At 59.5% G+C, this 56,617-nt stretch carries 57 protein-coding genes, 1 tRNA gene and 2 pseudogenes (1 of these 60 cut by a window edge); 35 read left to right on the forward strand and 25 right to left on the reverse strand.

The features are described 5' to 3' along the window. Positions 1-86: 86 nt before the first annotated feature. The 5 genes from F3J19_RS26140 to F3J19_RS26160 all read right to left on the reverse strand — a co-directional run bounded on the left by F3J19_RS26140 (position 87) and on the right by F3J19_RS26160 (position 5,246). Positions 87-437: a hypothetical protein gene (locus tag F3J19_RS26140; protein WP_167048254.1), complete on the reverse strand. Its 351-nt coding sequence runs from the start codon at positions 435-437 to the stop codon at positions 87-89. Next, positions 430-1,983 carry a site-specific integrase gene (locus F3J19_RS26145; RefSeq protein ID WP_205193248.1) on the reverse strand — a complete coding sequence of 518 codons (1,554 nt, stop codon included), beginning with the start codon at positions 1,981-1,983 and terminating at the stop codon, positions 430-432. Before F3J19_RS26145 ends, F3J19_RS26140 begins: the two co-directional genes overlap by 8 nt. Continuing rightward, positions 1,970-3,241 carry a site-specific integrase gene (locus F3J19_RS26150; protein WP_167048256.1) on the reverse strand — a complete coding sequence of 424 codons (1,272 nt, stop codon included), beginning with the start codon at positions 3,239-3,241 and terminating at the stop codon, positions 1,970-1,972. Before F3J19_RS26150 ends, F3J19_RS26145 begins: the two co-directional genes overlap by 14 nt. Before the next feature lie 128 nt (positions 3,242-3,369). Continuing rightward, positions 3,370-3,900 (reverse strand): single-stranded DNA-binding protein, encoded by a 531-nt coding sequence (locus tag F3J19_RS26155; protein ID WP_167048258.1) that lies wholly within the window; start codon positions 3,898-3,900, stop codon positions 3,370-3,372. 158 nt (positions 3,901-4,058) lie between these two features. Continuing rightward, positions 4,059-5,246, reverse strand: a complete 1,188-nt coding sequence (locus tag F3J19_RS26160; protein WP_167048260.1) for an MFS transporter — start codon at positions 5,244-5,246, stop codon at positions 4,059-4,061. Positions 5,247-5,442: 196 nt separating this feature from the next. On the opposite strand from F3J19_RS26160, the gene uvrA reads away from it, so the two are divergent. The 3 genes from uvrA (at position 5,443) to F3J19_RS26175 (ending at position 11,066) form a co-directional block, all read left to right on the forward strand. Continuing rightward, on the forward strand, positions 5,443-8,316 hold the full coding sequence (gene uvrA / locus F3J19_RS26165) for an excinuclease ABC subunit UvrA (protein ID WP_167048262.1): 2,874 nt from the start codon (positions 5,443-5,445) through the stop codon (positions 8,314-8,316). A gap of 34 nt (positions 8,317-8,350) precedes the next feature. Continuing rightward, on the forward strand, positions 8,351-9,436 hold the full coding sequence (locus F3J19_RS26170; protein WP_167048264.1) for an AI-2E family transporter: 1,086 nt from the start codon (positions 8,351-8,353) through the stop codon (positions 9,434-9,436). Between the two features lie 373 nt (positions 9,437-9,809). Next, positions 9,810-11,066 carry a PepSY-associated TM helix domain-containing protein gene (locus F3J19_RS26175; protein ID WP_167048266.1) on the forward strand — a complete coding sequence of 419 codons (1,257 nt, stop codon included), beginning with the start codon at positions 9,810-9,812 and terminating at the stop codon, positions 11,064-11,066. Positions 11,067-11,143: 77 nt separating this feature from the next. On the opposite strand, the gene purU is transcribed toward F3J19_RS26175, so the two are convergent. The 5 genes from purU to F3J19_RS26200 all read right to left on the reverse strand — a co-directional run bounded on the left by purU (position 11,144) and on the right by F3J19_RS26200 (position 16,411). Then, positions 11,144-12,013 carry a formyltetrahydrofolate deformylase gene (gene purU, locus F3J19_RS26180; protein ID WP_167048268.1) on the reverse strand — a complete coding sequence of 290 codons (870 nt, stop codon included), beginning with the start codon at positions 12,011-12,013 and terminating at the stop codon, positions 11,144-11,146. A gap of 109 nt (positions 12,014-12,122) precedes the next feature. Next, positions 12,123-12,971 (reverse strand): DUF4743 domain-containing protein, encoded by an 849-nt coding sequence (locus F3J19_RS26185; protein WP_167048270.1) that lies wholly within the window; start codon positions 12,969-12,971, stop codon positions 12,123-12,125. Between the two features lie 71 nt (positions 12,972-13,042). After that, positions 13,043-13,657, reverse strand: a complete 615-nt coding sequence (locus F3J19_RS26190; protein WP_167048454.1) for a LysE family translocator — start codon at positions 13,655-13,657, stop codon at positions 13,043-13,045. Positions 13,658-13,757: 100 nt separating this feature from the next. Next, positions 13,758-14,324, reverse strand: a complete 567-nt coding sequence (locus tag F3J19_RS26195) for an adenine phosphoribosyltransferase (protein ID WP_167048272.1) — start codon at positions 14,322-14,324, stop codon at positions 13,758-13,760. An 80-nt stretch (positions 14,325-14,404) separates the two neighbouring features. Further along, the gene (locus F3J19_RS26200) at positions 14,405-16,411 is read right to left on the reverse strand and encodes a cation:proton antiporter (RefSeq protein WP_167048274.1); all 2,007 of its coding nucleotides are present in this window, start codon (positions 16,409-16,411) and stop codon (positions 14,405-14,407) included. A 194-nt stretch (positions 16,412-16,605) separates the two neighbouring features. On the opposite strand from F3J19_RS26200, the gene kdsD reads away from it, so the two are divergent. The 11 genes from kdsD to F3J19_RS26255 all read left to right on the forward strand — a co-directional run bounded on the left by kdsD (position 16,606) and on the right by F3J19_RS26255 (position 26,050). Further along, complete coding sequence (kdsD, locus tag F3J19_RS26205; RefSeq protein ID WP_167048276.1) at positions 16,606-17,589, forward strand: arabinose 5-phosphate isomerase KdsD; 984 nt, start codon at positions 16,606-16,608, stop codon at positions 17,587-17,589. Continuing rightward, positions 17,589-18,149 (forward strand): HAD family hydrolase, encoded by a 561-nt coding sequence (locus tag F3J19_RS26210; protein WP_167048278.1) that lies wholly within the window; start codon positions 17,589-17,591, stop codon positions 18,147-18,149. The genes kdsD and F3J19_RS26210 overlap by 1 nt, the downstream gene beginning before the upstream one ends. Continuing rightward, positions 18,146-18,745, forward strand: a complete 600-nt coding sequence (gene lptC, locus F3J19_RS26215) for an LPS export ABC transporter periplasmic protein LptC (RefSeq protein WP_167048280.1) — start codon at positions 18,146-18,148, stop codon at positions 18,743-18,745. The genes F3J19_RS26210 and lptC overlap by 4 nt, the downstream gene beginning before the upstream one ends. Positions 18,746-18,774: 29 nt before the next feature. Further along, the gene (gene lptA / locus F3J19_RS26220) at positions 18,775-19,446 is read left to right on the forward strand and encodes a lipopolysaccharide transport periplasmic protein LptA (protein ID WP_167048282.1); all 672 of its coding nucleotides are present in this window, start codon (positions 18,775-18,777) and stop codon (positions 19,444-19,446) included. A gap of 17 nt (positions 19,447-19,463) precedes the next feature. Further along, the gene (lptB, locus tag F3J19_RS26225; RefSeq protein WP_167048456.1) at positions 19,464-20,240 is read left to right on the forward strand and encodes an LPS export ABC transporter ATP-binding protein; all 777 of its coding nucleotides are present in this window, start codon (positions 19,464-19,466) and stop codon (positions 20,238-20,240) included. A gap of 210 nt (positions 20,241-20,450) precedes the next feature. Further along, entirely contained in the window at positions 20,451-21,965 is a 1,515-nt protein-coding gene (locus F3J19_RS26230) for an RNA polymerase factor sigma-54 (RefSeq protein WP_167048284.1), read from the forward strand. Between the two features lie 169 nt (positions 21,966-22,134). Beyond that, a complete protein-coding gene (raiA, locus tag F3J19_RS26235; protein WP_167048286.1) occupies positions 22,135-22,491 on the forward strand; it encodes a ribosome-associated translation inhibitor RaiA in 357 nt (118 codons plus the stop codon). A 323-nt stretch (positions 22,492-22,814) separates the two neighbouring features. After that, positions 22,815-23,330, forward strand: a complete 516-nt coding sequence (locus tag F3J19_RS26240; RefSeq protein WP_167048288.1) for a PTS sugar transporter subunit IIA — start codon at positions 22,815-22,817, stop codon at positions 23,328-23,330. A gap of 68 nt (positions 23,331-23,398) precedes the next feature. Further along, positions 23,399-24,367, forward strand: a complete 969-nt coding sequence (hprK, locus tag F3J19_RS26245) for an HPr(Ser) kinase/phosphatase (protein WP_008921706.1) — start codon at positions 23,399-23,401, stop codon at positions 24,365-24,367. Positions 24,368-24,481: 114 nt separating this feature from the next. Further along, on the forward strand, positions 24,482-25,375 hold the full coding sequence (rapZ, locus tag F3J19_RS26250) for an RNase adapter RapZ (protein WP_167048290.1): 894 nt from the start codon (positions 24,482-24,484) through the stop codon (positions 25,373-25,375). A 39-nt stretch (positions 25,376-25,414) separates the two neighbouring features. After that, positions 25,415-26,050 carry an LON peptidase substrate-binding domain-containing protein gene (locus F3J19_RS26255; RefSeq protein ID WP_167048292.1) on the forward strand — a complete coding sequence of 212 codons (636 nt, stop codon included), beginning with the start codon at positions 25,415-25,417 and terminating at the stop codon, positions 26,048-26,050. Positions 26,051-26,125: 75 nt separating this feature from the next. Here F3J19_RS26255 and mutY read toward each other — a convergent pair whose 3' ends face one another. Both mutY and mutM read right to left on the reverse strand, forming a co-directional pair. Further along, on the reverse strand, positions 26,126-27,271 hold the full coding sequence (gene mutY / locus F3J19_RS26260; RefSeq protein WP_205193250.1) for an A/G-specific adenine glycosylase: 1,146 nt from the start codon (positions 27,269-27,271) through the stop codon (positions 26,126-26,128). A 7-nt stretch (positions 27,272-27,278) separates the two neighbouring features. After that, the gene (mutM, locus tag F3J19_RS26265) at positions 27,279-28,109 is read right to left on the reverse strand and encodes a bifunctional DNA-formamidopyrimidine glycosylase/DNA-(apurinic or apyrimidinic site) lyase (protein ID WP_167048296.1); all 831 of its coding nucleotides are present in this window, start codon (positions 28,107-28,109) and stop codon (positions 27,279-27,281) included. 87 nt (positions 28,110-28,196) lie between these two features. On the opposite strand from mutM, the gene F3J19_RS26270 reads away from it, so the two are divergent. The 8 genes from F3J19_RS26270 (at position 28,197) to hisC (ending at position 35,518) form a co-directional block, all read left to right on the forward strand. Next, positions 28,197-30,038, forward strand: a complete 1,842-nt coding sequence (locus F3J19_RS26270) for a tetratricopeptide repeat protein (RefSeq protein WP_167048298.1) — start codon at positions 28,197-28,199, stop codon at positions 30,036-30,038. Then, positions 30,038-30,670 (forward strand): lipoprotein insertase outer membrane protein LolB, encoded by a 633-nt coding sequence (gene lolB / locus F3J19_RS26275; protein ID WP_167048300.1) that lies wholly within the window; start codon positions 30,038-30,040, stop codon positions 30,668-30,670. The genes F3J19_RS26270 and lolB overlap by 1 nt, the downstream gene beginning before the upstream one ends. Positions 30,671-30,799: 129 nt before the next feature. Continuing rightward, a complete protein-coding gene (ispE, locus tag F3J19_RS26280) occupies positions 30,800-31,681 on the forward strand; it encodes a 4-(cytidine 5'-diphospho)-2-C-methyl-D-erythritol kinase (RefSeq protein ID WP_167048302.1) in 882 nt (293 codons plus the stop codon). Between the two features lie 52 nt (positions 31,682-31,733). Continuing rightward, positions 31,734-31,810 (forward strand) — tRNA-Gln (locus tag F3J19_RS26285). Positions 31,811-31,884: 74 nt separating this feature from the next. After that, positions 31,885-32,841 (forward strand): ribose-phosphate pyrophosphokinase, encoded by a 957-nt coding sequence (locus F3J19_RS26290; RefSeq protein WP_167048304.1) that lies wholly within the window; start codon positions 31,885-31,887, stop codon positions 32,839-32,841. 163 nt (positions 32,842-33,004) lie between these two features. Then, a complete protein-coding gene (locus F3J19_RS26295) occupies positions 33,005-33,619 on the forward strand; it encodes a 50S ribosomal protein L25/general stress protein Ctc (protein ID WP_167048306.1) in 615 nt (204 codons plus the stop codon). A 149-nt stretch (positions 33,620-33,768) separates the two neighbouring features. Next, positions 33,769-34,374, forward strand: a complete 606-nt coding sequence (pth, locus tag F3J19_RS26300; RefSeq protein ID WP_085482232.1) for an aminoacyl-tRNA hydrolase — start codon at positions 33,769-33,771, stop codon at positions 34,372-34,374. Between the two features lie 64 nt (positions 34,375-34,438). After that, complete coding sequence (gene hisC, locus F3J19_RS26305; RefSeq protein ID WP_167048308.1) at positions 34,439-35,518, forward strand: histidinol-phosphate transaminase; 1,080 nt, start codon at positions 34,439-34,441, stop codon at positions 35,516-35,518. A 118-nt stretch (positions 35,519-35,636) separates the two neighbouring features. Here hisC and F3J19_RS26310 read toward each other — a convergent pair whose 3' ends face one another. Then, entirely contained in the window at positions 35,637-35,894 is a 258-nt protein-coding gene (locus F3J19_RS26310) for a YfhL family 4Fe-4S dicluster ferredoxin (RefSeq protein ID WP_167048310.1), read from the reverse strand. Positions 35,895-36,078: 184 nt separating this feature from the next. Here F3J19_RS26310 and F3J19_RS32790 point away from each other — a divergent pair. From F3J19_RS32790 to F3J19_RS26335, 5 genes and pseudogenes are all read left to right on the forward strand, one after another. Next, a pseudogene (locus tag F3J19_RS32790) lies at positions 36,079-36,168 on the forward strand (ferredoxin); the annotation flags it as partial. A 258-nt stretch (positions 36,169-36,426) separates the two neighbouring features. Further along, positions 36,427-37,023, forward strand: coding sequence for a hypothetical protein (locus tag F3J19_RS26320; protein WP_167048312.1), 597 nt, complete (start codon positions 36,427-36,429; stop codon positions 37,021-37,023). Positions 37,024-37,133: 110 nt separating this feature from the next. Beyond that, on the forward strand, positions 37,134-38,342 hold the full coding sequence (locus tag F3J19_RS26325; RefSeq protein WP_167048314.1) for a hypothetical protein: 1,209 nt from the start codon (positions 37,134-37,136) through the stop codon (positions 38,340-38,342). A 76-nt stretch (positions 38,343-38,418) separates the two neighbouring features. After that, entirely contained in the window at positions 38,419-38,811 is a 393-nt protein-coding gene (locus tag F3J19_RS26330) for a hypothetical protein (RefSeq protein ID WP_167048317.1), read from the forward strand. A 137-nt stretch (positions 38,812-38,948) separates the two neighbouring features. Beyond that, entirely contained in the window at positions 38,949-39,374 is a 426-nt protein-coding gene (locus tag F3J19_RS26335; protein ID WP_167048319.1) for a hypothetical protein, read from the forward strand. A gap of 32 nt (positions 39,375-39,406) precedes the next feature. Here the strand turns inward: F3J19_RS26335 and F3J19_RS26340 are convergent, their stop codons facing one another. Next, positions 39,407-39,886: a MarR family transcriptional regulator gene (locus F3J19_RS26340; RefSeq protein ID WP_167048321.1), complete on the reverse strand. Its 480-nt coding sequence runs from the start codon at positions 39,884-39,886 to the stop codon at positions 39,407-39,409. 172 nt (positions 39,887-40,058) lie between these two features. Here F3J19_RS26340 and F3J19_RS26345 point away from each other — a divergent pair, with 172 nt between their 5' ends. The 5 genes from F3J19_RS26345 (at position 40,059) to F3J19_RS26365 (ending at position 44,817) form a co-directional block, all read left to right on the forward strand. Next, the gene (locus F3J19_RS26345) at positions 40,059-40,457 is read left to right on the forward strand and encodes a helix-turn-helix domain-containing protein (RefSeq protein ID WP_167048323.1); all 399 of its coding nucleotides are present in this window, start codon (positions 40,059-40,061) and stop codon (positions 40,455-40,457) included. Positions 40,458-40,816: 359 nt separating this feature from the next. Beyond that, on the forward strand, positions 40,817-41,455 hold the full coding sequence (gene queC, locus F3J19_RS26350) for a 7-cyano-7-deazaguanine synthase QueC (RefSeq protein WP_167048325.1): 639 nt from the start codon (positions 40,817-40,819) through the stop codon (positions 41,453-41,455). Positions 41,456-41,478: 23 nt separating this feature from the next. Then, positions 41,479-42,690, forward strand: a complete 1,212-nt coding sequence (locus F3J19_RS32410; RefSeq protein ID WP_205193251.1) for a DUF6884 domain-containing protein — start codon at positions 41,479-41,481, stop codon at positions 42,688-42,690. Positions 42,691-42,698: 8 nt separating this feature from the next. Beyond that, on the forward strand, positions 42,699-44,366 hold the full coding sequence (locus tag F3J19_RS26360; protein ID WP_167048327.1) for an SIR2 family protein: 1,668 nt from the start codon (positions 42,699-42,701) through the stop codon (positions 44,364-44,366). Continuing rightward, entirely contained in the window at positions 44,353-44,817 is a 465-nt protein-coding gene (locus tag F3J19_RS26365) for a nucleoside 2-deoxyribosyltransferase (RefSeq protein ID WP_205193253.1), read from the forward strand. Before F3J19_RS26360 ends, F3J19_RS26365 begins: the two co-directional genes overlap by 14 nt. 841 nt (positions 44,818-45,658) lie before the next feature. On the opposite strand, the gene F3J19_RS26370 is transcribed toward F3J19_RS26365, so the two are convergent. Beyond that, complete coding sequence (locus F3J19_RS26370; protein WP_167048332.1) at positions 45,659-46,225, reverse strand: site-specific integrase; 567 nt, start codon at positions 46,223-46,225, stop codon at positions 45,659-45,661. 484 nt (positions 46,226-46,709) lie between these two features. After that, a complete protein-coding gene (locus F3J19_RS26375) occupies positions 46,710-47,084 on the reverse strand; it encodes a hypothetical protein (protein WP_240159252.1) in 375 nt (124 codons plus the stop codon). A 242-nt stretch (positions 47,085-47,326) separates the two neighbouring features. Here F3J19_RS26375 and F3J19_RS26380 point away from each other — a divergent pair, with 242 nt between their 5' ends. After that, entirely contained in the window at positions 47,327-47,773 is a 447-nt protein-coding gene (locus F3J19_RS26380) for a DUF6641 family protein (protein WP_167048336.1), read from the forward strand. Between the two features lie 67 nt (positions 47,774-47,840). On the opposite strand, the gene F3J19_RS26385 is transcribed toward F3J19_RS26380, so the two are convergent. From F3J19_RS26385 to F3J19_RS26405, 5 genes are all read right to left on the reverse strand, one after another. Beyond that, positions 47,841-48,527 carry a hypothetical protein gene (locus F3J19_RS26385; protein WP_167048338.1) on the reverse strand — a complete coding sequence of 229 codons (687 nt, stop codon included), beginning with the start codon at positions 48,525-48,527 and terminating at the stop codon, positions 47,841-47,843. 44 nt (positions 48,528-48,571) lie between these two features. Beyond that, positions 48,572-49,195, reverse strand: a complete 624-nt coding sequence (locus tag F3J19_RS26390) for a hypothetical protein (RefSeq protein ID WP_167048340.1) — start codon at positions 49,193-49,195, stop codon at positions 48,572-48,574. A 14-nt stretch (positions 49,196-49,209) separates the two neighbouring features. Beyond that, entirely contained in the window at positions 49,210-50,169 is a 960-nt protein-coding gene (locus F3J19_RS26395) for a restriction endonuclease (protein ID WP_167048342.1), read from the reverse strand. A 193-nt stretch (positions 50,170-50,362) separates the two neighbouring features. Beyond that, positions 50,363-51,469 carry an ImmA/IrrE family metallo-endopeptidase gene (locus F3J19_RS26400; RefSeq protein WP_167048344.1) on the reverse strand — a complete coding sequence of 369 codons (1,107 nt, stop codon included), beginning with the start codon at positions 51,467-51,469 and terminating at the stop codon, positions 50,363-50,365. A 9-nt stretch (positions 51,470-51,478) separates the two neighbouring features. Beyond that, positions 51,479-52,183 (reverse strand): hypothetical protein, encoded by a 705-nt coding sequence (locus tag F3J19_RS26405; protein ID WP_167048346.1) that lies wholly within the window; start codon positions 52,181-52,183, stop codon positions 51,479-51,481. Positions 52,184-52,343: 160 nt separating this feature from the next. On the opposite strand from F3J19_RS26405, the gene F3J19_RS26410 reads away from it, so the two are divergent. Further along, on the forward strand, positions 52,344-52,505 hold the full coding sequence (locus tag F3J19_RS26410) for a hypothetical protein (RefSeq protein WP_240159253.1): 162 nt from the start codon (positions 52,344-52,346) through the stop codon (positions 52,503-52,505). 147 nt (positions 52,506-52,652) lie between these two features. On the opposite strand, the gene F3J19_RS26415 is transcribed toward F3J19_RS26410, so the two are convergent. From F3J19_RS26415 to F3J19_RS26425, 3 genes are all read right to left on the reverse strand, one after another. Next, positions 52,653-53,474 carry a DUF2971 domain-containing protein gene (locus F3J19_RS26415; RefSeq protein WP_167048348.1) on the reverse strand — a complete coding sequence of 274 codons (822 nt, stop codon included), beginning with the start codon at positions 53,472-53,474 and terminating at the stop codon, positions 52,653-52,655. Positions 53,475-53,498: 24 nt separating this feature from the next. Then, positions 53,499-54,362: a DUF4145 domain-containing protein gene (locus tag F3J19_RS26420; RefSeq protein WP_240159254.1), complete on the reverse strand. Its 864-nt coding sequence runs from the start codon at positions 54,360-54,362 to the stop codon at positions 53,499-53,501. A 178-nt stretch (positions 54,363-54,540) separates the two neighbouring features. Continuing rightward, on the reverse strand, positions 54,541-55,527 hold the full coding sequence (locus F3J19_RS26425) for a site-specific integrase (protein ID WP_167048350.1): 987 nt from the start codon (positions 55,525-55,527) through the stop codon (positions 54,541-54,543). Between the two features lie 264 nt (positions 55,528-55,791). On the opposite strand from F3J19_RS26425, the pseudogene F3J19_RS26430 reads away from it, so the two are divergent. Then, a pseudogene (locus F3J19_RS26430) lies at positions 55,792-56,115 on the forward strand (winged helix-turn-helix domain-containing protein); the annotation flags it as partial. A 44-nt stretch (positions 56,116-56,159) separates the two neighbouring features. Here F3J19_RS26430 and coaD read toward each other — a convergent pair. Then, positions 56,160-56,617, reverse strand: the 3' portion of a protein-coding gene (coaD, locus tag F3J19_RS26435) for a pantetheine-phosphate adenylyltransferase (RefSeq protein WP_167048352.1). It continues 58 nt past the right edge of the window; only the last 458 of its 516 coding nucleotides appear in the window; the start codon falls outside the window, past its right edge — the gene reads right to left on this strand; the stop codon is at positions 56,160-56,162.

Raw genomic sequence — 56,617 nt, forward strand, 5'->3', positions numbered from 1 at the left:
GCACGACACAGCCAAAGAAGGAGAGAAAGAAGACCCAAATACCCACTGAATAACACGAAAAGCTGGTCCAACGGGTGGGTCAGAATTCAATGCAAATCGTGGGTCAGGATTCCGTGCAAATCAACACGGAGGCCAAACCCAGCAGACGGCTTCATGCCATATTGGTATCGAACGTAGGACTTCGCGAAAGACTTGAAGGGCTCGGCCATCATGACGGGCGAGGATTTTCCGCAGGTTAGATGATTGCTGAATACCAAGCGAACTTGCGAATATTTGCCCTTAAGCTTTACCGTCCGGGACACATTCCAAATGTCTTCCGAAAATACCAGTGTTGTCCCGAAAACCGTGAGTTTAGATTTGCACAGTTCAATAAACCGCGCCACGTTGGCTTGCGCGTCAAAGTCATCGCGAGGGACAAAGGCTACGATATCAGCCATGCGTCGCTGCCCCGTCCGATCGGGCCGCATTGCACATCTGAATTACTTGCGCAACCGCAAGAATGGTGCGGTCGTTGATGGAAGCAATGCGTGAATCGCCCGTCGTATTCATTGACATCTCCCGATCAGCAATGAGAAAGTCGAGCACCTGCTCATGAGGACCGTCTAGCCAAGGCTCGAAGCTGTTGCATGTGTAGCAGGCAATCGGCTTGAGAAGCCCGCAGAAACCATGTGCGCCGCAGCTCGACATCGACTCGAAGTTTCCGGTAATAGCGGGTGCACGGATTCTGCTCAACGGGTCAGTGCCTCTCGACGCCTCAGAACTACCTCGAATTAATTTGCCAGCGAAAGCCTGAGCGATCGGCGCCATCTTGAAGGCAATAGCCCTATCGATTCGGTCGATAATGGCTGGCGTTGCGCCAACATACACGCCGACATGTTGCGTATCGGTATGATCCAGAAGTTCGGCTATCACCAGCGCGCCATGTCCCTCCTCTCCGGCGCGCGTACCAATTGCCGTCCGAAATCGGTGGGCGTTAATCTTAATACGCTTGCCCGTGCGCTCGGACACGACCTTCAGCCTATTGAGGGTGCGCTCGAACGTATCCGAAATTTCACGCGCGGAGCTGTGATAGTAGTCTGCGTGGAATCCCGGCTCAACAGTTTCACGCGGGAACATTGGAGCCTGTGAGGGATCGTCAATAACACCCACGAAGCGGCTTTTGACTTGGGCAGCGTATTCGACAACAACTTTGCCAATCTGGGGGACCAGCACCCGGTCCTTAAATTGGGCACGTGCATTCGCTTGACGGTTTTTTGCACGAGGCATGCGGATCGAGTAAGTCATCGCCCCTTCGTGCTTATAAAGCTGCACAACATCACAGACCTTCAGTGCGGCGTATTGGGTCGGTCGCATACCCAGCGCCATAAACAGCCAACAAAGTGTGTACTGTGCAAGTCCTACCTCTCCGCGACCAAATCCGCTGTTGAGAGCAAGTTGAATCGCTTCCATCTCCATAACCGACAGTGGGCCTTTTACTGGGTCCATCGTCGCAGTGGCGACGCCCTTGAGATTTCCCTTAAGTCGCATCTGATGCAACAACGCATTTGCATCTTCGCTAATTCCGGGATAACCCAACGCGTGCCATTTCTTCAGAAAACCAGCCAACGAACCTAGGTACCACTCCCGCTCCGTGCCCAGATGCGCTCTGAAGTTGAGGATGTCGACGCTCGCTATTTCGCCAATGGGAGAACCGGTCGATTCGGCTAAATGACTAAATAGACGTTTAGCATGACTTAATATATTCTCCGTGTATAGCAACGATCGATTTTGCGCATACCACGCGAGCGTCAATTTAAAGGAGTTCTTAAATTGATCTACGAGATAGTCCAACTTGTCAAATCGAAGCGTTGCCTCGTTCGCAAGTTCGCGAAGAACCCAAACGTCTTGGTCGGGGTCAAACAGGCAGCCCCCTCGTGCCATCAACAACCCTTGCGCGTGGCTTGCATGGAGAAGCGTGCTTGCCCCAATTTTAGTTGCTTTCATCGTTTGGCGTCACCATCTTGCTCTGAAGCTCAAGGGATGCGTTTCGCGCCTTCCGCTCAATTTCTCGTCGCATGTACTTCTCAGCAGTACCGGATGTCTCCGACCAGCCCATCAGGTGAGAGCGCGCCTTTTTCTCCCTCTCTGGGTCCATGCGCTGTTCGTCCGCGAGCCTCGAAAAGTTGTAGTTATTCGTGTGACGGAGCAAATGCGGGAAGACATTCAGCAATTTCGGGTGTTTTGCGTTCAACACGCTAAACATCTTGTTCAAGCCACGCAGGGAAAGCGGCGCTCCGCCATTGGCGACGAACAGGAATGCGTGCTTGCGCGCAGCGAAATAGCGCCGCCGCTCTTCAAAAATGTAAAGACGTGTCCGGCGAGCCAATTCGCCGCTCAACGGAAGAACACGATCGCTCGTCTTAGTATTGGGTTGATTGGCGCGAGGGTCGCTCGGGTCGTCGGCACGCCGAGAGATAAACACCTCGTTTGACCGAAAATTGATGTCGCTGACTTTCACACCGAGCAACTCGCCGCGTCGAACACCGAGGCCCATGAACCATCGCACAATGAGTTCATTGCGCACCTTGGCATGTCGCCCTTCCCATGGGTTCTCGGGCGAATCGACATCGACGATTTTCCATAGAAGGTCTTGGGCGACTTCATCGAGTGCTTTGCGGCAGTGAACCTTGTTTCGGCCCTTTCCAATTGGAATCCGGGCATTCAATCCGGATTCCACAATTTCTTTCGTGCGGAGAAGCGCCGAATGTGACGGATCCCGTGCGCTCAGACTAAGGATGCGCCGATCAACCAACCAACTGATGTACTGCCGAATGTAGCGCATCCGGACACCAGCGGAATCACCATCGACCTCGGGAAGACTGTGCTTTGCTTTGGCTCGGTACGATAAGCGTGAAACGGTGGTGCGGCGTTGGGTGATGTCTGCGTCGGTTACAGACTCGATTTCAGACATCGGGAGACGGCAAAGCTTCGCAAGCGAGTCGAGTTCGCCAAGCCCCAGCAACCGTCCATCCAGGATACGGTTTGCCAGGTCGATCTGATGGGCGTCACAGAACAGAACAAATACCTTTAGCGCACGCAGGACCTGCTCAATCGTCGCACTCGCCCTGTTGCGCGCCCGGAATTCTGTGAGAGTAAAGACCGTCGGGTCAAATAAGGGTATTCCCGTACACAAATTGACCAACAACGGGAATCGCTCGCCCGATTCGAAAACAATGTTCTTGACAGCGTAGCGCCGGGTCATTTATTTACAGTTTTAAAAGTGCCTCATTCGAACAAAGATAGGGCGAACAAGAAAAAATGTAAATAAGAAAAAAGCCCGCATGCGCAGGGCATACGGGCCTTCTAGTTACATCGTCCTAAAAGTACTCGCTAGAAGGGAATATCGTCATCCATCTCATCGAACCCGCCGCCAGCCGGCGCGCTCGGACGGCTCGCGCCACCACCGCCGCCGCTGCCGCCACGCGAACCGCCACCGGACATCGCCCGGCCACCGCCGCCGCCACCACGTTCCATCGGCTCGCCACGGCTGTAGCCGCCTTCGTCGCCACCGCCCATCGACGCGCCGCCGCGGCCGCCCAGCATCTGCATCTGTTCAGCGACGATTTCGGTCGAGTAGCGATCGGTGCCGTCCTGCGCCTGCCACTTGCGCGTGCGGATACGCCCTTCGAGGTAGACCGACGAGCCCTTCTTCAGATATTCCGACACGATTTCCGCGAGGCGGCCGAAGAACGCCACGCGGTGCCATTCGGTCGCTTCCTTCATTTCGCCGGACGCTTTGTCCTTGTAGCGGTCCGTCGTTGCAAGGCGGATGTTCGCCACTGCGTCGCCGCTCGGAAGATAACGGACTTCCGGATCGGCTCCGAGATTGCCGACGAGAATGACCTTGTTCACGGATGCCATGAGTTTCTCCTGTTGATTCCATTTGCAGGCGGCGCGGCACTACGCGGTTCGCGTCTCATGGCCGGCAGGCCCGAGACCGGAAACGCGCCTCTGCCCGCCGCCGGGTGAGTTCTGGATGCGTGGGACGTGCCCCGGGGACATGCCCCGAATACGCTCTGCTATGCCTTGCGCGGCGGCTGTTTCATCTGTGCGGCGATTATAAGCCAGCAGAACACGAGCCCCGAACAGGCGAAGAACACCGCGCTCGCGCCGTTCGCCTTCAGCAGCCAGCCGCCGACCACGCCGCCCAGCGCCAGCCCGATCGACTGCGTGGTGTTGTACACGCCGACCGCCGCGCCCTTGCGGGTGCCGGGCGCGAGTTTCGATACCAGCGACGGCTGCGAGGCTTCGAGAATGTTGAAGCCCAGAAAGTAAACGAAGAGGATCGCCGCCACACTGAGAATCGTATGCGGTGCGACGCCCAATAACAACTGGCCGATCAGGATAAGACCGATCGCCGAAAGCAGCACGATCTTCATCTTGCCGCGCCGTTCCGCGGCGATGATCGCCGGCACCATCATCACGAACGACAGGCCCATTACGGGCAAATAAACTTTCCAGTGTGAAGCAACCGGCAGGCCGCCCGCTTCGAGAATGCGCGGCACGACGAGGAACAGCGCGGTTTGCGTCGCGTGCAGCGCGAGCACGCCGAAGTTCAGGCGCAGCAGCTCGACGTTGTGCAGCACCTCGGCGAACGGCGCGCGCACGTGCACGGGCTTCGGCGCATCGGGCACGATCCACAGCACCACGCCGATCGCGAGAATCGCGAAAATGCCGACCAGCGTAAAGAGCCCGCTCATGCCAAGCCAGTGGAACACGATCGGCGCGCCGACGATCGCCACCGCGAACGACATGCCGATGCTGCCCCCGACCATCGCCATCGCCTTGGTGCGATGCTCCTCGGAAGTAAGGTCGGCGATGAACGCGAGCACCGCCGAGGACACCGCGCCCATGCCCTGGATCACCCGCCCGACGATGATCCACGTCATGTCGTGCGCGCCCGCCGCGACGAAGCTGCCGATCGCGAAGATCAGCAGGCCGGTCGCGATGACGGGCTTGCGGCCCACCCGGTCGGAAATCCAGCCGTAGAAGATGTAGAGCATCGACTGCGTGACGCCATAGGCGCCGAGCGCGATGCCGACGAGCAGCACGTTGTCGCCGCCGGGGATGGTCTTCGCGTAAACCGAGAACACCGGCATGATCATGAAGAGACCGAGCATGCGCAACGCGAAGATGGCGGCAAGCGACATGGTCGCGCGCAATTCGGGCGCGCTCATGCGTGTGGAGATGGCGGACGGATTGGACATCGGAAGCGTTGTTTGAATGAGCCGGACGGCACACCGCGCGGCGAGCCCACGGAGCCGAACCGTCGCCCTGCAGCGCACCTCGAGCCTGCCCTCGCGCCCTGTTCCCGCTGTCAGGAAGCCGTAACGGCGGTCTGGAAAAGTCGTTATAGTAGCAGGTTTGGCCTCCTCCTCTTTCCGCAGTTCATGGAATAAATCCGTGGAACAAATCCGTATTCGTGGGGCTCGCACCCACAACCTGAAGAACGTCAATCTCGACCTACCGCGTCACAAGCTCGTCGTCATCACGGGGCTGTCGGGCTCCGGCAAATCGTCGCTGGCGTTCGACACGCTCTATGCGGAAGGACAGCGGCGCTACGTCGAAAGCCTCTCGGCCTACGCGCGCCAGTTCCTGCAACTGATGGAAAAGCCCGACGTCGATCTGATCGAAGGCCTGTCGCCGGCCATTTCGATCGAGCAGAAAGCGACCTCGCACAATCCGCGCTCGACGGTCGGCACCGTCACCGAAATCCACGACTATCTGCGTCTGCTGTTCGCGCGCGTCGGCACGCCCTACTGCCCCGACCACGAAATTCCGCTCGAAGCGCAAAGCGTCTCGCAGATGGTCGACGCGGCGCTCGCGCTGCCCGAGGAAACGCGCCTGATGATCCTCGCGCCCGTCGTCAGCGATCGCAAGGGCGAGCACACCGATCTGTTCGAGGACATGCAGGCGCAAGGCTTCGTGCGCTTTCGCGTGCGCTCGGGCGGCGGCACGGCCAACGAAGGCACCGCGAAAATCTACGAAGTCGACTCGCTGCCGAAGCTGAAGAAAAACGACAAGCACACGATCGACGTCGTGATCGACCGTCTGCGCGTGCGCCCCGACATGAAGCAGCGCCTCGCCGAATCGTTCGAAACGGCGCTGCGTCTCGCCGACGGCCGCGCCGTCGCGCTCGAAATGGATACGGACAAGGAGCACCTGTTCAGCTCGAAGTTCGCCTGCCCGGTCTGCTCGTATTCGCTGCCGGAACTCGAACCGCGCCTGTTCTCGTTCAACAACCCGATGGGCGCGTGCCCCGAATGCGACGGCCTCGGCCAGATCACCTTCTTCGATCCGAAGCGGGTGGTCGCACATCCGTCGCTGTCGCTCGCGGCGGGTGCCGTGAAGGGCTGGGACCGGCGCAACCAGTTCTACTTCCAGATGCTGCAGAGCCTCGCGGCGTTCTACGACTTCGACATCGACACCGCGTTCGAAGACCTGCCGGAGAAGGTCCGCAAGATCCTGCTGTACGGTTCGGGCAAGCAGGAGATTCCGTTCTCCTACATCAACGAGCGCGGCCGCACTTCCGTGCGCGAACACGTGTTCGAGGGGATCATCCCGAATCTGGAGCGGCGCTACCGCGAAACCGATTCGGCCGCCGTGCGCGAGGAACTCGCCAAGTATCAAAACAACCAGCCCTGCCCGGCTTGTGCGGGCACGCGGCTGCGCCGCGAGGCGCGCTTCGTGCGCATCGGCACGGATGAGGACGCGCGCGGCATCTTCGAGATCAGCGGCTGGCCGCTGCGCGACGCGCTCGGCTACTTCCAGACGCTGCGCCTCGAAGGCTCGAAACGCGAGATCGCCGACAAGGTGGTCAAGGAAATCGTCGCGCGGCTGATGTTCCTCAATAACGTCGGGCTCGATTACCTGTCGCTCGAACGCAGCGCGGAAACGCTCTCGGGCGGCGAGGCGCAGCGCATCCGGCTCGCCTCGCAGATCGGCTCGGGCCTGACCGGCGTCATGTACGTGCTCGACGAGCCGTCGATCGGCCTGCATCAGCGCGACAACGACCGGCTCATCTCGACGCTCAAGCATCTGCGCGATCTCGGCAACTCGGTGATCGTCGTCGAGCACGACGAGGACATGATCCGCATGGCCGACTACGTGGTCGACATGGGCCCGGGCGCGGGCGAGCACGGCGGCATGGTGATCGCCGAGGGCACGCCCGAAGAGGTGCAGCGAAACGCGGCGTCGATGACCGGGCAGTACATGTCGGGCGCGCGCACGATCGAATTCCCCGACGAGCGCAAGGAGCCCGACGAGCGGCACCTGCGCATCGTCGAGGCGCACGGCAACAATCTGCACAACGTGACGCTCGATCTGCCGGTGGGTCTCCTGACCTGCGTGACCGGCGTGTCCGGCTCGGGCAAGTCGACGCTCATCAACGACACGCTCTATCACGCGGTCTCGCATCACCTGTACGGCTCGTCCACCGAGCCCGCGCCGTACGAGTCGATCGAGGGCCTCGAGCATTTCGACAAGGTCATCAACGTCGACCAGTCGCCGATCGGCCGCACGCCGCGCTCGAATCCGGCCACCTACACGGGCCTGTTCACGCCGATCCGCGAGCTGTTCGCGGGCGTGCCGGCCGCCAAGGAACGCGGCTACGATCCGGGCCGCTTCTCGTTCAACGTGAAGGGCGGACGCTGCGAATCGTGCCAGGGCGACGGCGTGCTGAAGGTCGAGATGCACTTCCTGCCCGACGTCTACGTGCCTTGCGACGTCTGCCACGGCAAGCGCTACAACCGCGAGACGCTCGACATCCAGTACAAGGGCTGCAACATCAGCGAAGTGCTCGACATGACGGTCGAACACGCGTACGAGTTCTTCAAGGCCGTGCCGGTCGTCGCGCGCAAGCTGAAAACCTTGCTGGACGTGGGTCTCGGCTATATCCGCCTCGGCCAGTCGGCCACCACGCTGTCGGGCGGCGAGGCGCAGCGCGTGAAACTCTCGCTGGAACTGAGCAAGCGCGACACCGGTCGCACGCTATACATCCTTGACGAACCGACCACCGGCCTGCATTTTCACGACATCGCGCTGCTGCTGGAAGTAATCCACCGGTTGCGCGACCAGGGTAATACCGTCGTGATCATCGAACATAATCTCGATGTAATCAAAACTGCGGACTGGGTCATCGATCTCGGTCCCGAAGGCGGCGCGGGCGGGGGGCAGATCATCGCCCAGGGCACGCCCGAGCAGGTCGCGAAGTCGAAGGCAAGTTTTACCGGCAAGTATCTGGCGCCGCTTCTGAAGCGCACCGCCAGCGCAAAGTAACGCAGCACCTCACGGGTTGGAGACGGAACAAGCCATGACCAAGCGGAATCAGGCGCGCGACGAAGGACGGGTGCAAGACCTGCGGCCACGCCCGGTCAGGCTGACCAGCGACATGAGCCTGCCGAAGCTGTCGGCGGTCGAAATCGGCAGCTACGTGGTGATGCTGTTCGCCATGTGGGCGGTGATCGAACTGAAACTGCTCGGCTCGCTGCTCGCCGGGCTGCTCGTGTTCCAGCTCGTGCATACGATCGCGCCGCGCATCGAGCGCCACATGTCGGGCAAGCGGGCGCGCTGGCTCGCGGTGGTGATCCTCTCCGCGGTGATCGTCGGCGCGTTGACGGGGCTCACGCTCGGCATCATCGAGCACTTCGAGAACGACGTGCCGAGCGTGCAGAATCTGCTCGATCAGGCCATGCAGCTGATCGACCAGGCGCGCGGCCGGATTCCGCAGTTCATCGCCAACTATCTGCCGGTCGACACCGAGCAGATGAAGACGCGCGCCGCGGAACTGATGCACACGCACGCGAACATGCTGCAGCAAGGCGGCACGACCGCGGCGCGCGGGTTTACGCATGTGCTGCTCGGCATGATCATCGGCGCGATCATCGCGGTCGGCGCGCAGAAGCATATCCAGCGGCTGCCGCTGTCCACCGCGTTCGTCACGCGCGTGACGCGTTTCGCCGACGCTTTCCGCCGCATCGTGTTCGCGCAGGTGAAGATTTCCGCGCTCAACGCGGTATTCACCGCGATCTTCCTGCTCGTGATCCTGCCGCTCTTTCACGATCAGTTGCCGCTGTCGAAAACGCTGGTGCTGGTGACGTTCATCGTCGGGCTGCTGCCGGTGATCGGCAATCTGATCTCGAACACGATCATCGTCGCGGTCGCGCTGTCGGTCAGCTTCCCGGCGGCGGTCATGTCGCTCGTGTTCCTGATCCTCATTCACAAGCTCGAATACTTCCTGAACGCGCGGATCGTCGGCGGACAGATCGAGGCGCGCGCCTGGGAACTACTGATCGCGATGCTCGTCATGGAAGCGGCGTTCGGCATTGCCGGCGTGATCGCGGCGCCGATTTTCTATGCGTATATCAAGCGCGAGCTGATTTATCTGCGGCTCGTCTGAGCGTGAGCGGCGGAAGGGGCAAAAAAGACGGAAGGAGCGGATAAGGCGGGCGGGCCTCGCGGCCGAACCGGTTGATCGAAGCCGGCGCTCGTGTCAGGTGAGACATTCGAGAACGGACGGCTCAAGCTCACACTGAGCCCCACGCTGGCAAAGCAAAGCGGCACTACGGTGCCGCTTTTTTTTCGCCTTGCGCTGCGACACACGACTTGCCACACACGACAGCGTTTTCCCTGACAGAAAACTTGCAGCGGATCGTACAAGCCCATAAGATGAGAATAATTCCCATTTACAAGACGATTCGCATCGTGATATTTCGCCTGAATTTCCGCCCTGGCTCGGCCCCGGGTTTCCGCTTCGCCCGGCCGGTTCGCGCATGAGAGGCCAGCTCGTCCGTCTGCACCGCTGGTTCGGCGTCGCCACCGCGTTGTTTCTGTTCGTCGCCGGTCTGACCGGGGCGATCATCGCCTGGGACCACGAACTCGATGCGGCGCTAAACCCATCGTTCTACCAGGCCCGTACGGCCGGCCCGGCGCTGTCGAGCCTCGAACTCGCGAACCGCGTCGAGGCGGCCGACCCGCGTCTTCAGGTGACCTATCTGCCGCTAGAAGTCGAGCCCGGCCAGACATTGCAGATGATGGTGCTGCCGCGCACCGATCCGGCCACCAGGAAGCCCTACCCGCTCGACTTCAACCAGATCGCCGTCGATCCCGTCACCGGCGAAATCCAGGGACGCCGCGAATGGGGCGCCGTGTCGCTCGCGCGGCTCAACCTGATTCCATTCATCTACAAGCTGCATTACACGCTGCAGTTGCCGTTCATGGGCGGCTTCGACGTCGGCACGTGGCTGATGGGGATCGTCGGCATCGTCTGGCTGTTCGATAGCGCGATCGCGCTATGCCTGTCGTTTCCAAGCTTCAAGGCCTGGCGCAAGTCGTTCGCGTTCCGCCTGAAGCGCGGCGGCTACGCGCTCACGTTCGATCTGCACCGCTCCGGCGGCGTATGGATCTGGGGCGTGCTGATGATCGTCGCGCTGACGTCGATCTCGATGAACCTGTCGTCGCAGGTGGTGCGCCCGATCGTCTCGCGCCTCTCGACGCTGACGCCCGATCCGATCAACAACCCGGAAATCCTGCGCGCGCCGCAGCCGGGCGATCGGGTATTGAGCCGCGAGCGCATCGTCGACATCGCGCGACAGGCCGGCAAGGACAGGCATCTGACCGTACCGCCGGGCGGCCTCTACTACGCCGGAGGCCTGCATGCGTACGGCGTCGGCTTCTATGCGCCCGGCAACGATCACGGCGACATCGGCCTCGGCAACCCGTGGATGTACTGGGACGCCGTCACCGGCAAACAGCTCGCCGCGCAGATTCCCGGCAAGGGCACCGCGGGCGACATCTTCATGCAGGTGCAATTCCCGCTGCACTCGGGGCGCATTCTGGGCCTGGGCGGACGGATTCTGATCAGTGCGACCGGTATCGCAGTAGCCGTGCTGAGCATCACGGGCCTGCTGATCTGGCTGAAGAAGCTGAACGCGCGCCGCCGTTCCGCGCATAACGCGAATCTTCTCGCGCGCAACCCGGACGGAGCCCATGGAACGAACGGCGCGAGTGGAACGGCCGTGCGCTCATAGGAGAGCGCGAGGGACATCACGCCAGGAAAACCGCCATTGCGCCGGCCTCGACCGGCGCAATGCCTATTCGGCAACGGTTAGCGGAACACCACCGTCTTGCTGCCGTTCAGCACGACGCGATGCTCGACGTGCCACTTCACCGCACGCGCGAGCGTCACGCATTCGACGTCGCGGCCGATCGCCGTCAGTTGCTCCGGCGTCATGCTGTGATCGACGCGCTCGACTTCCTGCTCGATGATCGGGCCTTCGTCGAGATCGGTCGTCACGTAGTGAGCGGTCGCGCCGATCAGCTTCACGCCGCGATCGAACGCCTGGTAATACGGCTTCGCACCCTTGAAGCTCGGCAGGAACGAGTGGTGAATGTTGATCGCGCGGCCGGCCAGCGCTTCGCACAGCGTCGGCGACAGAATCTGCATGTAGCGCGCGAGCACCACGAGGTCGGCCCGATGCTCGTTGATGACGTCGAGCACGCGCGCTTCCTGCGCGGCCTTCGCGTCCGGCGTGCCGCCGAGCAGCGGGAAGTGATGGAACGGAATGTCGTAGCTCGCGGCGAGCTGGTAGAACTCCTTGTGGTTCGAGATGATCGCCGGAATGTCGATGTTGATCTGACCGGTGCGGTAGCGGAACAGCAGATCGTTCAGGCAGTGGCCGATTTTCGACACCATAATCACGACGCGCGGCTTCACGCTCGCATCGTGCAACTCCCAGCGCATGCCGAACTGTTCGGCGAGCGTCGCGAACGAGGCACGCAACGCGTCGAGCCCCGGATCGCCGCCCACCTGCTGAAAATGCACGCGCATGAAGAATTCGCCGGTGCCGCTGTCGCCGAACTGCGCGGAGTCGAGAATATTGCTGCCACGCTCGAACAGAAAGCCCGACACGGCGTGAACGATGCCGGGCCGGTCGGCGCACGACAGTTTGAGGATAAAGCTGTGATCGGTCGACATGACCTCGGTGACTCCCTTCTTCAATGCGTGGTTTGTTTCAGTGCGTTCAGTGCGTACGGGCTGTGCGGGGCGAGCCGAATCCTGGCGCTTAAGAATCCAGGCGCCTAACCTAGCCCTGCTTCGGCGGCGCGAACAGCGCGTCGATGCCCGCGCACGCGTCCTCGTCGATCCAGCGGCGGCGCAGCAGACAGTCGAGCGTGGCGAGGCTCGCATCCACCGTCAGCGCGCTTTCCTCGACCCAGCGCGCGACTTCGTCGATACGCGCAAGCCGGTGTTCGCCCACTTCGCCGTCCTGGTTGCGCGGCGCGAAGTCGGCAGGCAGCGCAAGGTCGTAGATGAAAATCTGCTCGGCCTGCGTGCCTTCCGGCAGCGATTGCAGCACATGCGCGGTGCGGCCCGCGACCGCGCGCGAGGCGATCTCCGCCGGGATGCCGGCTTCTTCCCAGCATTCCTTGACGATCGTCTCGCCGATGCCGAAGCCCCAGCCGATCCCGCCCGCGACGACATTGTCGAGCATGCCGGGGTCGGTCGCCTTGGTCTCGCTGCGGCGCGCGATCCATAATTGCGGCGCGCCATCCGCGTATTCTACGATGCCGTTCAGATGCACCGCGTAGGTCATCGTGCCGAAGAAGCGCGACGCGGCGCGCTCGATATAGGCGAGCGGCGGCGCGTCGAACGCGTTGCGGATCGCGTAGGTCTCGTTGCGCCAGCCGGGAATGCGGCCATCGGCGGCGAGCGCGCCGATCACCGAAGCGAGCGCCGCGCTGCGTAGATCGACGGTGTCGAATGCGGCGGCAAGCGTCACGGCATCGCTAGCGATTTCGAACACGTCGGGCCAGCGCGCGAGCAACGGCACGTCGTGTTCGCGAATCCAGCCGACCTGTTCGGCGCCGATTCTGAACGGCCGGTGAGCGCTGGCGTCGAAGCGGCGCGCGGCGGTGATGCAAGGCAAAGTCATCGAAAACTCCAGACTGTCCGCACGACGGCGAACCTAAGCAAAGCAAATGCAAGCGTGTCGGTCGACACGTCTCAATCACGCAACGCGACGCGAATCCCGATCGCAATGAACGTCGCGCCGGCCAGGCGATCGAGCCACACGCCCACGCGCGGCCGCCGTCTGAGCCAGCCGCCGATGAGGCCCGCGCAGACGCCGAACAGCGAAAACACCACGACCGTCTGCAACATGAAGAGCACGCCGAGTTCGAGCATCTGCACCGTCACGCTTTGCGCGCCATGCGGCTGCACGAACTGCGGCAGGAACACGACGAAGAACAGCGTGACCTTCGGGTTCATCAGATTGCCGAGCACGCTCTGGCGGAACACCGCGCCAAGCGGCTGCGGCGCGCGCTGATGCGCGGTCGCGAGCCCCTCGCTGCGCAGCGCCTTGATGCCGATCCAGACCAGATATGCGGCGCCCGCGAGCTTGATCGCCTCGAACGCGAGCGGCAACGAACGCAGCAGCGCGGCGACGCCGAGCGCCGCGAGCGTCGTATGAAACGTGATGCCGGCGGCAAAGCCGAGCGCGGCGACGAAGCCGGCCGCGCGGCCCTGCGAGATGCCGCGCGCGAGCACCTGCAGATTGTCCGGACCGGGCGCCACGGTAATCGCGATCGAGGTGGCGAGAAACAGCAGGAAGTTGGGCATCGTCATGGCCTTCTCGTGGGGCGGCGGGTGAGTATCTGATGAATGCCGGATGAGTGCCGGGCGGTTGCGTGCCGGGTGCGGCACGCGCGGCACCGCACGCTCAATGTCCGTCGAAACTCGTCACCGTATACAGCGCAAGGCCGCCCTCGCTCAACAGCGTCGAACCGCCCAGCTCGGGCAGATCGACGATCGCCGCGCCTTCCACGACGACCGCGCCGAGCCGTTCGAGCAACTGCTTGCCGGCCATCATCGTGCCGCCGGTCGCGATCAGATCGTCGATGATCACGACGCGGTCGCCGGGTTCGCACGCATCCTCGTGAATCTCGACGGTCGCGGTGCCGTACTCCAGTTCGTACGATTGCGAGATCCTCTTGTACGGCAGCTTGCCCGCCTTGCGGATCGGGATGAAGCCGAGGCTCAGCTCATGCGCGACGATCGGCCCGATGATGAAGCCGCGCGCATCGAGCCCGGCGATGTAGTCGAGCTTCGCGTCGATATAGCGCTGCACGAACAGGTCGATCAGCACGCGCAGCGACTTCGGCTCGCGCAACAGCGGCGTGATGTCGCGAAACTGCACGCCGGGCTGCGGCCAGTCGGGCACCGTGCGAATGTGACTTCTGATGTAGTCGGCCGCATCGAGCGGCGCGCTCGCGAGCGCGTTGGACATGATGACTCCGGATGGACCTGGAAAGGCCCGGTGAAAAGCTGGCTAAAGGATTCGTAAAGGACTCACTTCGGCGGCCGGCGTCAGGCCGCGGCGGCGCCCGCGCGGCGATGCTTCTTCGAGAGCCGTTCCTCGGCTTGCGCCAGTTGTTCGGGCAGACCGCGCAGCACCACGATGTCGCTCGCGCGCAGTTTCGTCGACGGGTCCGGTTCGACACCGCGGATGCCATGCCGGCGGATCGCGGTCACTTCGACGCCGAGTTCGAACAGGCCCAGCTCCGCGAGCGTGCGGCCCACCGCGTCGGCGCTGGCGTCGACCGGAACCGATTGTAGCCGCACCTGTTCGTGGCCGTCGTCGTCCTCGATGTCGTCGGCGCCGTGGAAGTAGCCGCGCAAGAGCGAATAGCGCTCGTCGCGCATCTCCTCGACGCGCCGCACCACGCGCCGCATCGGCACGCCCATCACGACGAGCGTGTGCGAGGCGAGCATCAGGCTGCCCTCGACGATCTCCGGAATCACTTCGGTCGCGCCGGCGGCCAGCAGCTTTTCCAGATCGGAATCGTCGACGGTGCGCACGATGACCGGCAGCGTCGGCTCCATCTCGTGGATGTTGTGCAGCACGCGCAATGCCGAGGGCGTATTCGCATAGGTGATCGCGATCGCAGCCGCGCGGTGCAGGCCCGCCGCCAGCAGCGATTCGCGCCGCCCCGCATCGCCGAACACGACCGATTCGCCGGCCGCCGCGGCCGCCGCGACACGGTCCGGGTCGAGGTCGAGCGCGACGTACGAGAGCCCTTCGTGTTCGAGCATGCGCGCGAGGTTCTGCCCGGCGCGGCCGTAGCCGCAAATGATCACGTGGCCGCTCTGCTTGAGGCTTTGCGTCGCGATGCGCGTCATCTGCAGCGACTGCATCATCCATTCGGTCGACGACAGCCGCAGCACGATGCGGTCGGCGTTCTGGATCATGAACGGCGCGGCGAGCATCGACAGCAGCATCGCCGCGAGAATCGCCTGCAACAGCGTCGCGTCGACGAGATGGCGGTCGAGAATCAGGTTCAGCAGCACGAAGCCGAACTCGCCGGCCTGCGCGAGGCCGATGCCGGTGCGCATCGCCACGCCCGGCGTCGCGCCGAAGAGCCGCGCGAGGCCGGTGATCATCACGGCCTTCAGCAAAATCGGCCCGACGAAAAAGCCCAGCACGATGAGCGGATGCTCCCAGATCACGCGCGGATTGAGCAGCATGCCGGTCGTCACGAAGAAGAGCCCGAGCAGCACGTCGCGAAACGGCTTGATGTCTTCTTCCACCTGATGCCGGTACGGCGTCTCGGCGATCAGCATGCCGGCGATGAACGCGCCGAGCGCGAGCGACAGGCCGAACTTGTCGGTGATGAACGCGGCGCCGAGCGTGACGAGCAGCAGGTTGAGGATGAACAGTTCCTGCGAGCGGCGCCGCGCAACCACGTTGAACCAGCGCGTCATGAAGCTCTGGCCGACGATCAGCAGCAGCGCCAAGGCCACGACGATCTTGATCGCCGCGATGCCGAGCGCGCTGACCAGATTCTCCGAGCGCCCGCCGAGCGCGGAAATGATGATGAGCAGCGGCACCACCGCCAGATCCTGAAACAGCAGCACGCCGAAGATATTGCGGCCGTGCTCGGTTTCGATTTCGAGCCGCTCGGCGAGCATCTTGCTGACGATCGCCGTCGACGACATCGCGAGCGCGCCGCCCAGCGCCACGCTCGCCTGCCACGTGATATGCACCCAGCGCTCGAGCACGAAGCCGAGCGACACCGCCACCGCGACCGTGCCGATCACCTGCAGCAAGCCGAGGCCGAACACGAGCCGGCGCATCGAGCGCAGCTTGGAGAGCGAAAATTCGAGTCCGATCGAGAACATCAGGAACACGACGCCGAATTCGGCGAGGTTCTGCGCGCCCGCCGAATCGGGAATCAGCCCGAACGCATGCGGCCCGACGACGATGCCGACCGTCAGGTAGCCGAGCATCGGCGGCAGATTCAGGAAGCGAAAGATCACCACGCCCGCCACCGATGCCAGCAGCAGGAACAACGTCATTTCGAGCGGGGAAATCATCGGCAAAAACGCATGGGTGAGGCGTCCTCGTTCGTCAACGGAACCCGCGCGCGCAGGACACCGCGCGGCAGGGTCGGGGGGCCGGAAAAAAACGCTAAAGGGCTGCTAAAGGGGCTGGCGAAAAGCTCGTGCAGCCGGCGGCTTGGCACAGCAGGCCCGGCGCGGCGAACAGGCGCCTTTGCTATACTCCGCGAATGATAGCGAAAATCAATGGCGACAGGGCACTCGCGCTGGCTCGCGACGTGCTCGACATCGAAGCGGACGCCGTACGCGCGCTTCGCGATCAGCTCGACGGCAGCTTCGTCGGCGCGGTCGATCTCATCCTGGGTTGCGGCGGACGCGTGGTCGTTTCCGGCATCGGCAAGTCCGGCCACGTGGCCCGCAAGCTCGCGGCCACGCTGGCGAGCACCGGCACGCCGGCGTTCTTCGTGCATCCCGCGGAAGCCAGCCATGGCGACCTCGGCATGGTCACCGCCGACGACGTCTTCCTCGCGCTATCCAATTCCGGCGAAACCGAAGAACTCGTGGCGATCCTGCCGCTCATCAAGCGGATCGGCGCGAAGCTGATCGCGATGACGGGCCGCCCGGCGTCGAGCCTCGCGCAACTGGCCGACGTGCACCTGAATTCCGCCGTCGCCAAAGAAGCCTGTCCGATGAATCTCGCGCCCACCGCCAGCACCACCGCCGCGCTCGCGCTCGGCGACGCGCTCGCGGTCGCGGTGCTCGACGCGCGCGGCTTCGGCCGCGACGATTTCGCGCGCTCGCATCCGGGCGGCGCGCTCGGCCGGCGCCTGCTCACTTATGTACGCGACGTGATGCGCACCGGCGAGCAGTTGCCGCGGGTCACGCCCGAGTCGACCGTCAGCGACGCGCTCTTCCAGCTGACCGCGAAGCGCATGGGCATGACCTCGGTGGTCGACCATAACGGCCGCGTGACCGGCATCTTCACCGACGGCGACCTGCGCCGCGTGCTCGAACGCGACGGCGATTTCCGCCAGTTGCCGATCGCCTCGGTCATGACGGCCAGCCCGCGCACGATCGGCCCCGATCACCTCGCGGTCGAAGCCGTGGAACTGATGGAGCGTTATCGCATCAATCAGATGCTGGTCGTCGACGAAGCGGGCAAGCTGATCGGCGCGCTCAACATGCACGACCTGTTCTCCAAGAAGGTGATCTGATGGCCGTGGCTCCCCTTACCGCGACTGAACGCGCCAGCCGCGTGAAGCTGATGATTTTCGACGTCGACGGCGTGCTGACCGACGGCGGCCTGCTGTTCACGGCGGAAGGCGACACGATGAAGGGCTTCAACTCGATGGACGGCCACGGCATGAAGCTGCTGCGCGAGGCCGGCATCGAAACCGCCATCATCACCGGGCGCAAGTCCGGCATCGTGGCGGCGCGGGTGAAGGAAATGAACATCACGCACGTCTATCAGGGCGTGCAGGACAAGCCGGCGGCCTTCGCCGACCTGCTGCAGCAAACCGGCCTCGCCGCCGAAGACTGCGGCTACATGGGCGACGACTGGGTCGATCTCGCGGTAATGCTGCGCGTCGGCTTCGCGGCCGCGCCGGCCAATTCGCATCCCGAGGTGATCGCGCGGGCGCACTGGGTCAGCGAGGCGCGCGGCGGCCACGGCGCGGCGCGCGAAGTGTGCGACACGCTGCTGCGCGCGCAGCACAAATACGAAGCACTGCTTGCGGCGGCCTGCAGCGGCGAGCAGCGGGGCCTCGTCGGATGAACCAGTTTCGCCTGACTTCGCTGATTCCGCTCGTCGCGATGGCGGCGCTCGCCGGCATCACCTGGTGGCTGCTGCAAGCCACCCTGCCGCGCAAGAGCGACAACGAGGTACGCCCCAAGGAACACACGCCCGACTATTTCGCGGACAACTTCTCGGTTTCCGAACTCGACCAGTCGGGCGCGACGCAATACCGGCTGACCGCGCAATCGCTGATCCATTACGAGGACGACGAAATGAGCGACCTCGTCAAGCCGGCCATGCGCGCGTTCCAGCCCGGCAAGCCGATCGTCACCGCGACCGGCGACACCGGCACGGTCAACGCGGACGCCTCGATCGTCAATCTGTACCAGAATGCCCGCATCCTGCGCGCGCCCGGCAACGGCGATCCGCAGATGCAGGCCGATTCCGAGCATTTCAGGGTGCTCGTCAACGACGATGTGATCGAGACCGAAAAGCCAGTTAAACTTCAGCGCGGCATGTCGGTAATGACTGCCAGCGGCATGAAATACAACAATGTCACCCGGGTTATGCAGCTGTTCGGCAATGTAAGAGGCGCAATCGCCGCAACCGACGCCGGCGGCGGCTCGTCCCACTAACCCGGGCCATTCATTCCAGGCATGACTGCATGAACGAATCGTTCCCCCGTTTTGATACCGGCCTCGCGCGCGCGCTGTCGGCGTGCCGCGCCGGGCTCGCCGCGCTCGCCGTCGCGCTGCCGCTCGCCGGCTTCGCGCCGCTCGCGCACGCGGACCGCGCCGACAAGGACAAGCCGCTGAACATCGAAGCGGACAACATGACTTACGACGACCTGCGGCAGGTCAGCATCTTCACGGGCCACGTGGTCGCCACCAAGGGGACGATCCTCATCAAGGCCGATCGTGTCGAAGTGTCGCAAGACCCGCAGGGCTACCAGTACGCCACCGGCACCTCGAGCGGCAGCAATCTGTCGTACTTCCGCCAGAAGCGCGAAGGGCTCGACGAATACATCGAAGGCACGGCCGTGCGGATCGACTACGACGGCAAGCAGGATCTGACCACGCTCACCACCAACGCGACGGTGCGCCGCCTGCAAAGCATGACGACGCTGCTCGACCAGGTGCATGGCAGCGTCATCACCTATGACGGCCAGAACGACTTCTACACCGCGAAGGCCGGCAAGGACGTCGCGAGCCCGGGCAACCCGACTGGCCGCGTGCGCGCGATGCTCGCGCCGCGCAACGGCGGCGCCGCGCCGCTGACCGGCGCCTCGGCCACGCTCGCGCCGTCCACCTCGATCCAGGGAGCGCCGAACCAGTGAGCACCATCAGCGGCAACATCGCGCCCCTGCCCAATCGCAAGCCGGCCGGCACCAGCAGTTCGCTGGTCGTGCGCAATCTGAAGAAGCGCTATGGCTCGCGCACGGTCGTCAAGGACGTCTCGCTCGACGTGAAAAGCGGCGAGGTGGTCGGCCTGCTCGGCCCGAACGGCGCCGGCAAGACCACGTCGTTCTACATGATCGTGGGTCTCGTGCCGCTCGACGCCGGCGAAATCGATCTGGACGGCAAATCGATCAGCCTGCTGCCGATCCACAAGCGCGCCTCGCTCGGCCTGTCGTATCTGCCGCAGGAAGCCTCGGTGTTCCGCAAGCTCAGCGTCGAGGAAAACATTCGCGCGGTGCTCGAATTGCAGCACGAAGAAAACGGCAAGCGGCTCAGCAAGGACGCCATCAGGTCGCGCACCGAAGCGCTGCTCGACGAGCTGCAGATCGCGCATCTGCGTGACAATCCGGCGCTGTCGCTGTCGGGCGGCGAGCGCCGCCGCGTGGAAATCGCCCGCGCGCTCGCCACCAACCCGAGCTTCATTCTGCTCGACGAACCGTTCGCGGGCGTCGATCCGATCGCGGTGCTGGAAATCCAGAAGATCGTCAAGTTCCTGAAGCAGCGCAATATCGGCGTCCTGATTACCGACCACAACGTGCGCGAGACGCTCGGCATCTGCGATCACGCGTACATCATCAGCGACGGCAGCGTGCTCGCGGCCGGCGCGCCCAGCGAGATCATCGAGAACGAAAGCGTACGGCGCGTCTATCTCGGCGAACACTTCCGCATGTAAGCACATCAAGGGTCGCCGGCCGCGCGAATACGCACGGCCGGTCCTTTTTGCGGCATCCGCACATTCGCCGCCTCTCGTCTCCCCGCACGTCCATTTCCGCACGGCATCGGCTGGCGCCTCGCCTCGCCGGAAAACTCGCGCATGCGTAATTGCGGGTGTCGCAAGGTATCGCGGTCGTGGCAAACTCTCTACAATGAATCTCAACTTGCCATGAAAGCCAGCCTCCAACTCCGCCTATCGCAGCATCTTGCGCTGACGCCGCAACTACAGCAGTCCATCCGGCTGCTGCAGTTGTCGACGCTCGAACTGCAGCAGGAAGTCGCCATGGCGATCTCGCAGAACCCGCTCCTCGAGAACGAGGACGAATGGATCGCGAGCCCGTTGCGGGTGGCTGCCGACGGTTCGGTCATCGCCCAGACGCCGGGTGCGTCCACGCCGTCCGACCCGATGGCCGGCAACGGCTCGTCGGGGTCCGACGGCACGGGCGAGCGCGCCGAAAACGGCGAGCCGCAAGGTGTCGACGAATACAACGGCCTCTCGGGCGACGGCGGCGACGCATCGCAATGGAACCTCGACGACTACGGCCGCTCCGGCAACGCGTCGGATGACGACGACCTGCCGCCGCTGCAAATCCACGAGTCGAGCACCTCACTGCGCGATCACCTGATGGCGCAACTGCGCGTCACCCAGGCTAGCCCGCGCGACCGGGCGCTCGTCACGTTTCTGATCGAATCTCTCGACGACGACGGCTACCTCGCCGCCACGCTCGAAGAAGTGCTGGCCGATCTGCCCGACGAACTCGAAGTCGACCTCGACGAACTGAATGCCGCGCTGGCGCTGCTGCATAGCTTCGACCCGGCCGGGGTCGGCGCGCGCTCCGCGTCGGAATGCTTGAAGCTGCAACTGCTGCGGCTCGATCCGTCGCCCACCCGCACGCTCGCGCTAGACATTGTCGGCCATCACCTGGAATTGCTCGCGGCGCGCGATTTCACGCGTCTGCGCAAGCACCTGAAAGCGAACGACGACGATCTGCGCGACGCCCATGTGCTGATCCGCTCGCTCGAACCGTTTCCCGGCGCCGCCTACGGCAAGGCCGAAGCGGACTACGTCGTGCCCGACATCATGGTGCGCAGAACCGCTCAAGGATGGCAGGCCGAACTGAATCCCGAAGTCGTGCCGAAGCTGCGCATCAACCATCTGTACGCGAATATTCTGCGCAATAACCGGGGCGATCCCGGCAGCGGTTCATTGCGCCAGCAGCTTCAGGAAGCACGCTGGCTGATCAAAAACATCCAGCAGCGTTTCGAGACGATCCTGCGAGTTGCGCAGGCAATCGTCGAGCGTCAGAAGAGCTTTTTCGTGCACGGCGAAATTGCCATGCGCCCCTTGGTTTTGCGGGAAATTGCTGATACGCTGGGCCTACACGAGTCAACTGTCTCGCGTGTGACAACCGGCAAATACATGCTGACCCCATTCGGGACGCTGGAATTCAAGTACTTTTTCGGCTCACACGTATCGACTGACACAGGCGGCGCGGCCTCTTCAACGGCCATTCGCGCGCTGATCAAACAACTGATAGGAGCGGAAAACCCGAAATCGCCACTCTCAGACAGTCGCATAGCCGAATTGCTGGCGGAACAGGGCTTCGTGGTCGCACGGCGTACCGTGGCGAAATACCGTGAAGCGCTCAAGATCCCGGCAGTCAACCTGCGCAAGTCTCTGTAGCCCGCCGCGTTTTGCAGCGGGCATTTACCGGCCGCTCCGTGCATGACGGACAGGCCGGCCGCTGCGACCTGCCAGATGTCAGTCACCGGGGGGCGACACAGGCAAGCCGTCAGATCGACCGGACCTTTGTCATTGTGCGGACCAAGCGGCATTAGCTTGGAGAAGCACTATGAATCTCAAGATCAGTGGACACCACCTCGAAGTAACGCCTGCGTTGCGCGAATACGTGATCACCAAACTGGACAGGGTGCTAAGACATTTCGATCAGGTCATCGACGGCAGTGTGGTCCTCTCGGTCGACAACCATAAGGAAAAAGACAAGCGTCAGAAGGTGGAAATCAATCTCCATCTGAAGGGTAAAGACATTTTTGTCGAGAGTTGTGACAGTGATTTGTACGCGGCGATAGATCTTGTGATCGACAAGCTCGACAGACAGGTGATCCGCCACAAGGATCGTCTGCAAGGACATCAGCACGAGGCGATCAAGTATCAGCCGGCGCCGCAACTGGACGTGCCGCCGCAATAGGAGAATTAGAGGAAATCATTCATTTTCCCGCTCCGTCAAGCCGCCCGCAACCGGGCGGTTTTTCGTTTTCGGGCCACGTTCCCCGCGCCGTTTCCGCATGCCGTGCATGGTTTTCGCCAGTCTTTGCGCGAAGCGAAACGAGTCGCGGCGCAAGCGGTGAAAAACCTGGTATGCATCAATGGCGCGCCGCACCATCGTCCGCTACCCTGTTCTATAATGTTCCGGTTACCATCGGGGTCAAGCCAGCTCTTTGAATACGGCCGGCCGGAGTCTCGCGCTTTGGGCGACGACTCTCACCGCACGTCTTCGCGAGCATCAAACGAATGGAACGCCACTTAAACGCCCCGGTGGGGAGAACCCAGGCCACGTTTTCGCCTGTCAACATGAATCGTTTAGCCAAATTTCTTCCCCTCGAGAACGTCGTCATCGGACTATCGGTCACCAGCAAGAAACGCGTGTTCGAGCAAGCGGGCCTGATCTTCGAGAACCAGAACGGCATCGCCCGCAGTACCGTCACTGACAATCTTTTTGCGCGAGAGCGCCTCGGTTCGACCGGACTCGGCGAAGGCGTCGCGATTCCGCACGGGCGCATCAAGGGTCTCAAGCAGCCGCTCGCCGCGTTCGTCCGTCTCGCGGAACCCATCCCTTTCGAAGCACCGGACGGTCAGCCGGTTTCGCTGCTGATCTTCCTGCTCGTGCCCGAACAGGCTACCCAACAGCACCTCGAAATCCTGTCCGAGATTGCCCAGTTGCTGTCCGATCGCGAGGCTCGCGAACGCCTGCATACCGAAGAAGACCGCGAATCGTTGCATCGCCTGCTCACTCAGTGGCAACCTTGATGCAGCGGCGGTAACCCCGCGCACGCGAGCACGGCCCGGCAAGCGGCCCACACTGGAGTCACCGACTCATGGATACGTCCAGCATCAACGCCCAGAGCATTTTCGACGACAACGCAGCCATGCTGAAGCTCAGCTGGCTCACGGGGCATGAAGGCTGGGAGCGCGGCTTTTCCTCGGAATCGGTCGCCAACGCCACCTCGAGCGCCGACCTCGTCGGCCACCTGAACCTGATCCACCCGAACCGGATCCAGGTGCTCGGCGACGCCGAAATCGACTACTACAAACGTCAGACCGACGAAGACCGCTCGCGCCACATGGCCGAGCTGATTGCGCTGGAGCCGCCGTTCCTGGTGGTGGCCGGCGGCGTCGCCGCGCCGCCGGAACTGGTGCTGCGCTGCACGCGCTCGTCCACGCCGCTCTTCACGACGCCGACCTCGGCGGCCGCGGTAATCGACAGCCTGCGTCTCTACATGTCGCGCATCCTCGCGCCGCGCGCGACGCTGCACGGCGTGTTTCTCGACATCCTCGGCATGGGCGTGCTGCTCACCGGCGACTCGGGTCTCGGCAAGAGCGAACTCGGGCTCGAACTGATCAGCCGCGGCCACGGTCTCGTCGCCGACGACGCGGTCGACTTCGTGCGCCTCGGCCCGGACTTCGTCGAAGGACGCTGCCCGCCGCTGTTGCAGAATCTGCTCGAAGTGCGCGGCCTCGGTCTCCTCGACATCAAGACGATCTTCGGCGAAACGGCGGTGCGCCGGAAAATGAAGCTGAAGCTGATCGTGCAACTGGTACGCCGCCCCGACGGCGAATTCCAGCGCCTGCCGCTGGAGAGTCAGACCGTCGACGTGCTCGGTCTGCCGATCAGCAAGGTCACGATTCAGGTGGCTGCGGGCCGCAACCTCGCGGTGCTGGTCGAAGCGGCCGTGCGCAACACGATCCTGCAATTGCGCGGCATCGACACGCTGCGCGATTTCATGGACCGCCAGCGTCTCGCCATGCAGGACCCCGACAGCCAGTTTCCCGGCAAGCTGATCTGAAGCCGGGCCGGGCCATGCCGCCCAAGCCATGCAGCGCCCGCGGCAAAAAGCCCGTCCGCGGGCACGCACATGGAAACCGGATGCTATGATGAAATTTACGGTTTCGACGACTCCATGCGCATAATCCTGATCACCGGCATCTCCGGCTCCGGCAAGTCCGTTGCCCTGAACGCGCTTGAAGACGCGGGCTATTATTGCGTCGACAATCTGCCGCCGCGCTTTCTGCCGCAACTCGCCAGCTATCTCGCCGAAGACGGCCAGGATCGTCTCGCGGTCGCGATCGACGCACGCTCGGGTTCGTCGCTCGACGAAATGCCCGCGATGATCCGCGATCTCAAACGCTCGCACGACGTGCGCGTGCTGTTTCTGAGCGCAAGCACGCAGTCGCTGATTCAACGCTTTTCCGAAACGCGCCGGCGCCATCCGCTATCCGGCTCGCCCGCGCACGATGCGGACGTGGGCCTGCTCACCTCGCTCGCCGAAGCGATCGAGCGCGAGCGCGAACTGGTCGCGGGGCTCGCCGAATTCGGCCATCAGATCGACACGAGCAATCTGCGCGCGAACGTGCTGCGCGCATGGGTCAAGCGTTTCATCGAACAGGAAGACGCCGGGCTCGTGCTGATGTTCGAGTCGTTCGGCTTCAAACGCGGCGTGCCGCTCGATGCGGATTTCGTATTCGACGTACGCACGCTGCCGAACCCGTACTACGATCATGAATTGAGGCCGCTCACCGGCCTCGACAAACCGGTGATGGATTTTCTCGATGCGCAGCCGGTCGTCCACGAGATGATCGACGACATCGAGAAGTATCTGTCCAAGTGGCTGCCGCATTTCCGCGACGACAATCGCAGCTACCTGACCGTCGCAATCGGTTGCACGGGCGGCCAGCACCGCTCGGTGTTCATCGCGGAGACGCTTGCCGCGCGTCTCGCAACATCGGCGAATGTGATTGTGCGGCACCGCGATGCGCCGGTCGACGTCGGCGAATCATCGAAGCTGATCGCTTAACTGGCCGCATCGCGCGGCCTTAACCGAAAGCGTTGCGCCATGTCCTCTACGCCTACTGTGTACGCCGATTTGCCGCTGTTTCCGCTGCATACGGTGCTCTTCCCCGATGGATTGCTGCCGCTGAAGATTTTCGAAGCGCGCTATCTCGACATGGCGCGCGACTGTCTGCGCGAAAAGACCTCGTTCGGCGTATGCCTGCTGAAAAGCGGAGCGGAAGTGGCGCGCGAGGAAGAGCCTTCGGTGCCCGAAGCCATTGGCTGTCTCGCCGAAATCGACGAATGCGACGTCGAAGCGTTCGGCATGCTGCTGATTCGCGCGCGCGGCACGAAGCGTTTTCGCCTGCTGTCGCATCGCGTCGAAGCAAGCGGTTTGCTGGTCGGCATGGCGGAGCCGCTCGCCGACGATCAGCCGCTCGAAGGCAACGATCTGCTGGCCAAATTCGGCGCCTGCGCGGAAGTGCTCGAAAGGATCATCGCGACGATCCGCGAGCGCGACCCGGATAGTCTGCCGTTCGCGGAGCCGTTCAGGCTCGCCGATCCCTCATGGGTGTCGAACCGTCTCGCCGAAGTGCTGCCGATCGCGCTGCGCGCCCGGCAAAAGCTGATGGAACTGACCGATGCCGGCGCGCGCATCGACGTCGTGCATCACTACATGCAGCAACATCAGCTGCTGTGACGTGACGGCAACCGCGAGCATTGCACGAGCGGCAGCACGCACGATGCCGGCAGCGCCGCCGCTGCGCACGATCCGTTAGATCAACGAACCCTGCAGGCTGTCCAGCAGCTTGCGCACCGGCGCCGGCACTCCGAACGAATCGAGATCGCCGAGCGCGACCCATGCGGTATCGGCGTCGTTCAACGCCGCCAATGCGCCGGTGCCGCGATCCAGCTCCGCGATGCGCGGCTCGATATCGAGCTTGAAATGCGTGAATACATGCGAAAACGGCGCGAGCGGCGACACCGTGCCGTCGCTACCGAACGCTCGCGCGCGCTCGGCGAGCGCGGCTTCGTCGGCGGCTTCGGGCAGACTCCACAAGCCGCCCCAGATGCCCGACGGCGGCCGCCGCTCGAGCATCACCGCGTTGCCGTCGCGCAGCACGAGCATCCAGGTGCGGCGCGTCGGCACGGCTTTCTTCGGCCGCGCCGTGGGCAAGTCGCGCTGACGTCCGGTGACATTCGCAACGCAGTCGACGGCGAACGGGCAGCGCGCGCAGTCTGGCCGGCCGCGCACGCATAGCGTCGCGCCGAGATCCATCAAGCCCTGCGTGTACGCGCTAACTTCGTCGTCCGATGCATCGACCGGCAGCAGCGATTCGGCGAGCGTCCACATCGCGTTCTCGACCTTCTTCTCGCCCGGGAATCCGTCGACGCCGAACACGCGCGCGAGCACGCGCTTCACGTTGCCGTCGAGAATCGTCGCGCGCGCGCCGAAGGCGAACGAGGCGATCGCGGCAGCCGTCGAGCGGCCGATGCCGGGCAGGTCCGCGAGTTCCTCGACCGAGGCCGGAAACGCGCCACCGTGCCGCTCGACCACGACCTGCGCGCAGCGATGCAGATTGCGCGCGCGCGTGTAGTAACCGAGGCCGGCCCACAGCGCCATCACGTCGTCGGACGGCGCGGCGGCCAGCGCGGCGACATCGGGAAAACGCGCGAGAAACTTCGCGTAGTACGGAATCACCGTCGACACCTGGGTCTGCTGCAACATGATTTCCGACAGCCAGATGCGGTACGGGTCGCGCGTGTTCTGCCAGGGCAGATCGTGCCGGCCGTGCTGGCGCTGCCATGCGATGAGGCGCGCGGAAAAATCGGGCATCGCGGGAAAAACGGGCGCCGCGGCGGACGCGCCCGCGCGTGAGTTCGCACGCGGGGTCGTAGTGGGTGTCAGGCGGGAAGGCATCGGAAATCTAGCGCTGGCAGGTGGGACAGAAGTACGTGGAGCGCTGCCCCTGCACGATCTGTTTGATGGGCGTTGCACACACGCGGCAGGGTTGGCCCGCGCGATCATAGACGAAATAGTCGAGCTGGAAGTAGCCGCTTTCGCCGTCGCTGCCGACGAAATCGCGCAGCGTGCTGCCGCCCTTCTCGATCGCGGCGGCAAGCGTCACGCGCACCGCGTCGGCGAGCAGTTCATAGCGCGCGAGCGAGACGCGCCCCGCCGCGGTGGTCGGCCGGATGCCCGCGCGAAACAGGCTCTCCGACGCGTAAATATTGCCCACGCCGACGACGATTTCTCCAGCCAGCAGCACCTGCTTCACCGACACCTTGCGCCCGCGCGTCAGCCGGTGCATCAGCGCGCCCGAGAACGCCGGCGAGAAGGGCTCGACGCCGAGCCCCGCGAGCAGCGGGTGCGCAAGGATGTCGCCCGCCTCGCGCGGATGCCACAACACCGCGCCGAAACGCCGCGGATCGCGATAACGCAGGATGAAGTCGTCGAAGATCCAGTCGACGTGATCGTGCTTCGCCGCGGCCGGCGGCTGCGGCACGTGACGCAGCACGCGCAGCGTGCCGGTCATGCCGAGATGCACGATGAACCAGCCCGCGTCGATTTCGAACAGCAGGTACTTGCCGCGCCGCTCGACCTTGCGCACCACATGGCCGCGCAAGGTTTTCGCAAGGCCGGCCGGAATCGGCCAGCGCAGCGCGGGCGTACGCACTTCGACGCGCTCGACCTTGCGCCCGGACACATACGGTTCGATCCCTCGGCGGGTAACCTCGACTTCTGGCAACTCTGGCATGTCTGATCGGTCTGCTACTTGCGTGGGTGGTTGTGCGCGTATTGTAGCGAGCGCGTTACAATCGACTGAAACATTGAACGGATTTCCATGAACGTGTCCTTCGTGAAGCTGCTTTCAAGGCGCCTCGCGCGCATGTCCAACGTGCCACATGCCGTATCCGCCCGGCGGATGCTCGGCGCAGCTGCGCTCGCATTATGGGCGCTGGCCGCCGTGCCCGCGCATGCGCAGGACCCCGCGCCGGATTCGGACGACACGTCGGTCACCTTGCCGGACCCGCTCGGTCCCGCAACGCCCGAAGACGAGAAATCGCTGCCGGACGTGCCGTTGTCGAGCCAGATCGTCTTCCAGGTGCTCGCCGCCGAGATCGCGCTGCAGCGCGACCAGCCGGCGCCCGCCTATCAAACCTACCTCGCGCTCACGCGCGACACGCACGACCCGCGCATGGCGCAGCGCGCCACCGAAATCGCGCTGGCCGCGCAAAGCCCGTCGGACGCGCTGGCCGCCGCGCAATTGTGGCAGCAGTACGCGCCGGATTCGGAGCGCGCCGCGCAACTCGACGCCTCGCTGCTCGTGCTGTCCGGCAAGCCCGACGACGCGGCGCCGATCCTCGCGCGCGAACTGGCGAAGGTGCCCGAGGAAAACCGCGGCAACGCGATCCTCTCGCTGCAGTTGCTGCTCTCGCGCGGCCCGAATCGCATCGGCGGTCTGCATGTATTGCAGGACCTCGCGAAGAACGACCTGAACCGGCCCGAAGCGCAACTCGCGCTCGCCCGTCAGCAGTTGCTGTCCGACGACGCGCCGGGCGCCCGCAAATCGCTCGAGCAGGCGCTGACCCTGAAACCCGACTATCTGCCGGCGGCGCTGACGCTCTCGCAAATGGGCCCGGAAGAGCGCAAGGAAGGCATCGCGTCGCTCGAAAAATACGTGCAGCAGAATCCGAAATCGCATGACGCGCGGCTCGCGCTCGCGCAGATGTATCTCGCGAGCGACCGTCTCGACGACGCGCAGAAGCAGTTCGAGAGCATGCGCAAGGCGAACCCGAACGACCTCACGCCGTTGATGGCGCTCGCGCTGATCAAGATCCAGCAGAAAAATTTCGCCGACGCGCAGACCTATCTGACGCAATACGCGCAGCTGGCTGACAAGACGCCGGGCGCCGATGCGGGCCAGGCCTACATCTACCTGGCGCAACTGTCGCTCGAACAGAAAAACGAAGCGGCAGCGAACGACTGGCTCAACAAGATTGCGCCGACCAGCCAGCAGTACATGCCCGCGCAGATCACGCGCGCGCAGCTGCTCGCGAAGCAGGGCAAGACCGACGACGCGCGCAAGCTGCTCGCCGGCCTGCAGACCTCCGACCCGCGCGACATGGCGCTGATCGCGCGCACCGACGCCGCGATCCTGTTCGACGCGAAGCGCTACCCCGAGGCCGAAGAGCGCCTGCAGCAAGCCACGGCAAACTTCCCCGACGACCCCGACCTCACCTACGACTACGCGATGGCCGCCGAAAAGACCGGCCATTACGACATCATGGAAGCGCAGTTGCGCAAGCTGATGAAGACGCAGCCGGACAATCCGCAGGCGTACAACGCGCTCGGCTATTCGCTGGCCGATCGCAATCAGCGTCTTCCGGAAGCGGACAAGCTGGTCGAAAAGGCCTCGGCCCTCGCGCCGAACGACGCGTTCATCATGGACAGCGTGGGCTGGGTCAAATACCGGATGGGCAACACGGCGGATGCGATCAAGCTGCTGCGCAAGGCGTACAGCATCCAGCCGAACGCCGAAATCGGCGCACACCTCGGCGAAGTGCTGTGGAAAACCGGCGAGCAGGACGAGGCGCGCGCAGCATTCCGTGCCGCGCGCAAGCTCGAGCCGGACAACGACACCCTCGTCAAAACGCTGCAACGTCTTCAGGTAAACGATCTTTGATGCGTCTTTCCCGTTTGATTTCCTGTTCCGGGGCGCCGCGCGGCATGGCGCTCGGATTCGCGGCGGCGGCCGTTGTCGCGCTGGCGGGCTGCGCGTCGGTGCAACCGCAGGGGGCGTCCACGTCGAAGGCCGCGACCGAAGTGACCGCGCAAACGAGCCGCTCGTATCAGGGCCGTTTCGCGGTCCAGTACAACGACCAGAACGGCCAGCAACGCAACGCCTACGGCAACTTCTCGTGGCAGGAAACCGGCGACACCGTGACCCTGCAATTGCGCAATCCGCTTGGTCAGACCCTGGCTATCGTCACGTCGTCGCCGGCCTCGGCCACGCTCGAATTGCCGAACCGCGCACCGCTCACCGCGGATAACGTCTCCACGCTGATGCAGAATGCACTCGGGTTCACGCTGCCGGTCGAAGGTCTGCGCTACTGGCTGCAGCCGTCTCCCGCACCGACCTCGCGCGCGAAGACCGAGAACGACCCGCAGCAGCCGTCGCGCTTGAAGCAGATCACGCAGGACGGCTGGACCATCGACTATCTCGCGTATGCCGATGCACCGGCTACCGGCGTAAAGCGCCTCAATCTGAGCCGCTCGGAGCCGCCGCTCGACATCAAGCTCGTGCTGGATCAGTGACGGCTTTTCGCCAGGGCGGCCGGTACGACGGCCGCTTTCGAAGGCCGCTTTGAAAACCTTCGCCCCTGCATCCGTTCACGCAGCGTTACCGCCCGTTTGGCGCCACCTTGGCGCAGGTAGCTTTCACTCATGATCGAAACAACCGATTCGCTGCGCGATTGCCTCGCGCCAGCGAAACTGAATCTCTTCCTGCACATCACGGGCCGCCGGCCAGATGGCTATCACACTCTGCAAACGGTCTTTCAGCTGCTCGACTGGGGCGACACGCTGCACTTCACGCGCCGCGACGACGGGCTCATCACACGCCGCACCGAAATCGCCGATGTGCCGCCCGAGCATGACCTCACGGTACGCGCCGCGACGCTGCTGAAAGCGCACACGGGTTCGCGCGAGGGCGTCGACATCGAAATCGACAAGCGCCTGCCGATGGGCGCCGGACTCGGCGGTGGCAGCTCGGACGCAGCGACGACGCTGCTCGCGCTCAATCGCTTATGGAAACTCGACCTGCCGCGCCAGGAATTGCAGGATCTTGCGCTGAAGCTCGGTGCGGACGTGCCTTTTTTCGTATTTGGGAAAAATGCCTTCGCAGAGGGTGTTGGGGAAGCGTTAGACGTTGTACAATTGCCGCCGCGTCACTTCCTGGTAGTGACACCGAGGGTGCAGGTTCCAACTGCAGCGATTTTTTCCGAAAAAGCGTTGACAAGAGATACAAAGCCCCTCATAATTACGGACTTTCCTGCAGAACACAGCTGCAACACTGATTGGCCGGAAAGTTTTGGCCGGAATGACATGCAGCAGGTTGTCGTAGGAAAGTACGCGGAAGTAGCGCAAGTGCTGCGATGGTTTGAAAACATCGCGCCAGCGCGGATGTCCGGATCGGGTGCGAGTGTTTTTGCAGCGTTCCGTAGCAAAGCCGAGGCAGAAGCGGCGCAAGCCAAGTTGCCAAGCGAATGGAACAGTGCAGTGGCAGCGAGCCTGGATCAGCATCCACTCTTTGCTTTCGCGTCATAAGTTTTGCATCGTCGAACGAAACTCCACGGTCGGCGGAGCTCAAAGTTAGTGTAGGGGAGTCGCCAAGCTGGTTAAGGCACCGGATTTTGATTCCGGCATGCAAAGGTTCGAATCCTTTCTCCCCTGCCAAAAATTCTCGTAGTTCGCTGTGGTTCGTCACAGCAATCATATCTCTCCCGCCCCCAGCCTGAAGTAGGTGCACGATGAGCAGCCATGACGGCCTGATGGTTTTTACTGGCAACGCAAATCCCGCGCTTGCCCAGGAAGTCGTCAAAAACCTCGGTATTCCCCTCGGCAAAGCAATGGTCAGCCGTTTTTCGGACGGTGAGATCCAGGTCGAGATTCAGGAAAACGTGCGTGGCAAGGATGTCTTCGTCCTGCAATCCACGTGTGCACCGACGAACGACAATCTGATGGAACTGATGATCATGGTCGATGCGCTCAAACGCGCATCCGCAGGCCGGATCACCGCAGCCATCCCCTACTTCGGTTATGCCCGTCAGGATCGGCGCCCGCGTTCGGCGCGCGTCGCCATCTCGGCGAAGGTCGTGGCGAACATGCTGGAAATCGCCGGCGTCGAGCGGATCATCACGATGGATCTGCACGCTGACCAGATTCAAGGCTTCTTCGACATCCCGGTCGACAACATCTACGCAACGCCCGTGTTGCTCGGCGATCTGCGCAAGCAGAACTACGACAACCTGCTGGTCGTTTCGCCGGACGTCGGCGGCGTGGTGCGCGCCCGTGCACTGGCAAAGCAGCTCAATTGCGATCTCGCGATCATCGACAAGCGTCGCCCGAAGGCGAACGTCGCCGAAGTGATGAACATCATCGGTGAAGTCGAAGGCCGCACCTGCGTGATCATGGACGACATGGTCGACACGGCCGGCACGCTGTGCAAGGCCGCGCAGGTTCTGAAGGAACGCGGCGCGAAGCAGGTGTTCGCGTACGCCACTCACCCGGTTCTGTCGGGCGGCGCAGGCGAGCGTATCGCCGCTTCCGCACTCGACGAACTTGTGGTCACGGACACGATCCCGCTCGGCGAAGAAGCCCGTTCGTGCGCAAAGATCCGTTCGTTGACGAGCGCCGGCCTGCTCGCCGAAACGTTCTCGCGCATCCGCCGCGGCGATTCGGTCATGTCGCTGTTCGCCGAGAGTTAAGCATTTGCGAAGACGCCGCGTACCGCTTCATGCGACACGCGGCGTTTTTGCACAATCGGCATGAACGAACGAAGGTTCGTGCCGCTATCCCGGGCCTCAGCCATTACGGCTTCGAGGCCCTGTTTTTACTGCCTGGTCGCGGGCAGTGCATTGGAGATTCAACATGAAAGTAGTCGCTTTCGAGCGTTCCCTGCAAGGTACGGGTGCGAGCCGCCGCCTGCGTAACTCGGGTAAGACCCCGGGTATCGTTTATGGCGCGGGTGCTGACACGCAACTGATCGAACTCGATCACAACGCCCTGTGGCACGCGCTCAAGAAAGAAGTTTTCCACTCGTCGATCCTCGAACTGGAAGTGGCCGGCAAGTCGCAACAGGTTCTGCTGCGCGACGTGCAATACCACCCGTTCCGTCAGCTCGTGCTGCACGTGGACTTCCAGCGCGTCGACGCATCGAAGAAGCTGCACACCAAGGTGCCGCTGCACTTCCTGAACCAGGAAAGCAACCCGGCAGTGAAGCTGTCGAGCGCGGTGATCTCGCACGTCCTCAACGAAATCGAAATCGAGTGCCTGCCGTCGGCACTGCCCGAATTCATCGAAGTCGACCTCGCGAAGATCGAAGCAGGTCAATCGGTTCACGCGAAGGACATCCCGTTGCCGGCAGGTGTGGCGCTCGTCGCCCACGTCGACGCGGAAAACCCGGTGGTTGCTGCTGCAACGATCCCGGCTGGCGCGATCTCCGGAGACGCCGCTGCTGCTGAAGGCGAAACGCCGGCTGCTTAAGGGCCCTTCGGTTCAGAGCAAGCAATCCTCTCGATCCGTTTCCCATGAAACGGTCGATGTGACCCGCCGAGGTTCGCCCTGGCGGGTTTTTTTTCGGCTTTTTGGGTCCGGCTGCAGTTCCCTTCCGGGCCAGATGGACTCACGCAATCATGATCAAGCTGATCGTCGGGCTCGGCAATCCGGGCGCCGAATACACCGCGACGCGTCACAACGCCGGCTTCTGGCTGGTCGATCAACTCGCGCGCGAGGCAGGCACGACGCTGCGCGACGAGCGGCGCTTCCACGGTTTTTACGCGAAAGCGCGGCTGCACGGCGAGGAAGTGCATCTGCTGGAGCCGCAAACCTATATGAACCGTTCCGGCCAATCGGTCGTGGCGGTGGCGCAGTTCTTCAAGATTCTTCCCGACGAGATTCTGGTCGCGCACGACGAGCTCGACATGCCGCCCGGCAGCGTCAAGCTGAAGCTCGGTGGCGGCAGCGGCGGGCATAATGGACTGAAGGACATCAGCGCGCATCTGTCGTCGCAGCAATACTGGCGGCTGCGGATCGGCATCGGCCATCCGCGCGACCTGATTCCCGAAAGCGCGCGCGCCGGCGCCAAACCCGACGTCGCCAATTACGTGCTGAAACCGCCGCGCCGCGAAGAGCAGGATGTGATCGACGCGTCGATCGAACGCGCCCTCGCGGTCATGCCCCAGGTCATCAAGGGCGAGCTGGAGCGCGCGATGATGCAGCTGCATCGCAATAACGGCTGAATAACGGCTGACCGGCGCGGCCGGCCGCCATCGCCATTGCAATCGACATCGCCAGGAGAATCGCTTGAGCCGTTACTGGAGTGACATCGTCCACCGTTTGACGCCGTATGTGCCGGGCGAACAGCCCGCGCTCGCGCATCCGGTGAAGCTGAACACCAACGAGAATCCCTACCCGCCGTCGCCGCGCGTGCTCGCGGCGATCCGCCAGGAACTCGGCGACACGGCCGAAGCGCTGCGCCGCTATCCGGACCCTACCGCGCGCAAGCTGCGCGAAACGGTCGCTGCCTATCACGGCATCCGCGCCGAACAGGTGTTTGCGGGCAACGGCTCGGACGAGGTGCTCGCGCTCACGTTCCAGGCCTTGCTCAAGCACGGCAAGCCGCTGCTGTTCCCCGACATCACGTACAGCTTCTATCCGACCTACGCCAGGCTGTTCGAAGTCGATTACCAGACCATCGCGCTCGACGACAACTTTGCGATCGACATCGACGATTACGCGGTGGAGAACGGCGGCATCCTGTTTCCGAACCCGAATGCGCCGACCGGCCGCCCGTTGCCGCTCGCGGACATCGAACGTCTCGTGGCGCGCCATCCGGATTCGGTCGTGGTAATCGACGAGGCTTACGTCGATTTCGGCGCCGAATCGGCAATTGCGCTGATCGATCGCTATCCGAATCTGCTCGTCGTGCAGACCGTGTCGAAATCGCGTTCGCTGGCCGGCATGCGCGTCGGCCTCGCGTTCGGCAATCCGGAGCTGATCGACGCGCTGAACCGCGTGAAAGACAGCTTCAACTCCTACCCGCTCGATCGGCTCGCCCAAGCGGCCGCGACCGCCGCCTACGAAGACGACGCCTGGTTCCGCGACTGCTGCGCGAAGGTGATCGCGAGCCGCGAGCGCCTGGCCGCGGAACTGGGCGCGCTCGGCTTCGAAGTCTTGCCGTCGGCCGCGAATCTGCTGTTCGCGCGCCATGCGGGCTACGACGCGGCGACGCTCGCATTGCGGCTCAGGGAGAAAGAAATTTTCGTGCGCCATTTCAAGGCGCCGCGTATCGACCAGCACCTGCGAATTTCGATCGGCACCGATGCTGAATGCGACATTCTGCTGGATGCGTTACGCGCTATTTTCAGCACGTACGCCGGATAGCGATGCGCGCCTCGGCGGCCTGAGGAAAACACCACCGCAAAACAAAAGCCAGAAACAAAAATGGCGAAGACCCATTCAGCCTTCGCCATTTTTTTGCTGCACGCATCAACCCCGAACGTCACGCACCCTTCGCGGCTTGCAGCGCGTGATACTTCGCCATCAAGCCTTCGCGCGTTTCCAGATGTTCCGGGTCGCGTGGAATGCACTCCACCGGGCACACCTGAATGCACTGCGGCTCGTCGAAATGGCCGACGCACTCGGTACATTTCTTCGGATCGATCACATAGATTTCCGTGCCCATCGAAATCGCATCGTTCGGGCACTCCGGCTCGCAGACGTCGCAATTGATGCACTCGTCGGTAATCATCAGGGCCATGCTTTCGTCAACTTTCCTAGAAAAAACAATACATTATAGCTTTTTAGCCTTCCGCACGGTCGTGCAAAATTCCCCGAAATCCACGTTTTTGAGTTGCGGCTGAGTTGCACAGGTGTTGCAGATTTTGCAGCGCGCAAAGTCCAGATAGCACGCCAGGCCATGAGCAACAAGACGTTTTCAGCACAATTGCGACGTCAGCGAGCCCGAGTGCCCGAACGACGCGATTTCGATGGGCCCGGAAATCTACGTGATCGATCCGAACTGCTCTGATTGCAACGCAACGTAGGTTCCATCGACGTTTCCCCTACGGTTCACCAAACGAGCCGCCATGTGTTTGGCCGACCTGTTCGACATCTGCGCAGCCTCAAGCTCAAGCAAAGCGCCAGAACGCCGTTAAATCGATGGCGTGCTATGGCTGCACTGATTGAACGGCCAATTTGTTCCCTGGTCCGATTATCGGATCTCTCCATAGCCGCAGGGCATATGGCATCCCTGACCTTGCCTGAACTCCCCCTGTTTCCGACTCAACGAAATGAGCAGCTTCAACGCAATCCTCGACAAAATTCTGTCTGGGCTACCGGACAATTATTACCTCGCGGGCCACAAGGAAGACGGCGCATTCGACCGAGAGATTTTGCAACCGTGTGAGAGTCAAGCCGAGATAGACCCCCAGACCATCGAGGCCGAAGTACTGGCAAGCTGGCAGGTGACGCCGCGCACTCACGAGAATCTTATTGGCATCGCGTACGCCTATGCTGTTGCCGCTAAACGTGCCAGAGATCAAGACAGAGCATGGACGTATCTTTGCCAAGCACAGTATTGGTACGGGGTATCGTCGGCAACCATCGTGCTACCTGATGCGGTAGAGCGTGCCCATGTGACCAAGGCATCCAATGGCGCATCCAAGCGCAATGAGAAGTACGAGCCGTTGCGTTTGCTGGCACGTGAACTGGCCGCATCGGGCAAGTATCAGAGCAAGCGGAACGCGGCGCTATCGATCAGAGAGCCGATTCTTTCGAAAGCCAAGGATCTCAAAGTCAATCTGTCCGAGGATCAAGCCGAGAGAACGATCACGAAGTGGCTGGACGGCATGACGTTTGCCCGCAAACGGTCCACCACTTGCGGCTAAACAGCGTATGTGATGCGGCAAATGCAATTTTGCTGCAAACCGCTCCTAAATAAAATTCAATCCGTCGATTCACCGAACGACGATCAATCGAATTTTATAAGGAGCGGAATATGCAGGAACTCAATCAACTTAAATCCTCCGAACACAAGTCCGATAAGCCGACTTGCACGCCCGAAAGTAATTTCTCAAGCCTCATTAAAAGTGCAATCAATCTCGGTAGCGGCTATCGCCAGAGGTCGCGAGAAATTGCAGCGGTTCATTATGCAGCTGCTCACAAATACCATACCGACGAATCCAACCGCGGCGCGTATGAAGAAGAATTGAAAAAGCTTTGCGTGGAAAATAAAATCGAGGTAACGCCCGGTAAAACGTCCCCTTATCACAAGATCGTGCGCCTTACTTTTACTGATGCGACGAAGCAATATGTCTCGGATAAGGTTCACGTTCTCTCCGTGGCACTCGCAAAACAAATCGAACCTGAAAATTTCTTGGTCTGGCTTGAAAACGAGAGGGGTGAGCGAAAGATTGTTGAAACCTATAGGCGAGACGGATCTTGCAAGCAGAATCCCACCAACAACGACGATCAAGATGTAATTGCAGACGATCTGTATCGTGAGCATAATCGGAATATGCAAGCGCAACGCGCTCGGCAGCATTCAGTCGTATTCGTAATTGATGCAGCTACGGCATCGCAAGTTCTGCCGAAATTGCAGATCGATACGGAATGTGCAGCGATTATTGCACGCCAAACCGATGGCAGCTTTGTCATTAAGGCAGTCGTCGCAGATCGTGATATTGCCGAAGATGTTTATGTCGGTTACTACCGCATCAACTCACATGTAATCGATTCGGCAGTCAAACAGAGGCAGATTGCTGAAATTCTCGAAAGCACGGACGACCTGTCCGTTGCTGACATCCGAAAGAAACTTGGCGATGAGATTGCCAATAAAGCAGTTGAAGCAGCTAGGCAAGTCAGCGAGTTCAATCGGGAAATGTCGCGCGTTCCGGACGCACTTAGAAGATACGTTGAACTGTTAAAAAAGGCCGATGTGGCTTTTGCAGCCAATGGTGACGCCTCACATTACGAAGGAGCAATGGAAGAACTGGAACAAGTACTTGAAGATGATCAATCACTTCAAGGACGCATTGATCGACCATTCGATCGAACAGCAAATCTTTGCCCGGACAATATGCCGCGTCATATTGGATCAAAATCGAGGCATGCAATGAACACCCTCACCACGACAAAACAGAATGCACTTAGGCGCGCTCTGGAAATCGAATATGCAATCTTTCCCGGTATTGAATCGAGAACGTAAAAATAAAATTTACGAAGACTAGAATCGAAGTCCGAAAATCGGACTTCAAATTAAGCCAAAAAGCAAAAGGACAAAAATGAATCACACTCTTAAATTTGATGGGGTATTCCGCGAGGAATTGACTCACGAACCCGATACCTGGATCGCCAAAGCGTTGTTTAACGCGCCCATTGACCACTTTAATGATAGAGAACGTCATCAAAGAATGGTAGCCGCAGAGTATTTCGAGGAAACAGCAGAAGAGATGGCAATATGGATGCACAATAACTCAGAAGGGAAATTGAAATTTGAGAGGTCATTTAATTTCCATGAAGGACAGGCTGAGTTGGCGGCAACCTTGACGTTTCACGATATGAGCGAGTTCGTTTTGTTTGCGATGGAGTATTCTGTTGAACGACACGGAATCGGCAACACGGTGAGTTGCTTACCGGATATTCTGAAAAAGACCCTTGGAAATTCCACGGAATGACGCGACCAAGGCAGTATTGCATGTTGTCGTAGGGGTCATCAGTCTTCCCTTGATGATCCACTACCCCCTCGCTATCCTCGTTTTATCTAGGCATTTCACTCGATGCCGTTCCGATACGAAGCATAGCAAGGGGTTAAATGTTCGCAATCACACGTTTCCACAATTTCATGTCGCTGTATCAAGGGCGGTACGCTACCGCCCTTGCAAAATCGCTTGGCACGTCGGTGTTCGCAGCAAAGGCGCTCGACATCGTCCTGTCCACCGGTGAAATCTCACTCGACAAGTTGCGTCTGCTACTCGGTTGCAGTCGCGGACAGGCAGTTGGTGCCGCATTCGACCTGCACGAGCAGGGCCTAGCCCAAGTCATCAAATTGACAAAAACCTCGAACAGCGAATACTTCCTCGCACCAATCGACGCACAATGCGAAGCTGCACGCCGCTATCGCGCCAAGTTGGAACGACTCGGCCGTGACATGGGCCTATCCGATGCTTTCGAAAAGGCGTTGCCTGCCTTGCAGGCGATCTTCATGGAAGCCCTATCTACGATGGAAGCAAACCAGTAGCACCATCGGCGTTCGGCGGCGCTCGGCACAGCTCATACAACCCGCGCCAATATCCTCCGCTGTGCCTGATACTGGACGTTCTGCGCATCGCCCTGCAGTTCCTCAAGCGCTTTCGTCAGCACGTCCTGATACATCGGTAACAGGGATGCCAACTGCTCGGTAACTCCGGCCTCGGCTGCCAGATTGAACACCAGTTTGTCATACCCCTCGAATCCGAAAAGTCGCCCCCGTATCGGCTTCAACACCCGTTGCCGATTGTCGTCACCCTCTTCCGCTATATCGATGTAACCGAGGTGTTGTAGGTCAAATGCAGCGCCGATGATTTGGCCCTGACTTCCGCCAAGGATGCAGCTCAACTCGTGAAGGGTCATGCCGGGAAATTTCCGGATCAGCCCCAAGGCTCGCGCAGCCATAGGCGTCATCTGCAATGCATGGCCTAGCGCCGATGCGCGGCAGCTTTCGTAGACAGACATGAACGTGTGGAACTGGGAAAGTGTATCGCTCGTTGTCATAGGCTGTTGATTTTTCGGAATAAAATCTGCCGAGCGGCTTTTGCTTGTGCCCCGACCGCTCACGCAACCTCTGTACGATACGAAAACAGCCCTGAAAATTCAACCGTTTTGGAATTAAATATTCCCATTAGGGCGTTCATCGCAATTGGAATGAAGTCGACCATATCGTCCTATGAACATTCATTCCGCTCACACACCCGACGACGCCCAAGACGCCCTCCTAGCTGCCCGCGTCGGTACCGCCATCGCCGAACAACGACGTGCTCGTGGACTGACCCAAGCCAAGCTTGCGGAGATGATCGACCTGGAGCAGGAAGCGATCAGTCGATGGGAGCGAGGAACGCGTGTACCGACGTTGCATCGGCTTCAACTACTCAGCGATGCCCTAGGCTGTTCGGTAGACCAACTATTGCAGCGTGGTTCGAAGCGGCCGGACGACCAAGTAGCCGTGATCGCGGACGCACTTGAGGGTCTGGATAACGACGAGCGCCTGCTCGTCGTGAATTTCGTCCAGCAGTTAGCCGAGATGCTGAAAGCAAAGCATCGCAACAAGAGTACCCGGCGCAAGTAGCAAGACTAGATTCGAAGACTATCAGGGCTGGGGCTCAAGCCGTGACAAGAGACCGAGTTCGGCCAGCCGACACACGGTGCAAGGGCCGTTTCAGGCTGGGTGCGGTCGACCGGACAGACGGCCGAAAGGCTTCGGACTTGTATCTTTAAACCAGACTAGCGCGGTAGAGTCCAATCGCCGTTAAGGCGACCAGACCGGCTCGCGCAGTTTGGTAGCGGCACTGCTTGGGACGCTTTGCTCGTCGGGCGCTGTACGATGACAGCGGGCTCGGCCCGCTTAGAGCTAGGCTCGTGGCGCGCACTGCGAGCGTTTGGGGTGAGACAATAGCACTGTAGAAATCGGTGGAAACGGAGCGCGAAGTGGAAAAGGAAAAGCGAAAGGTTGTCGTGCTGCATAGCGGTGGACTGGACTCCACTGTCTGCGTGCTACTTGCCCAGTCGCGCGGCCACGAAGTCGTTAGCCTCGGCGTCAGCTACAACCAGCATCACCACATCGAGCTGGACTACGCAGCAGCGCAGTGCGCTCGATTCGGCATTGAGCGGAAGATCGTGTCGGTCGCTTGGAGCAAGCCCGCACGGGAAATCCCAACAAACCGCTCAGTGGCCGAAATCAAGAAGGGGGTTTCGAGTGCGTTCCTTCCTGGGCGCAATGGGATTTTCCTCATGTTGGCTTCGGCCGAAGCTGCTGGAATTGGCGCCGAAGAAGTGTGGACAGGAATCAACTCGGTCGATTTCTCTGGCTATCCCGACTGCCGCCCCGAGTTCATCACAAGTTTCAGAGAGATGCTCTCGTACGCCATTCCCAAGGGCCCAAAGCTCTCCGCGCCGCTGCAAAAGAAGTCGAAGCCTCAGATTGCAAGGCTCGCCCAGCGTCTGGGTTTGCAGCGCCATGAGACTTGGAGCTGCTACAGGCCAAAGATTGCGGAGGCTGGATTCGTGCCGTGCGGCGCGTGCGACGCGTGCAAGCTCCACGAGTTCGCGTGGCAGGGCCTTAAGTGACGGCGTTCGAGGAGAAAACCCGCGTGAATACAGTTTGTTTAGTCGCCTGTACCAGCAGAAAGGGGGATCAGCCGGCCACAGCCGAATTAATCTACCGGTCGCCGCTCTTCTCGGCTGCGCGCAGCTACGCCGAACGGCGCGCTGACCAGTGGTTCATCCTTTCCGCAAAGCACGGGCTGCTGTCCCCCGGAGACGTAATTGCCCCTTACAACGAGTCGCTCTTGAATCAAAGCGAGGCACAACGACAGGCTTGGGCTGCCGGTGTCCATAGAGCCTTCGGTGCGCGCGTGCCCGCCGGGGGGCGCGTCATATTTCTGGCTGGATCCGCGTATCGCTCATATCTTGTCCCTGCATTTGAATCAGAAGGCCGTGAAACTGCAGCGCCGATGTCGGCGCTGGGAATTGGTAGTCAAGTAGCTTGGCTGCAGAAAGTCGAAAGCGAACACGCACGCCTGTCGCATATTGATCGCTTCTATGCGCTTCTGGCACGTGTTGCTGCTTTGAATACCGGTTTGAGCCGAAAACTATCTCAGCAGACAGCCGCGTCTGTTCGACACAAACGCGGCATCTACTTCTTCTTTGAAGACGGCGAGATGCGCATGACTGCGCCATTCCAGCACCGAGTTGTTCGAATCGGCACTCATGCGGTCAGCGAAGGGTCAAAGGCCACCCTGTGGAACCGCCTCCGCACTCACCGTGGCGGAGGCGACGGTCTCGGCAATCACCGGGGATCGGTCTTTCGCCTTCACGTGGGCGAATCCCTCATACGACGTGGAAAGCTCGAGCCAATCTTCCCGACGTGGGGCAAGGGGCAGTCTGCATCGGCCGACGTCCGCTCGGCGGAGGAAGAGATTGAGCTCGCAGTCTCTAAGCACATTGGAGAGATGCAAGTAGCATGGCTGGAGGTGCCTGACACATCGTCGGCGGATAGTGATCGCGGCTACTTGGAAAGGAATTTCATTGCGCTCCTAGCAGGCCCAACGGGGCCGCTGGATCAGCCAAGTGGGAACTGGCTTGGCCGCTGGAGCACTCGTGAAGCCGTCACAAGCTCAGGGCTCTGGAACGTCAATCACGTTTACGAGAAATTTGATGCAACGTCTCTAGACGTATTCGAACAACACATTGAAATCGCTGAGGGACGACGTGCGAGAACAGAGCAGTCGTTAGCTCCGAGTGGATGGCGCCTGCGCATCAAAGAACGCGAAAACGCGAGTGGCCAAATTGATTTGCTATAGAGGGGAGCATGACCAAGGAAAAAGAAAACGATAAGGATTTTTGCGATCTGCTGAAGCAGTACCCCCGTGCCATCGTGCATTTGCGATCTCAAGTCCGCAAGCATCGCTTCGGCACGATCCTTGGAGCAGGAATCAGCGTCGATTTCGGCGCTCCTCAGTGGGGTAAATTAATCAATGACATTGCTTCTGATCCCCAGGTGGACGCAAAAGACGTAGTGGAAGGTAACGCGTTCAAGAACATGGCTGCGCCCTACCAGACCGAAATTCTCTATCAAAAGTTTCGAGCCGCGTTTTTTGGGAAGTCGACCGAACTATCCCCTGCGGAGGAGCAGAACACTGCAACGGCAGCGTGGCTCACCATTTGCCAAAAATATTTATACAAAACACCACCAATTGACATAGCCGCTGAGCTGCCGAAGCATCCGTACATGGAAGCACTGATTCCGCTCGTTCAAGATAGCGCACTAACCGTTAATTTTAACTTCGACGACTATCTCGAGCGAGCGCTCGCCGAAAGGAAACGCGAAAAAGACAAGGGCAATCGCGGCTTCGAGGTCGTCACTGATCCTTGGCCACAATTTCGGCGGCAAGACTGTGTGATTTATCATCTGCATGGGTATGTTCCTGCAGGTCTAATGGAAAAAACGGTCGACCGATTTGTCTTTTCAGAGGCGTCATATTCAAAGCAATACGTCGGAGCGCGCGGCCATGACTCGTCATTTCTTCTTACACACTTCGCCAGAAACACCTGCCTGCTCGTGGGCTGCTCGCTAGAAGCTGAACTTAGAAACGTGTTAATGCGTGGCGCCGAAACAAATCCCGGCAACTTCCACTATTATTGCCACTGGATTCCGACTAAGGACACACTTTCCAAGGTCGAGCGGCAGCTAATTTCCGAGACAAATTTCAAAGTTTACAATCTTATAACTCTTTTTCTGACATCCTCAGAAATCAGGTTATTGCTAAAGCTAATTAATGAAGGTGAGATTTCGGAAGGCAAGCTTAAGGACTTGGCGACACGCAGCGCTACTCCCCTGAAATACACTTTCTATATGACTGGCTCCATTGGGGTTGGCAAGAGTACGACCACCAGCCATCTCCGCAATTTGAACGTTTTGGACGAGTGGCTCGAACCTCGACCCGAGGTGTTAAGCATCCCTTGGGACAAGCTGGCGGACGATCAGAGAGCCTTCGCGGATGAATGGATCGCAAGTCAATTTACGCAAAAGAATGACACGCTCAGGCACGAGGAAAATGCCGTGATCAGTGTCGTTGACCGCCCGCCGCTCGACCCACTAGTTTTCACGCCCGAGAGCGAAAGGTCCGCCAAGGCAAAATTTCTAGCAGATCACCTTTGCCCTGATGACGGACACGGCGGCTACGGCATCGAGAAAGGTGTCGTTATCCTCCTGCTGGGTGACCCCAAAGAGCTGTCTGCTCGGGTACGTGCCACCGGCAGACAAGAATATACCGCAGGAAAGTTGGAGCGAATGCAGAAAGACATGAAGGCACTGTATCAATCCATGCCGGGAACCATCATGATCGATACGCAGTTCATGAGTATCGCGGAGTTAACGAAGCGAGTCGCCGAGGTCATCCACCGTCAGGAATATGTGCCAGCGGATTTGACTACAAAGCTGCGGAGCTACATTGGAGCAGGCAGTGGACCGGTTTGATCACGACCGGCCGCTCGTGTACCTCGCGGCTCCCCTCTTTTCAGAGGCTGAACTCGACTTCAACCGCACTCTGGCAGAGCGCATTGAGGCAAGCCTGGATGTCTATCTACCGCAAAGAGACGGCGGCAAGCTCGTTGATCTTCTCGCCTGCGGAGTGGAGAGACAAGCAGCCTACAAGTCGATTTTCGACCGCGACTTGCGAGCTCTCGAGGCTGCCTGCGCTCTAATTATCGTGCTAGATGGACGTGCGATTGACGAAGGCGCAGCCTTCGAACTCGGGTATGCCTATGCCCATTCGAAGCTGTGCTTCGGTCTCCAAACTGATCCGCGACGTTTAGTGCCGGCAGGAAACAATCCGATGATCGAAATGCCGCTGCAGAAGATTTTCCGCAGTATCGAGAGTGCCGGCGAGTGGGCCGACTCGTTCGCTCGTTTTCAGATAACGCTTTAACAGGCCGTCAATATTAAAAGCGCGGGTGCGCAGCGTTCCAGAAGCAAAGCCATTGGCAAAGCGCTAGCTTTTTTGAGGATCAAGGGAACGACGAGGCGATGTCCGCAGCAGCGGTCGACTTTACTCCGCCGCAGGTCGCGAGAGCCGCCGTTGAGATGGCATGCAGCGAATGTGCCCCCAAGGTCAGCCGTTCATAAGATGGCTGCCGCCTAGGTCGGTGCCGAACCACCGATCCGGGCGTTTGCTTACCAGATGTTACCGTGAGGCCGCCCATTGCAAGTGACCGACTCCTCAAGCTGCGATAGCAGCCTTTGCTCGCCGAAGCCAGAGATACCGCAATGGGTCGAGCTCAGCCGCCGGATGCTACAAGCTGAGTCTGAGATAGCGGCTTGTGCTTTTTACCGCATAGACTCCATCGTACCGTGACTTCCGCAACGCAGGCACCCATCACTATGACTCCAATTGTGATTCGTGCAGCGATGATCTCGGCAGCCGACCGCGCCGCACTTGGTACAGCGGTAGACGGTCCCGCTGTGTTGACCTGGTTGATTGGGGATACGACCGGGACAAATTGCCATGCGTGTTTCTCCTTCCGTTGATTAGACGCCCGCCACTCTGAACAGGTCTTGCTTCGTTGACGGCGCAAACCGGGTAATGCCGATGTGCCGATTGAAAAGCTGGACTGCTTTGTCAAAATACTGCTGATCGGTCATCCGGCACATGTCCTGTCCGAGCGACCAGCCGCTACCGAGTACGTGCGTCAAGTCAGGTCTGTTTTCGCGCCTAAACCCGAGCGCAAACCGGCGACGTGCTTCTATCTGAGCAGGATTCGCACGGCTCATCAGACTAGATCCACGGCCTTTCGCTGCATGTCGTCATTGACGTCGATATATCGCTGCGTAGTCGAAATGTCTCGATGACCTGCGAGCGACATCAACACGCGGACGCCGACGCCTTTGCTCGCGAGATTCGTTATGAACGAACGTCGGCCGGAATGGCTGCTCGCGCCGTGGATACCCGCTTCCTTATAGAGCCAGTGGAAATACTGACAGAGCGTGTTGGCCGTGAACCCCGCCCGCTTCTGCGTATAGAACAACGGGCCGTCAAGCTTCGGGGTCTTCAAGCTCGCAACATACGCGGCCAACTCGCGCCGCAATTTCTGCCCGAGGAAAACCGTGCGCGCATGCCGGCCCTTGGTCTGCTCTGGCGCAAGTCGAATTTCTGACTTGATCGAACCATCTGTATCAAGCACATCGCCCACAAGCAATGCAGCGACTTCGCCAACACGCATACCAGCCCAATGCGTCAGCAACACCATCGCTCGATTGCGCAGCGCATGCCGTCGCAACGAGATATAGGTCAACACCTGCTTGAGTTCCTTTTCCGTAAATGTCTTGGCCTGCTTCATTTCGCCCCCGAACAAACAAAATCCATGTCCAGAGGATGTATTCTTTAGTTATACGGATCAACAAAGGAATGACATCGCGCAGATGTCAGAGGAAACAAGCGCTTACGCGATAACAAAAGGTTTTAGCAAAAACCTTTTATTTCGACCTGATGCCGAAATGGAATGTCGATTAAACCGACAAGTGCGAGCGCGCTGCTGCGGAAATTTCTTTCTAACAACGCCGTTGAAGTGGAAGCGGAAGTAAAGGGGGGAAGTGGAAGAGGAACGAATGTGATGTCGTCTGGTTATTTCTTATCATATGTACTACTCGACATTTGTTCTTCGCCTTGCATCACATGTAGATATCTGTAATTTCTTCGAGCAGTTCTTCATCGAAATCTATAACCGTAGTAAATCATTAAAGAGCCTCGCATGCAGAAGCTCTTCGTGTTGAAAGCTGCGAGGACATTTAGTCATCACGCAGCTAGGCGTTTCTGTCGGAACTTTATTCCTTGGGGATGTGGACGTTGTCGTAGTCCACGTTGTCGGCGTCGCCTATGCCGACTTCTTTGGTGATGTAGTCAATCCAGCCTTCCGGCGTCAGAGATTGAATGTCGATCTGAAAATTGCCGAAGTCTGTTTTAAGCCATGCGGTACGGATTGCACTGTCGATCAGTGCTTCGTCGGCACCTACGCGGAAATTTCCGATCATGCAGTGATAGTGCAGTTGCTTATTCGTTGCAAGACCTTCCAGAACAGGGATCACATGAACACTTGCACCGAATCGCTTGGCCGCGTTGCCGTACACGATGGAGTTCAGGCATTGAATAAATTGCCGGAAATTCTCTTTCGCCTCGATTTCCGTCAGATACCTTTGCATGAGCCCCTTGGGACCCATATATTCGCAACGAGACTTCATCGTAAGCGTGACCGCATGAGTGAAATTAGATGCATGCTTACACATCCAATCCTGCGTCTCTTGCCTTAGTTTTTCGTTTTTGTTTGTCATAGCTGTATTTATTTCAGCCAGGACAAAACAGCCTATATAACGTCGAAATTATGTTGATTTCACCAGTGGCCGAATACATCCTCCTCTGTATCGAAACGACATATGAGGCATACATGAGCGCAATTGCAAATCTGAAGATCGTCGCCGCGAAACGGCCCGGTGCACTGCCGCAGATCGTACAGCGTCGTAACCGACTGATCGCGCAAATTTGGGAACAGACGGAACTTGCCAAGGCTCAACAGGCAGGAACGTCGTTTGCACCGACGAAGTTTCGTTCGGTGAAGAATGCCGAAACCGGCGAACGCCGTAACGTGGAGGTGCCGAAGCGCGTGCGTGCATGGTGGTGGACTGCGGAGAACGGCCGTGTCCACATGGTCGTGAAATACGGAGCAAAGACGCTGGAGCTTGCGAAGGGCAAGCAGGCTATCGAAGTCGGTACGCTGGACGAATTGATTCCGACGCTCGACACACTCAAGACGGCGGTTACCGCCGGCGAACTCGATACGCAGATCGAAGCTGTCAGTGGTCAAATGCGAACGGGGTTTATCAGCAAGAAGTGAAGTACAGTGGAAGTCCGAGTATCGGACTTCCCACCGCACCGCGGTCGGCCTTGCCCATGCGGCCCGCTTAACTCATTCCGATTTGCTTGGTGATGATCGCAGCGATCACGTTCCAGGCAACCTGCTTGACGCCATCCACTGCCGTCCCGAAGAAGCGCTGAAATAACGGCTTGACTGTCACCAAGTCCCCAGTATTCGCGCGGCTGACCATTTCTGTGATGTCGGATCGTGCCGCCTCATCCACCGGCTGCCCTGAGCGCTTGAGCAGATCAAGCAGATGATTGACGACTGCATCATCGTTCGAAACATCCACGCTTAGATGCTGATTCACATCATTTCCGATTCCGATCTGAGACTGGTTAAACGTTCCACCGGAAATATGGACGCTGGTTTGACTTGGTCCGCTGTCGCGTGAACTAGGGGCAGGCTTTGCTCGCCGGTATCCCTGTTCAGTCAGATAGACATACTCCCGCACCGAGTAGCCGCCGATAAAGACGACCGACGAATACGGGTCGTTTTCGTATGCTTTCCACGGGCCAGTTCCAACGTACTTTCGCTCCTCCAATTGTTTTAGCGCCAGATCAAAATCGACTTTTGCGAAGCCTCCAGAAGCAAGAATCTCCTGCTCAATTGTCGAGATAAGCGGCCCAGCGTATCCCTTGTCCAGTTCGTGCGAGCCCAGCATCTGCTGGGTAAAGTCCTTGAGCAAACTCGCTAAGACTGCCTCCGCGGCAATATCTAGTACGTCCGACACAACAAACCTCTCTCCGCCAATGCTGGGCACTAGCCCAACGGTGATTAATCAACAAGCTTCCTAACATGGCCCATCACTTTCGCCGCGAGTTGGAACAGATCATGCCCTGAAATTTGATTTTTCTCGGATAGCTCGAAGATCTTCTCGTGCTTGTCGATCCCTTTTCGTCCAGGATCTGGATAACGTCCTGCCCAATACACAAAGTGAGTTAGCAATTCAAGAATCGCCATATCCTTCTCGTCGAGGCCATCTATAAATTCAGCAAGCTTTTGAAGGTCATGATGCTGGTACTTATTTTCTGTCTCAGAATACGCGCCGACGCCCCCGCCCAAGATAACCATAGCCTTTAAGCACACTTCTAGGCTATATCCCACCAACATCAGTGCAACTGCGCAATATTGCGTATCGCAGATCCCCCGTATCTCTACCGGCATATTCCCGAATGCAGGCTCATTACTTATGAGCACAATGGCAGCTTGCGTCATCGCTTCCGCCTGCGCCATCCACAGAATAGGACTTTTCAGATCGTCACTGGTAGGCGGTTGAGCAGGATCAACCGCGGCCCCATTTGCCGCCGCAAGCATTGCCCAACGTAGCCAAGCAGAACGACTATAGCCTCCCGGGTCTTGTGCAAAAGAGGCTCTATCGGGCAACATCGGATTAAACACTATGAAGTCTCCGGCTATGAAAGGATTTCAAGAAAGGGGTTCTTATCAACAATGGCCGCCTGCGACTTACTCTTAAGAAATGCGATCAAATCATCGCGCCGCTGCAATAGCATAACGATCTCATGCAGTGAACAGAGCAGCATTGTCTTTTGAGTTAGCGCTGAGGTGCATTCTTTGATCACAGGTTCGGTGAAGCCTGCGGAAGAAATGAAAATGCCACGGGCGTTCGCGCGGAGGAACAAGCGACTGAGGTGGGGAAAGAACTCGCTTGTGCCGACTGGCAATTTGAGCCACTTCATCTCAACAAGGTGCATTGCACCGTCGAGTTCGATCACGCCATCTATCTGTTCAAGCACTACCGACGTGTCCGGATCTTTTCGGCGAAAGTCTTCTCGCACGAGAATTCCGTACACCCTGAACAGGTCGTTGAGAACACCTTCAAGCAGCTTACCGCGTTCATGCGGCCTGTCGTCCATGCCGAACAGGGCCGCAAGTCGCGCGTTTACGTCGTCAATCTGCAAGCGCTTCTTCGCAGCTGCTACCTGCTCTGCGTGCAGACGAACCCGCGTGGCTTCGCGCTCCTCATCTCGTTCCTGCTTCATCCGCGTGAACGAGTCCTTCGCGTTTACGGCCTCTCGCACGCTCGCGACGAGTCCTTTCGCCTTTAGCTGATCTTCCGGCCAACAGGTCTCGAAACGCTCAAACTCCACCACTCGCTTGATAATCTCGCGTCGTGGGCGCAAGCCGCTGTCGCCCCGTGCATTGACCTTTTCGAGAACCCTACGAACAATTTCGAATTTGTTAATGGATTTCGGTGCCGTTGCGACCGTTTGCTCGACCATAGCGAGGTCTTCGTTGGCAACACCCGCCCCACGCAGGAATAGCACGACGCCCTTCTTGCCTCGACTGAGGCGAGGAATAGTCTCCACAAGTAGATCAAATAGTTCGGGTGGATAGTGAAATGCGTCGGCCATTGGATTACCTTCAATTCGAATGCACGCTAACGACTAGAGCCGCGACAGTTACAGCCTTATCACTAGACCATCGCCGCCTTTGCGTTCAAGAGGTGCAGCGCGAAGCTGCACCTTGACTCGCCTCAGTCTCGATCAGCCGGACGATGGATTCGCCACGCAGCCCCATAGGAATCAACCTTAGGCTACGGCACGTTTATATCAATCGGAGTTTAGGCGGGTGTCTTGAAAGCGCTTGAGGGGGGGCCTCGCCTGAGACCACCGACAGACGCGTCAGTTTGAACGTCAGAGCATTGATCTCGTCCACGCTAATGCACAGATTTCTCGCGATTTCACCTCGACCCAACTTGTGGCTCTGCAGAAAATCCAACACCTTGGTCAGCAATTGGGAGCTTTCACGCTCCATTGGTTCTGGTTCGTTTGTGCGGTAGCCGTTTTTAGCAATTTCAATGCACAGATTACGGTAGGTCCACTCAGTGACTTGACCCAATGTGTTGTAACGGTACGCCAGCGCTGCCAGTGATACGCCCCAGTAGTGCTTGAGCTTCACCAAATATTTGATGGTAAATGCCGGTGGCTTGTTTGCAACTACACTTTCTTTGGGCATAAGAAAGGCAGCAGCAAATGCATCTGCCTGACGTTCCATCTCCGGGCCATGTGCCTCACCGTGCCGCATGCTGTAGACATCGCGTACCAAGTGACCTAATTCATGAGCTGCATCGAAGCGACTGCGCTCGGCGGATTTCATCGTATTAAGAAAAACGAAAGGCTTACTGTCGTACCACGTACAAAATGCATCAACCTCGCGTGCCTCTTCAGCCAACGAAAAGACGCGAACACCTTTTGACTCCAGCAGGTGAATCATGTTCGGAATGGGTGCGTTGCCCAAACCCCACATACGGCGCAAGGTGGCAGCGGCTTCTTCCGCCCCGAGGTCGCTGAGGTCTGGGAGATCGGCTTGTGGCAGGTTAAACCTATCTTCCATCCATTCGTTAATTTTGAAGGCGATAGCACCTGCGCCGAGGGCACAATTTTTCATCGCCTCCGTCATCTTGGAGAGCGAGCGGAAACTAGCCGCATGCTCTCCAATGGTAGGCATCTTTTCTTCAATGAAAAAAAACTGCTGAGGGAAATTCAGCAGTTTTGCCATTTTTGCCAGCGTTTCCGAGTCAGGAGCTGAAGTCCCAGTCTCGTAGTTTTGAATGCTACGGCTGGTGACCCCCAGCTCTTTGGCCAATTGAGCTTTTGTGAGCCGCCTTCTAACCCGGGCAAACGTGATTTGCGAAGGGTTGATTTCTGACATGATCGTTAATCAAAAAGTGCCTGTCTTAGGCTCGACTTCCACCGTAGCCGGGGCATTGGGGGTGTCCTTGCGAATCGTGAACTCTGTGGGGTTGTTCGGAATGCTGCCCAGAATCAAGCGCTCCCCCCACTTAGTGATTTTTTTCTTCCCGAACCCCGTCGGGTAGGAGAGCTCGAACCGCACTTCATTTAATGCTTTGTCATAGTGGTAGAGGAAAGCCCAGACCTGTGTTTCCTTGCATTTTTCTTTAATCAGCTTGAGCGCGTCTTGATTAAACAGTTCGAGCTGGCGATTGGAGTGAACGAAACCCTCAACTACCACACCTTTTTCCGCCTGATTAGCCGGATCTTCGAAGCCCTGCTTGCCCGTCTCGCTGTTACCGGTCATCACCACAATGGAAATGGAGTGATCTGGCGAACTGATGAACGGGCAATTCTTTTCGTTGTGAATGCGCCACTGCTTATCGCTCAGCTGGGTACGCAGATCCTCCACCGTCTTCAACCATTGCTGCACCCCCGCCGCGGTAACAGCAGAAGCACGCGTAGTGTCGTTACGGGCGCCAAGGCCACTCTGGATGACGTTGGTAAAAAGGCTGACGGCTAAGTCCGATGAAAGCTCTTGCAGCCGCGCATCGACAAGCGACGGCTCAACGATAGTCTTGGCACGCGGGGCGAAGGCGTCGGAATAGGACAGCTTGAACTTGGGTTTAGCCACGGTGACTCCTGTTCGATTTCCGGAAATTGTACCTCAAGTCGAGGTTTGAAAAGCGGAAATTTAGTGCCTAGGATCCAGCAACCGCGTGGCGATCTCGTCGTGGGTCTGATCACACCCTGTCGGTCATGCGAAGGCCGCACACAGATACGGTGCGACGGCATTGGAAGCTGCGAAGGGCAAGCAGGCGATTGAAGTCGGTATGCTCGCGAACCTGATTCCGACGCTCGACACGCTCAAGACAGCGATCGTCGCCGGCGAACTCGATGCTCAGATCGAGGCCGCCGGTGGTCAGATACGGAGTGGGTTTGTCAGCAAGAAGTGATGTATGGTCAGGTCCGAACTTCGGACCTGACGACCAACGGCAAGACGCTACGTAACAATAGTGCTACTCGTCGGCATGAAGCCGTGCATAGACGGCACCTGCCGGCGTCATGAACCAACGTGTGCTCCACGATGTGACGGCGCTTCTCTAGCAATCTTCTGAACTCAGACCGACGCCACGTACAAACTTAATCCGCTTCCGTAGAACATGTGGCGCATGCGTTTGAAGTGCTTTTTCGACAAACTCTCGTGCCTCTGAACTGATTTTGGATCCGAAAATTACTTCTTTGATTGCCTCCGGTGGTACCGCGAACAGATGAATTTTTTTCCCTTCCGGTAAGTCTTTAATCTCCGTGGCTTGTGGAAGGTATTTGATAATTCGCCATTCTTTTTCACTCTCCCAAATCGGCGTCTTTGTGAAGAATATCTCTTTTGGAATATCCAATCGCCCTGGCTCGACATAGACAACCGGAGACGTCGACGTATACAGAACGTTCATCAGCTGTCCGCAAACTTTTGGTTCGTCGGGCTTGGGCTGGAAGAATTCATTGTGGGAATCGAGACCGATGACTAACCCCTCGTAATCAGCCGCGTAGTGCGCCCACATTGAAGCATTGTGTGGATCCTCAGTTAAAGACAAAACACCAACGTTTTTATTGGTAGTTCGCATGAATGCTTCGTAAATCTCTTCCACCTTGGAAACCGGATCAAACTGCTGCTCCAATTGATCGGCGGCTCCCCGGATTCGTTGCCAAGCTTGATCCGGCGAAATATCTGGATGAAGCAACAACATCTGAAAGTAAGCCCTCTCAATGTTCCGATCAGTGACGGCTTTCGCATAGGCAATAGGGTCGCGCAGTCGAATATCGGGAACTAGCTCCTGCGGATCGTTCAAGTCCTCGGCCGGGGTGAATCGAAACATAAAGTTCGAAAAAAACCTTGGCTCTGCCACATATTTATAGATCAACATTTATCAGATTTCCTCACGGGATTCTTATCGAGCCCTATTGGCTGAAGTACGGACCATCCACTGGAGTTCAAGCGTTCGAACTAAAGCAACGAAGCGTTCAGCTTCTTCCGGAGTAGGGCGCTCCTTCGAATGTGCCGCTCGGTTTCGTATCGAACGGAGTTCTCGCAAAAGCTCAACTTCGTTTTCGGGGATACGCCTTTCTTGTTCAAGTACGTCCAATACTCCTTGATGCTTCGATACATACATCAACATCCTGTCACTGTTCGTCGCATCGGAGGCTTGATACAAATCACCACCAACCGCTTCGAGTCCTTTCCATGCCTCCATGATCACGCCAGTAGGATTAGCATTTAAAGCTAGAACGTCGTCGTTAGCCGCTGCGGAAAGAACCTGTAGTTCCGCTGGCGTTTCGATTGTCTTGGCGACCTGCTCAGCAGTATCTAGAGACTTCTCGAATTTTCCGGATATACCACCAGGAAGACTGATTTCAGTCAACTTGCCCAGCAGCTCCCCAAATCGCTCACTGAAGCGGAACACCAGAACTATTACTGTTATTGGCCACGCCGCAGCCTCAATCACTTTAGATGTAAATGTAAGCCAGTCCAAAGCACTCCCCCGATTTCGAAGTCTGTTTGGCACGGATGCTATCACGCAACAACACAACCGACGGACAACCGTGGATTCGATCTCGGTCGCTCCGGTTGCATAAATACTTGCGATAGCGATTAAGACGACGCCATGAGATACCACGAAATCCTGACCTACGCCGGTCTGCACGAAGTAGCAGACCTTGAACAACAGCGCATCAAAGCGCAGCAGCAAGCCGCCAAGCGTCAGACCGCCGCAGCGAAGCGTGCCGACTTGACGCACCGAATCCAGAAGCTGCAAAAGCAGCTATCCGACCTCAACGCAAAACCGATCTGACCGGCTTCCGGTAAATTGTCGGTCGAACCGACGTTTTAGAAGAACGAAGCCCTGTTCGCACGTAATCGAACAGGGCTTCGTCGTCAAAGAACTGCGTTTTTCGAGATTTCTCTTGTGTACGGTATACACAAGTTATCAGGGCCTATCCGAGCTTCTTCGCCAGTTCGCTCGCCGACGTGTGGTAGTACCGACTCAGCATCTGAACGTTGGAATGTCCGGTCACGGATGCGAGCTCGATCACGTTCGGCAGCTTTTTAGCAAGACTCGTCGTTGCCATGTGCCGTAGATCGTGAAAGTGAAAGTCTTCGATTCCGGCACGCTTGCACGCTCGCGGCCACGCACATAAGACAACGTTCTGGCTGATCGGAATAACGCGCTCGTCGATGCGCTCCAACTTCTCCAGGATCGCAATCGCGGCACTGCTCAATGGAACATACCGATCCCTGCCATTTTTCGTCATCGGCAGATAGGCCGTGCGCTGATCGAAATCGACGTGCCTCCATTCCAGAGACAGCAATTCGCCCTGCCGCATCGCTGTCTCCAGCGCAAGCTTCACGAGCGGGAGCAGCCACCTGCTCCGTGATTCATGGCGCTCCGCACGCAGTTCATGCAGGAGGCGATCAAGCTCAGCAGGCTTCAATATGCGATTCCGCCCAGGCGGCAATCGGGGCTTTTTCACGAGCTTCGTCGGATTGCTTACTGAGAGTCCCCATTCACGTTGCGCATGCGTGATCACGGCGCTGATCGTTGCGAGTTCGCGACAGACGCACGAGTTGGTAGCCACCTTGAGACGTTGATCGCGGTAATCGGCCAACAGACTGGCCGTCAGATTGCGCATGCTGTACTCGGCGATCTTGTGGCGCAGCATTTTGCCGATCCGATATTCTTCGCTGCGCCTGCTACGCTTGGTCGGCGTGATCGATTCCTTGTAACGCTCCAGCAGTTTGCCGAAGGTTATGTCGGTCGTACCTGCCGGATCGACCCACGTTCCGTCGTCCATCGCGGCTTCGACGGAACGTGCCCAGACTTGCCCTTCTGCCTTCGTTGCAAATGATTTGTACTGCGTAGGAAATCCCTTGCGATTAATTTTGACTTGCCAGCGTCCGTTGCGCTGACTGAATGTCGCCATGTTTTTGCCTCTGAGTTGCAGTTGAGTTGCAAAAACATGATTTCGGACAATTGGAAAAGCTGGAAAGCCTCAGCCCACGGTCAAGTCAATGATATGACCCCAATTTTCAATTGATGCATTCGTCGGTAATCATCAAGGCCATGCCGCCACCAACTTTCCTATGAAAAACAATACATTATAGCTTTTCATCCTGGCGCGCGGGCGCATGAAGCCAAGCGCCTTTTCACCACGACGCAGATCGACGATAACTAAAATCCAGCCGACATCTATCTCCGATTTCTGCAATTGACCGAAGCGCAGCGTGGCCTGCCCACGCTACCGGCACTCGACCCGCTCGAAGAAAAAATCCTTGAATTCGTGGTGCGCGCAACGCAGAACAAGGAGCGCCTCCCGATGAAGGACATGATGGGTCACAGCGAGCTGAGCTCGCCGGCCACACTGCATGGCCGCATTTCATCGATGTGCGAGAAAGGCTGGATCGTGCTCAACGATACCGAAGACGCCCGGCGCAAGCAGATCGAACTCACGCCAGCCTCGCTCAGGCATTTCGACAAACTCGCCGAGGCTTTCGCCAAAGCGGCAAAGGGCGCCTGGCCGTACCCGCAACTATCGGCCGGCCGCCGCCCGGCCGGTTACGGCTGCGCCGCCTGAGCGCCGCCATTCGGGTCCAGCGAAGCGACCTTCTCCTTCAGCCATTTTTCGACCGACGGGAACACGAACTTGCTGACGTCGCCGCCCAACTGCGCGATCTCGCGCACGATCGTGCCCGAAATGAACTGGTACTGGTCGGACGGCGTCATGAACATCGTCTCGACGTCGGGCAGCAGATAGCGGTTCATGCCCGCCATCTGAAACTCGTATTCGAAGTCCGACACGGCACGCAGGCCCCTGACGATCACGCGCGCGTTATTGGTCCGCACGAAATCCTTGAGGAGCCCCTTGAAGCTCATCACCTTGACGTTCGGGTAGTGCCCGAGCACTTCGTGTGCAATCGCGAGGCGCTCCTGCAGCGTAAAAAACGGCTTCTTGTTGCGACTGTCGGCAACGCCCACCACCAACGTGTCGAAAATGCTCGACGCGCGCCGAACGA

This window comes from Burkholderia sp. Ax-1724 (assembly GCF_011752995.1).
Taxonomy (GTDB): domain Bacteria; phylum Pseudomonadota; class Gammaproteobacteria; order Burkholderiales; family Burkholderiaceae; genus Paraburkholderia.

Excerpts from the sequence above, each read along its gene's own strand:
- F3J19_RS26210 (WP_167048278.1), top strand. The coding sequence starts at position 17,589 with ATGGCCGTGGCTCCCCTTACCGCGACTGAACGCGCCAGCCGCGTGAAG.
- F3J19_RS26175 (WP_167048266.1), top strand. The coding sequence starts at position 9,810 with ATGAGAGGCCAGCTCGTCCGTCTGCACCGCTGGTTCGGCGTCGCCACC.
- F3J19_RS26155 (WP_167048258.1), bottom strand. The coding sequence starts at position 3,900 with ATGGCATCCGTGAACAAGGTCATTCTCGTCGGCAATCTCGGAGCCGAT.
- purU (WP_167048268.1), bottom strand. The coding sequence starts at position 12,013 with ATGTCGACCGATCACAGCTTTATCCTCAAACTGTCGTGCGCCGACCGG.
- F3J19_RS26380 (WP_167048336.1), top strand. The coding sequence starts at position 47,327 with ATGAGCGCAATTGCAAATCTGAAGATCGTCGCCGCGAAACGGCCCGGT.
- F3J19_RS26375 (WP_240159252.1), bottom strand. The coding sequence starts at position 47,084 with ATGCAAAGGTATCTGACGGAAATCGAGGCGAAAGAGAATTTCCGGCAA.
- F3J19_RS26310 (WP_167048310.1), bottom strand. The coding sequence starts at position 35,894 with ATGGCCCTGATGATTACCGACGAGTGCATCAATTGCGACGTCTGCGAG.
- mutM (WP_167048296.1), bottom strand. The coding sequence starts at position 28,109 with ATGCCAGAGTTGCCAGAAGTCGAGGTTACCCGCCGAGGGATCGAACCG.
- F3J19_RS26325 (WP_167048314.1), top strand. The coding sequence starts at position 37,134 with ATGCAGGAACTCAATCAACTTAAATCCTCCGAACACAAGTCCGATAAG.
- lptA (WP_167048282.1), top strand. The coding sequence starts at position 18,775 with ATGAACGAATCGTTCCCCCGTTTTGATACCGGCCTCGCGCGCGCGCTG.
- F3J19_RS26170 (WP_167048264.1), top strand. The coding sequence starts at position 8,351 with ATGACCAAGCGGAATCAGGCGCGCGACGAAGGACGGGTGCAAGACCTG.
- F3J19_RS26320 (WP_167048312.1), top strand. The coding sequence starts at position 36,427 with ATGAGCAGCTTCAACGCAATCCTCGACAAAATTCTGTCTGGGCTACCG.
- F3J19_RS26150 (WP_167048256.1), bottom strand. The coding sequence starts at position 3,241 with ATGACCCGGCGCTACGCTGTCAAGAACATTGTTTTCGAATCGGGCGAG.
- F3J19_RS26255 (WP_167048292.1), top strand. The coding sequence starts at position 25,415 with ATGTCCTCTACGCCTACTGTGTACGCCGATTTGCCGCTGTTTCCGCTG.
- F3J19_RS26415 (WP_167048348.1), bottom strand. The coding sequence starts at position 53,474 with ATGTTGATCTATAAATATGTGGCAGAGCCAAGGTTTTTTTCGAACTTT.
- F3J19_RS26400 (WP_167048344.1), bottom strand. The coding sequence starts at position 51,469 with ATGTCAGAAATCAACCCTTCGCAAATCACGTTTGCCCGGGTTAGAAGG.
- F3J19_RS26395 (WP_167048342.1), bottom strand. The coding sequence starts at position 50,169 with ATGGCCGACGCATTTCACTATCCACCCGAACTATTTGATCTACTTGTG.
- F3J19_RS26270 (WP_167048298.1), top strand. The coding sequence starts at position 28,197 with ATGAACGTGTCCTTCGTGAAGCTGCTTTCAAGGCGCCTCGCGCGCATG.
- F3J19_RS26335 (WP_167048319.1), top strand. The coding sequence starts at position 38,949 with ATGTTCGCAATCACACGTTTCCACAATTTCATGTCGCTGTATCAAGGG.
- F3J19_RS26160 (WP_167048260.1), bottom strand. The coding sequence starts at position 5,246 with ATGTCCAATCCGTCCGCCATCTCCACACGCATGAGCGCGCCCGAATTG.
- mutY (WP_205193250.1), bottom strand. The coding sequence starts at position 27,271 with ATGCCTTCCCGCCTGACACCCACTACGACCCCGCGTGCGAACTCACGC.
- hprK (WP_008921706.1), top strand. The coding sequence starts at position 23,399 with ATGGATACGTCCAGCATCAACGCCCAGAGCATTTTCGACGACAACGCA.
- ispE (WP_167048302.1), top strand. The coding sequence starts at position 30,800 with ATGATCGAAACAACCGATTCGCTGCGCGATTGCCTCGCGCCAGCGAAA.
- raiA (WP_167048286.1), top strand. The coding sequence starts at position 22,135 with ATGAATCTCAAGATCAGTGGACACCACCTCGAAGTAACGCCTGCGTTG.
- F3J19_RS26230 (WP_167048284.1), top strand. The coding sequence starts at position 20,451 with ATGAAAGCCAGCCTCCAACTCCGCCTATCGCAGCATCTTGCGCTGACG.
- F3J19_RS26195 (WP_167048272.1), bottom strand. The coding sequence starts at position 14,324 with ATGTCCAACGCGCTCGCGAGCGCGCCGCTCGATGCGGCCGACTACATC.
- lptC (WP_167048280.1), top strand. The coding sequence starts at position 18,146 with ATGAACCAGTTTCGCCTGACTTCGCTGATTCCGCTCGTCGCGATGGCG.
- F3J19_RS26240 (WP_167048288.1), top strand. The coding sequence starts at position 22,815 with ATGGAACGCCACTTAAACGCCCCGGTGGGGAGAACCCAGGCCACGTTT.
- pth (WP_085482232.1), top strand. The coding sequence starts at position 33,769 with ATGATCAAGCTGATCGTCGGGCTCGGCAATCCGGGCGCCGAATACACC.
- rapZ (WP_167048290.1), top strand. The coding sequence starts at position 24,482 with ATGCGCATAATCCTGATCACCGGCATCTCCGGCTCCGGCAAGTCCGTT.
- F3J19_RS26425 (WP_167048350.1), bottom strand. The coding sequence starts at position 55,527 with ATGGCGACATTCAGTCAGCGCAACGGACGCTGGCAAGTCAAAATTAAT.
- lolB (WP_167048300.1), top strand. The coding sequence starts at position 30,038 with ATGCGTCTTTCCCGTTTGATTTCCTGTTCCGGGGCGCCGCGCGGCATG.
- F3J19_RS26340 (WP_167048321.1), bottom strand. The coding sequence starts at position 39,886 with ATGACAACGAGCGATACACTTTCCCAGTTCCACACGTTCATGTCTGTC.
- F3J19_RS26145 (WP_205193248.1), bottom strand. The coding sequence starts at position 1,983 with ATGAAAGCAACTAAAATTGGGGCAAGCACGCTTCTCCATGCAAGCCAC.
- kdsD (WP_167048276.1), top strand. The coding sequence starts at position 16,606 with ATGATAGCGAAAATCAATGGCGACAGGGCACTCGCGCTGGCTCGCGAC.
- F3J19_RS26360 (WP_167048327.1), top strand. The coding sequence starts at position 42,699 with ATGACCAAGGAAAAAGAAAACGATAAGGATTTTTGCGATCTGCTGAAG.
- F3J19_RS26185 (WP_167048270.1), bottom strand. The coding sequence starts at position 12,971 with ATGACTTTGCCTTGCATCACCGCCGCGCGCCGCTTCGACGCCAGCGCT.
- F3J19_RS26345 (WP_167048323.1), top strand. The coding sequence starts at position 40,059 with ATGAACATTCATTCCGCTCACACACCCGACGACGCCCAAGACGCCCTC.
- F3J19_RS26140 (WP_167048254.1), bottom strand. The coding sequence starts at position 437 with ATGGCTGATATCGTAGCCTTTGTCCCTCGCGATGACTTTGACGCGCAA.
- F3J19_RS26330 (WP_167048317.1), top strand. The coding sequence starts at position 38,419 with ATGAATCACACTCTTAAATTTGATGGGGTATTCCGCGAGGAATTGACT.
- F3J19_RS26370 (WP_167048332.1), bottom strand. The coding sequence starts at position 46,225 with ATGAAGCAGGCCAAGACATTTACGGAAAAGGAACTCAAGCAGGTGTTG.
- F3J19_RS26190 (WP_167048454.1), bottom strand. The coding sequence starts at position 13,657 with ATGCCCAACTTCCTGCTGTTTCTCGCCACCTCGATCGCGATTACCGTG.
- F3J19_RS26200 (WP_167048274.1), bottom strand. The coding sequence starts at position 16,411 with ATGATTTCCCCGCTCGAAATGACGTTGTTCCTGCTGCTGGCATCGGTG.
- F3J19_RS26295 (WP_167048306.1), top strand. The coding sequence starts at position 33,005 with ATGAAAGTAGTCGCTTTCGAGCGTTCCCTGCAAGGTACGGGTGCGAGC.
- F3J19_RS26290 (WP_167048304.1), top strand. The coding sequence starts at position 31,885 with ATGAGCAGCCATGACGGCCTGATGGTTTTTACTGGCAACGCAAATCCC.